Raw genomic sequence first — 55,808 nt, 5'->3', positions numbered from 1 at the left:
GTGATCGGCACCGGCGCGGTCGGCCTTGCGCATCTGCGCCACGCCGCGCCATTGCGCGACTGGGCATCGATCAGCGTGCATTCGCCTGCGCTCGCCGGCGACCCGGCGCTGGTGGCGACACTGGCACGGCTCGATCCGCGCGCGCGTGCCGCCGCAAGCGTCGAAGCATGCGTGCGCGATGCGGACGTCGTGATGCTGTGCACGTCGTCGGGCACGCCGGTGCTCGCGGACGGCATGCTCACCCGCCCCGCGCTCGTCACGTCGATCAGCACCAACGTCGCGCGGGCACACGAGATTCCGCCCGCGTGGCTCCCCGACATGGACGTGTACTGCGACTACCGGCACACGACGCCCTCGAGCGCGGGCGAAATGCTGATCGCGGCGGCCGAGCACGGCTGGACGCCCGAGCGGATCGTCGGCGATTTGCCAGCGCTCGTCACCGGCACATGTCCGGCGCCGTCGCGCACGCGCCATGCGTTGTTCCGCTCGATCGGTCTCGGACTCGAGGACATCGCGATCGCGCACGCGCTGTACGAACATCTGACGCGCGCATGAGCGGCGCACGCATGCGGGGCCGATACAATGACGCAACCGCCGCGGCAGCGCGCGGGCGCACGAGCGAGCCGATCGCCGGTACGCCCATGCGCCGCGCAGACGCGCCGCCCGGCCCCCGCTCACCCGAGATGGCGATTCCGATGCGCAAGAAGCAATCCCCCGTCAAAGACCTGCTGCTCACCCGCTACGCACCGATCGCCGATGGCATCGCGGCGCTGTTCTTCCCGTATGCGGAAGTCGTGATCCACGACCTGCACGACCAGACGGTGCTGTACCTTGCGAACAACCTGTCGAAGCGCGAGATCGGCGACGACTCGGCGCTCGAGGAGATCGACCATTCGGCGCGCGAGCGCGTGATCGGCCCGTACGAGAAGCTGAACTGGGACGGCCGACGGATGCGCTGCGTGAGCAACGTGTTGTTCGACGACGACGGCCGTCCGGCCGGGATGATGTGCATCAACTTCAATATCGCGGTGTTCGACGACGTGCGCGCGACGCTCGACGTGTTCATCAAGGGCGCGGGAATCGTCGCGCAACCGGACGAATTGTTCCGCGACGACTGGCAGGAGCGCATCAACACGTTCCTGCACGGCTGGCTGCGCGAGCGGCAGGTAGGCCTGAACGGCCTCACGCGCGAACATCGGCGCGAGCTCGTCGAGGCGCTGTACGCGGAAGGCGCATTCCGCGGCAAGAGCGCTGCAAACTACGTCGCGAACGTGCTCGGGATGGGGCGCGCGACCGTCTACAAGCACCTGAAGCACCTGAAGGAAACGCAGGGCGACGCGTAACCGGCGCGTGCAGCCGTCGCCGGCTGCCGGTATCGGGTATCGGGTATCGGGTATCGGGTATCGGCGCCCATGTTTCGGTATTACGTTGCCGGTCGCCCCTTTGCGCGTCGTCCAGCCGACCGCCGCGATGTGTCGGAGCACAAAATGCTATAGTCTCGGTTACACTTTTTCGCTGCCGTACCGCCCATGACGACGCACCCCGCCCCCGCTACCCGCCAGACCCTGACCGTCGAGATCTGGTCCGACCTGATCTGCCCGTGGTGCTGGATCGGCAAACGCCGCTTCGACGATGCGCTCGCCGCGTTCGCACACGCGCAGCACGTCGACGTCGCGCTGCGCGCGTACCGGCTGATGCCTGGCCAGCCGGTCGAACCGGTCGAGGCAATGCTCGCGGACAAGTACCGGATGTCGGCCGCGCAAGTCGACCAGATGCTCCGGCAGGTGACGGACGCGGCCGCGAGCGTCGGGCTGCGCTACGACCTGCCCGGCACGCTCGTCGGCGACACACTCGATGCTCACCGCCTCGTGAAACTCGCGGAAGCGACCGGCCGCGCGCATGCGCTGACCGAGCGCCTCTATCGCGCGTATTTCTGCGAGCACGGGTCGCTGTTCGATCATGCCTCGTTGCTCGACTTCGCGGCGGAAGCCGGGCTCGAGCGCTCGGCCGCCGAAGCCGTGCTGCGCAGCGACGCGTACCGCGACGAAGTCGAAGCCGACATCGCGCGCGCCGCGCAGATCGGCGGACGCGGCGTGCCGCTGTTCGTGTTCGGCGGCCGCTATGCGGTGTCCGGCGCGCAGCAGGCCGACGTGTTCACGCAGGCGCTCGAGCAGGCGTGGCGCGACGGCGCGATCGTCGAACTCGCGGGCGACGATGCAGCCGCGTGCGGGCCCGACGGCTGCGAACTGCCGGCGCGCGGATAACGCCGGGCGCGCGAGCCGCGCCGCCGCTACGCGCCGCTGCTGCCACAAACCGGCAGGAAGCGTGCGCGGGCGACGTCTACAATGCAGCCTCTCAAATAACAATCGGAGAGAGGGCTGCCCCATGACCCACGGAATTCACGGCGAGAAGCGCTGGTACGCGCTGATCGTCCTCTGCCTCGGCGTGCTGATGATCGTGCTCGACAGCACGATCGTGAACGTCGCGCTGCCGTCGATCAGCACCGACCTCCATTTCACCGAAACCGCGCTGGTCTGGGTCGTCAACGCGTACCTGCTGACGTTCGGCGGCTGCCTGCTGCTCGGCGGCCGGCTCGGCGACCTGTATGGCCAGCGGCGCATGTTCCTCGCGGGGCTCGTCGTATTCACGCTCGCGTCGCTCGCCTGCGGTCTCGCGCAATCGCAGACGATGCTGATCGCGGCGCGCGCGGTGCAGGGCTTCGGCGGCGCAATCGTGTCGGCCGTGTCGCTGTCGCTCATCATGAACCTGTTCACCGAACCCGGCGAACGGGCGCGCGCGATGGGCGTCTACGGCTTCGTCTGCGCAGGCGGCGGGAGCATCGGCGTGCTGCTTGGCGGGCTGCTGACCAGCTCGCTGTCGTGGCACTGGATCTTTCTCGTCAACCTGCCGATCGGCATCGCGGTCTATGCAATGTGCGTTGCGCTGCTGCCGCGCATGCGCGCGCCTGTCGGCGCCGCACGGCTCGACGTCGTCGGCGCGGCGACCGTAACCGCGTCGCTGATGCTCGCCGTCTACGCGATCGTCGGCGGCAACGAGGCCGGCTGGCTGTCGACGCAGACCGTAGCATTGATCGGCGCGGCCGCCGCGCTGCTCGCGCTGTTCATCGCGATCGAGGCGCGCGTCGCCCATCCGCTGATGCCGCTCACGCTGTTCGGTGCGCGCAACGTCGCGCTCGCGAACGTGATCGGCGTGCTGTGGGCCGCCGCGATGTTCGCGTGGTTCTTCCTGTCTGCGCTGTACATGCAGCGCGTGCTCGGCTATGGGCCGCTGCAGGTCGGGCTCGCGTTCCTGCCGGCGAACCTGATCATGGCCGCGTTCTCGCTCGGGCTGTCCGCGCGGATCGTGATGCGCTTCGGGATTCGCGGCCCGATCGCGGCGGGCCTGCTGATCGCCGCGTGCGGCCTCGCGCTGTTCTCGCGCGCGCCCGCGGACGGCAGCTTCGTTTGGCACGTGCTGCCGGGCATGACGCTGCTCGGGATCGGCGCGGGCGTCGCGTTCAATCCGGTGCTGCTCGCGGCGATGAGCGACGTCGATCCGGCCGATTCGGGGCTTGCGTCGGGCATCGTCAACACCGCGTTCATGATGGGCGGCGCGCTCGGCCTCGCGGTGCTCGCGAGCCTCGCTGCGGCGCGCACCGACGCGCTCGCGGCAGCCCAGGCGGCGCCGCTCGACGCGCTGAACGGCGGCTATCACGCGGCGTTTGCGGTCGGCGCGGCATTCGCGGCCGCGGCGGGGCTGCTCGGACTCGCTCTGCGCATCCGCCGCCAGGACGCGGTGTCGGACGTCGGTCGCGCGATGCACTGACAGCCATCCGGCCTGCGCCGCGGGCGCGCACCGCCCTGTTTCGTTGCACCGGTTCTCGAACCGGTGGCGGCAACGCACGGACCGAACGCAGCCCGGCGTCGGCGCCCCACGCCGCGGCGCACGTTCAAACGCCCGTTTCACCGGCCGTCACGGTCGGCGACGCGGTCAGGCGGGCCGTCCGCGCCGATTTTTAACGTAGTCGTACGCCGAAGCGCCACTTTTGCGACAATGGCGGACTTTGATGCGCGCGCCGCGGGCGCGCGCCGCCGAACGCCGCATAACTGCCTGCTTCCGATGTCGCTTCCCCATATCGATCTGCTGTACTCGCTGTCCGGCCTGTTCGTCGGCGTTCTCGTCGGCCTGACGGGCGTCGGCGGCGGTTCGTTGATGACGCCGATCCTCGTGCTGCTGTTCGGCGTGCACCCCGCGACGGCGGTCGGCACCGACCTGCTGTACGCGGCCGCGACCAAAGCCACCGGCACGCTCGTGCACGGGCTGAAGGGGTCGATCGACTGGCGCATCACCGGCCGGCTCGCGGCCGGCAGCGTGCCGGCCGCGGCCGTGACGCTGTGGCTGCTGCACACGCACGGGATGAATTCGCCGGGCACCGCGCGGATGATCCAGCTGGTGCTCGGCGTCGCGCTGCTCCTCACGTCGCTCGCGCTGATCTTCCGTCCGCAACTCACCGCATTCGCCGCGCGCAACCCGCTCGTGCCGAGCCCCGCGCGCACGCTGTGGTCGACCGTGCTGACGGGCGCCGCCCTCGGCGTGCTCGTGTCGATGACGTCGGTCGGCGCCGGTGCGATCGGCGTCACGGTGCTGCTTCTGCTTTATCCGGCGCTCGCGACCACCCGCATCGTCGGCTCCGACATCGCGCACGCGGTGCCGCTTACCCTCGTCGCCGGCATGGGCCACTGGCTGCTCGGCTCGGTCGACTGGTCGATGCTGCTGTCGCTGCTGCTCGGCTCGCTGCCCGGCATCGTCGTCGGCAGCCTGCTGTCGGCGCGTGCGCCGGAGCGGCTGCTGCGCAACCTGCTCGCGGCGACGCTGGTCGCGGTCGGCGTGCGGCTCGTGCTCGCTTAGGCGCGGCGACGCAGCGCGCGGAACCCGCCGCTGCGCGCATAGCGATCCTCCACGGCAACGGCTCGCGCGCCCGGCGCGCGACCATTCGCCCGAAAAAACAGCCCGCCCGGCTCACACCGGCCGGGCTGTCGTCCATCCGTCGCACCGCGAACCCGCGCCGCCCGGTGCGAAGCCGGGCCGCACGAGTCGCGGCGCGACGCTTACTGCCCCTGCTGCTTCAGCTGCTGCTTCATCTGCAGCGTGCGCGCCTGCAGCTTCAGCACGCGCTGCAGCGCGGTACGGTTCGCGAGGATGCCGTCATAGAAGCTGGCGAGATCGCCCTTCAACGCGGTCCGCGACGCGTCGTTCAGGTAGATCATGTGGCCCGACGGATAGTTCTTGATCGTCAGGTTCTGCGCCTTGAGCGTCGGATCGAGCGGCATCTGCGCGAGCGTCAGCTCGGTCTGGTGGAACGGCGTGACCGCATCGAAATACCCGTTCGCCGACAGCACCTTCAGGTCCGGGTTCACGCTCATCGTCGCCGCGAGGTCGCCCGCCGTGTACAGCGTATTGCCGCCGCCCTTGTTCGCGCCGGTCGGGTCCGTGTGGCTGAAGTCCCAGTTGTTGAAGACCTGGTCGTTCAGGTCCACGAACGACGACGTCGACGTGTACTTGAGGTCGGTGTTGATGTAGCTGTTCCACAGCACCGTGTACGCGCCGCCGACATTCGTGATCGACGGATCGTTGCTGCCGGAGTTCGGCAGGATGTACGGCGCGATCCCCTTGCCCGTGAAGTTCGCTCGCCCGTCGTACTGGCCGATCTGCGTGCCGGGCACGAGCGTCAGGAAGAACGTGTACGGCGGGTTGTCGTCCGACGACGGCACGTTGCCGAGTGCGGCCGGGTTGCCGAAGGTCTGGATCAGCGACGTCGGGTCCGTGCCGATGTACGAACCCATCTGCTGCGCGGTCTGCAGGTTCAGGTTCAGCCGGACGTTCACGAAGCCGCCGTCCTGCGGATTCGGCTTCTGCGCGAGCGGCGCGAGCGTGTTGTCCGCGTAGTTGCGCGCCTGGACCATGTACGCGTCGAGATCGGTCGGCGCCGGGTTCAGCGTCGTCTTCTTCCAGTAGAACGCGTCGGCGGCGAGCGTCGGGAACGTGCCCGGCGCGGACAGCGCGTTCGCATAATCGAGGATCGACGACTGCAGCGTGATCCCGTTCAGGTCGATGCCGTCCTCGTGCAGCACCCACGACACGACCGCGCTGCGCGCCGTGCCGTACGACTCGCCATACAGGAACTTCGGCGAATTCCAGCGCGAGTACTTGGTCAGGTAGCGCTGAATGAAGCGGTCGATCGAGCGCGCATCCTGGTCGGTGCCCCAGAAATCCTTGTTCTTCGCCGGGGCGATCGCCGCCGAATAACCGGTGCCGACCGGATTGATGAACACGAGGTCGGTACGGTCGAGCAGGCTGTCGGGGTTGTCGAGCAGCTTGTACGGGGCCGGCGGCGTGAAGTTCGGGAACGACGACTGCAGGCGCTTCGGCCCGTACGAGCCGAGCAGAAGATAGACGGACGACGAGCCGGGGCCGCCGTTGTAGAAGAACGTGACCGGGCGCGGCTTCGACGGATCCGGATTGTCCTGCGTGTACGCGACGTAGAACATTTTCGCGTTCGGCGCCGACGTGATCGGGTCGATGGTGGTCAGGTGGCCGGTCGTGGCCGTGTACTTGACGGTCTTGCCGCCGATCGTGACCTGGCGGTGCACGACCGCAGCGCCTTCGGTCGAATCGGTGACCGCATCGTCCGGGCCGGTGCCGTACACGTCGGTGTCGACGTACGGCTGGTCCGCAGGGGCTGCGGCAGTGGCGTCGGCGCTGGCCGACGTGCTGCCGTTCGACGCCGTCGCGGCCGCCGCGGTGGCGGCGGTCGGGCCCGAGCCGTCGTCGCCGCCGCAACCGGTGACGAGCAGCGCCGCGGCCGCGGCTGCGGCGAGCGGCACGCTCAGTGTCGTTGCAAATAGCGCGAAACCGTCTTTCAAGGACTTCAGTGTCGTCATTATTGCCTCTCGAACAGAACGATAAATACCGCCGGCCGCAAAGGATCGTTTGCGCCGACGCTCGGCACCGGAATGCATTCGTTTTGCGATGCACACCGAGTTTTTTACCGGCCCGGCAAATACCGACCGGCATGATTTACCCCCACCCGTATTTCGCGACTGCGCGCTGGAATCAATTCCACCGCGAACGACAATTCGATAATGCCCGGTTGAGCGAACAACGGCGCCTGACCTGAATCGACGGAATTGCGGGCAACAGCTCGCCCAGCAAAGCCCGCCGGTCAAGGCGTCTTCACTTTCGGAAGACGAACGATTCCCCTCGACGAGACGCCGATTAATCGCGAAATGGCGATAAACCGTGGCTCGCGCCGATTTAATAAAATCGAAAGGATCGATTAACTATATGGAAAGAAAATATGGTCTGTCCGGTAATTTATTAAATTAAGTGAAAATACCGGCGCATAATAAATTCCGGATTTTTCGCCGTAAAGTAACAATTTGTTACGGCGCGTGCCATTCCGATAAAAAGCGCCGGGGAACCGATTCCGGACGCGAAAAAGAAAAAAGCCGGACGACTGTCCGGCTTCGGGCCTGCGACGCAACGCGCGCCGTCAGAGCGGCACGTCGATCGCACCGGCGCCCGCCGTGATCGCGTTCGCGCCCGGCGCGGTTACGATCGGCGGCAGGTTCGCGCTCGTCAGCGCGGGTGCGGCGCCCGGCGTGCCGCCGCGCGGCACCGTGCGGATCACCTGCGACGGCGGCAGCGGCGCACCGCTCTTCAGGTGCCGCCACATCAGGTTCAGCGCCTGCAGGTCGTAGTAGTGGACCGGCACGAAGCGCGTGTCGAACCCGGCGACCGGGAGGAATGCATCGAAGTGCTGCCCGTTCGTTACCTCGTAGAACACGAGCTGGCTGCGGGCGCCTTCGCTGATGCTGTTCTGCGCGACGTATGCGCGCGATGCATGGTTCACCGGCACGAGCGCGTCGCTGCGGCCCTGCACGATGATCGCTGGCTTGCCCTGCAGGTTCGCGTTCACGCGTACCGCGTCGACGTTCGCCGGCATGTCGAGCATCCCGTTGGTCCACAGCTGCCGCAGGCACAGCGCGCCCGCGAAGCTCGCATCGGGTGTGGCGAGCCGATGATCGACGCCCGCGCCGGTGTTGAACACCAGATTGATGCCGGCAGTCGGCGGTACGCCGTTGCCGAGCCCGAACACGGCCGGCATCGGCGACGCGGCCGGCGCCGCGACCGCGCCGGTCGCCGCCGTGGTCGTCGCGAAACTGAAATTGCACAGGTTGTCGGTCGCGCGCGAGCGCGTGTACGCGTTCGCATAGGTGACCGCGATCGCCGGAATCGCCTGCGAATCCCACATCGACGCGTGCAGCAGATCGGAATCGGCAAGATAGCCGGCCGCATGCAGCTGAGCGAGCGCGTCGGCGGCCTGGCTCGGCGTATCGGCGCCGGACACGAGGCCCGCCGCCGCGAGCGTCGCGCAGCGCTGCGCGCGGATCGACTGGGTGGTCGCCAGCGGCAGGCCGCTCAGGTATGGCTCCCCGGCGAGCGACGCCGACGCGGCCGCGCACGGCTGCAGCAGGTTCGCGAGCGTCGCGTAGTCGGCAAGCGGCCGCCCGAACGACGGCACCGGCTGGCCACCCTCGCGCACGACCGCGTTCGGCGCCATCCGCACGTTGATCTGCGGCTCGCCGACGACGACCGCGGTGATCCAGCGGCGCGTGTCCTGCTCGGCCGCCGCGAGCGCCGCACCGCCGCCGTTGCTGACGGAAGCGGCGATCGTCGTGATGTCGCCCGGGCGATAGCGCACGCCGTGATGCGACCCGTCGAGCGGCGGGCCGAACTGTTCGTTGAGCGCCCAGTACGCGAACTCGACGGCCTGCAGCGTCGCACGGCCCCAGTCCTGCTCGGGATTTTGCTGCGAATGCGCATGCTTGAACGCATAGCGGTTCGGAAAGCGATTGTTGTACGCGGCCAGGTCGCCGCTCGTCACGTTGGCGGTGAAGAGGCTGGCGCTGCCGGCCAGCACCGCGTCGGCGAGCGTGCCGTCGATCAGCGTGATCGTGTCGGAACCGAGCTCGTGCGCACCGTTTCCGCCGCCCTTGTCGTTATACGCGACCGCGCAGCCGCGCTTGAGGCCCCACTCGCCGGCCGCCGAAATCGCGCCGTACACGCCGCGCGAACCCGACGACGTCGCGGTGACGATGCACGGCTGCGCGGGATCGAAGCTCGCGGGCACCTGTACGAGCAGCGTCACGTTCTTGCGGCCGCTGCCGTCGTCGGAATACGCGAGATATTCAGTGCCGCGGATCTTGCCTTCGCCGAGCGTGTCGTTGCCGTCGACGTCGACGTTCGGCCCCCAGAAACGGCCATAACCGCCGTTCGCGCTCATGTCGACGAGCGCGCGGTAATTCGACCAGATCGCGACACGCCGCAGCTCGGCGCTCGTCGGCCGGGCCGGATTCGCGAATGCCGGCGCGGTGGCGGCGGCGAGACCGGTCTTGCCGAGGCCGGCCGTCAGCAGGTCGTCGCTGGTGCCGTCATAGGCGGTCGTACGCACACTGCCCGCCACGAAGCCGGGCAGCCTGTTGCGTTCGGCCGACTCGTCGCCGTTGCAGGCGCCGAGCAACGCGAGCGCGGCCAGCGTCGCGCCGACAAGAATCCGACTGCCCCACCCGTGCGTCGTCATTGTCGCCTCTCGATATGGATGTCGTTATCAGCCCGCCGCCGTGTCGTGCGCGGCGCGTGTCGTCTGAAGAAAACGCCGGGGCGACCCGGCTTTTGCGCCCCGGACAACGTGCTCCCGGGCCGCGCTCTCGCGAAGCATGGCGGGCAACGGCAGGCCCGGCCCGTCGTCTGAAGCGCAAACGGGCCCCGGCATGCCGGGGCCCGCGTGGAAGCGGACGCACGCGGCGCTCGCGCGCCGCCGCCCGGCATTACTGCTGCTGCACCGTCAGCTTGTTCGTGACGGACGTGACGCCGTTCACGCTCTTCGCTGCTTCTTCTGCCTTGTCGATCTGTGCCTGATCGGGCACCGTACCCTCCAGCGAGATCGCGCCGCCCTTCGAACGCACGACGATATTCGACACGTCGATGCCGCCTGCCTTCGTAATGGCCTTGCGCACCGCGTAGCCAAGCTTGCGGTTGGCCTTCTTCGCGGTCTTGGCCGCGGCCTTCGGCGAACTCGCCGCCGCGGCCGGCGCTTCGGTGCCCGCCGCGTCGCTCGACTGCGCATACACGCTACCCGTCAGACAGGCCGCCACGGCTGCAACACCCAACGCTCTCAACACGATCGACTTCATGCTATCTCCTTGTGACTTCGGAACGGCCGTGCACAGTACGGCCGGATACCCCCAAAGGCAGCCGGCCCGCGCGCGAACGGGCGGGACGGCCGATGATTTCCACGGCGATGCGAGAGAGGCGATACGGGCCGGCAGCCGGCGCACGCGAATGCGGGCCGGCCGGGCCGGGCAGCCGCCGGCCGGACGCGCCCGGTCTCATTGCGTGCCGGGTCGCGCGCGAATCGGGCGCGGCTGCGTCGCACAATGTAATCCAGTGCCCGCCGAAGCGCAAAGCTTTTGACGCGCAGCCCGCCGGCGCGGGTCGGCGGGGCGCCAGGGCGCGCGGCCCGCCACGCCCGCCGACTCGCGCACGCGATGCGAAACCGGGTACCATCGCCGCCAGAACACGCAGTGCGTGCATCGCCCGAAACGGCCGTCATCGGCGCGTCACGCCCGCATCATCGACCGATTCCATGAAGCCAGCCAGCCGCCGCCCGCCCCGCCGCATCCTCGCCCGCTTCGTCGCGGTGTCGTGGCGCGACCTCGCACTGTCGATCGGCCCGACCGTGCTGGTCGCGGCCGCGGCGGTCTGGCTCGCGGTCAGGCTGATCCAGCCGGCGCCGCCGTCCACGCTCGTGATCTCGTCCGGGCCGCCCGGCAGCACGTACTGGAACGCCGCGCAGAAATACAAGGCGATCCTCGCGAAGAACGGCGTCACGCTCGACGTCGAGTCGTCGGAAGGTTCAGCGCAAAACCTCGCGCGGTTGTCGAACCCGAATGCGCCGGTCGACGTCGGCTTCGTGCAGAGCGGCATCGGCCCGAAGGAGCGCGACGAACATCTGGTGTCCCTCGGCAGCATCGGCTACGTGCCGCTCGCGATCATGTACCGCGGGCCGGTCGTCGCACGCCTGTCCGACTTCAAGGGCAAGCGGCTCGCGCTCGGCGCGCAGGGCAGCGGCGCCCGCGAACTGAGCCTCGCGCTGCTGAAGATGAACGGCATCGAGCCGGGCGGCTCCACCGAATTGCTGCCGACCGCCGGCGAGGATGCCGCGGCCGCGCTGCTCGACGGCAAGATCGATGCCGCATTCCTGTCCGGCGATTCGACGCAGATTCCGGTGATGGCGAAGCTGTTCCGTGCACCCGGCGTGCACGTGTACTCGTTCACGCAGGCCGAAGCGTATGCGCGGCGCTTTCCGTACCTGACCGCGATCACGCTGCCGATGGGCGTCTACGATCTCGGCCGCAACCTGCCGCCCGCCGACATCCATACGGTCGCGCCGACGATTGAGCTCGTCGCGCGCGATTCGCTGCATCCCGCGCTGTCCGACCTGCTGATCGAGGCCGCACGCGAAGTGCACGGCCATGCGACGATCCTGCAGCACGCGGGCGAATTCCCGTCGGCCGTCACGCGCGGCTTCCCGCTGTCCGACGACGCCGCACGCTATTACAAGTCCGGCAAGACGTTCCTGTACCGGCGACTGCCGTTCTGGGTCGCGAGCCTCGTCGACCGGCTGCTCGTCGTGGTCGTGCCGTTGATCGTCGTGCTGATCCCCGGGCTGCGGCTCGTGCCGTCGCTGTACGGCTGGCGCGTGCGCTCGCGCATCTACCGCTGGTACGGCGCACTGATCGCACTCGAGCGCCGCGCGCTCGGCGAGCATACGGCCGACGAGCGCGTCCGGCTGCTCAACGAGCTCGACGACATCGAGGAAGCCGTGAACCGGATGAAGATGCCGCTCGCGTATGCGGGTCAGTTCTACGTGCTGCGCGAGCACATCGGCTTCGTGCGCGAGCGGCTCACCGCACACGAGTACGATGCGCAGCCCGGCACGCCGGATGCCGGCGCGAGCGCGGCGCCGCGCGACGAAGGCGGCGGCGCACCGGCCGGCGAGCCCCCTCGGGCGACTCCCGGTTCCGCGTGAGCGTCCGATCCGCGATCATTGCTGCATCTAGGCGCCGCCGCGTAACATGAAGGCCGCCGCGAGGCGCGCACGCCCCACCCTCTGGAGATCGCCATGACAACCGGCCTCGACACTACCCAGCCCGCCTGGTTCTTCGACTTCGTGTCGCCGTTCTCCTATCTGCTGCTCGAACAGCACGACAAATGGCCGGATGTGCCGTTCGAACCCGTGCCTGTGTCGCTGCCCGATCTGCAGCGCCACTGGGGCCAGCGGCCGAGCGCCGACGTGCCGTCCAAGCGCGTGTTCACGTATCGCCACGCGCTGTTTCGCGCGGAGCAGCTCGGCATTCGCTTCAAGATGCCGCCCGCGCATCCGTTCGATTCGGACAAGGTGCTGCGTCTTGCGATCGCCGTGCGCGCCGACATCGCGACCGTGCTCGAAATGTTCCGCTTCATCTGGCACGACGGCAACGATCCGTCGACGCCGGACGGCTTCGCGGCATTGTGCGAGCGCGTCGGCGTCGGGCACGGCGACGAGCTGATCGAATTCGAGGAAACGAGCGCGCAGTTGCGCCGCAACACCGACGATGCGATCGCGCTCGGCGTGTTCGGCGTGCCGACGTTCTGGATGAACAAGCAGCTGTTCTGGGGCGAGGACGCGCTGCCGATGGTCCTGTATTGCGCACGCACGCCGAACTGGCTCGAATCGGGCGAAGTCAAGCGGATCAGCGCGCTGCCGAAGGGGCGCGCGTGATGGCCGGTATCACGCACGGGAACGCGCGGCTGCGGTAAGGTTACGCTTCACCGAATCCGCCCGCCCCGATGGAAGACGACGACCGCACCGCCTCGCTCGATATCTGGCTCGTGCGCGTATTGCGCACGCTGCTGCTCGAGCGCAGCGTCACGCAAACCGCGCTGCGGCTGAACCAGACGCAGCCGGCGATCAGCACCGCGCTGCGCAAGCTGCGCGAAACGCTTAACGACCCGATTCTCGTGCGCGGCAAATCCGGGATGGTACCGACCGAGTACGGCGCGTCACTGCTCGGCGCGGCGTCGCGCGCGCTGCGCGAGGTCGACTTCATCGCGACGCCGCACGGCGACTTCGATCCGTCGTCCGCGCGTCGCACGTTCCGCGTCGCGGCGCCCGATTACCTGAACGATTTCTTCATGCCGACGCTGATCGAGCGCTTTCGCGACGCGGCGCCGCATGCGCATCTCGAAATCGACTCGCTGAACCCTGCGCTCGATCACGCGGACGCGCTCGAATCCGGCGCGCTCGATCTCGTGATCGGCAACTGGCCGAAGCCCGATCCGCGCTTCGCGCGCCAGGATCTGTTCTCCGACACGATCGTGTGCCTGATGCGCGACGCGCATCCGCTCGCACGCGAACCGCTCACCCGCGAAGCGTACGCGGCGGCCGCGCACGTCGCGCCCACGCCTTACACCGGCGACAAGCGCAATGCGATCGAGATCGGTCTCTCTCGTGCGCGGCTCACGCGGCGGATCGTGACGACGCTGCCGTACTTCGGCATCGTGCCGCAGGTGCTGTTGCAGTCCGACCTGATCTTCACGACGACGCGCCGCTTCGCGACACACTATGCGCAGCTGCTGCCGCTCGTCGTCGTCACGCCGCCGGTGCCGTTTCCGCGGATCAAGAGTTATTTGCTCACGCACCCGCAGCCCGATCGCCCGACCGACATCGCGTGGCTGTGTGCGCTGATGCAGAGCGTGTCCGATGAACTGACGGCCGCGCGCGGGCGCAAGCGCTGAAGCGGCGCGGGACGCGTCGCGCGCGATTGCGCAACGCGGCCGGTCAGGCCGTGCAGAACGTTTCCTGAAGATGGGTCCAGCGCACGATGCCTGCCGCGTCGCGCTCAAACACGGCCGTCGCGCGCCGCGCGGGCAATTCGCCGGATGCCGCCTGCTGCGCTTCGACGTAGGTGAGCGTCGCATCCGACGCGTCGGCCGCGAGCACGCGGACGTCCGACAATGCGATCCGCAACCCCGGCTTCGCGCCGCCGAGCTGCACGAACAGCGCGCGCAGACCATCACGGTCAAGCAGGCGGCCGTCGGTCAGGATCATCGTGAAACCGGTGGAGAAAGACGCGAGCAGCGCGTCGAGCGCCGCAGGTGCGGTATCAGCGCCGGACAGCCAGCGCTCGATGGCGGCGACGCTCGCATCGAGTGCGTCGAGATAGAGCTTGTGATCGGACATGGAACGCGCACGAAAAACGCACGGCCCGATGCCGCGCGATCCGTGCAGTGTAGGCAAAAACGCTCGGACGTGCGCCGCGCGTGGCGGCCGCGCGTCGTTATCGCGCGCAGCCGGCGGCGTCGCGCACGTGCCCGGCCGCCGCCGCCTTCGCATCGGCCACCGGCATTCCCGAGCGGGCCTGCAGCAGTTCCGCGCAGACGGCCACCGCGATCGCACCCGGCGCCTTGTCGACGATGCCCGCGATGCCGATCGGACACACCATCTGCGCAAGCCGCGCCGGCTCGACGCCGCGCGCCGCGAGGCGGCGTTCGAATTTCACGCGCTTGGTGCGCGAGCCAATCATCCCGAAGTACGCGAAATCGCGCCGCCGCATGATCTGCGCGGCGAGCGAGAAATCGAGCGCGTGGTTGTGCGTCATCACCAGGAAGTACGCGCCCGGAGGCGCCGCGTCGACGACCGACTCCGGCGTGTCGGTCGGCTCCGGCTGCACGTTCGGCGGACATTCGTCCGGAAACAACTCGTCGCGCGTGTCGACCCACTGCACGACGCACGGCAATGCGCCGAGCAACGCGACGAGCGCATGACCGACGTGCCCCGCGCCGAACAGCACGATGTGCATCGGCGGCGGCGCTGCGGTTGCGCGGTTGCGCCGGCCGGTGCCCGGCGCGAACGGCTGCAGCGGCGACGCCGGACTGCCGCACGCGCCGTCGCATCCTGCCGCGGACACCTGCGCCATGCTGCGCGGGGAACGAGCGGGGCCGTTCATGGCAGCCTCCGCCGCACCGGCGCGGCGACGCTGACCGGCCGCTTGCGGCCGGCGCACGAAGCGAATGCGAAGAGACGAGTCATCATCTCAGCCTGCCCGCGCGGCGCTCGCCGCACGTACCGCGTGCACCGCGCGCAAGATCGACTCGCCGGTGGCCGGCGCGTCGAGCGGCGGATTCACGCGGTAGTCGCCGACCGCGGCAATCGCATCGCGCACCGCGAAGAACACCGAGAACGGCAACAGCAGCGGCGGTTCGCCGACGGCTTTCGAACGGTGAATGCTGTCCTCCACGTTGCGGTTCTGGAACAGCCGCACGTTGAACTCCGGCGGCGTGTCGTTGACGGTCGGGATCTTGTACGTGGACGGCGCGTGCGTCATCAGCTTACCGCCCGCGTTCCACCACAGCTCCTCGGTCGTGAGCCAGCCCATCCCCTGGATGAACGCGCCCTCGACCTGGCCGATGTCGAGCGCCGGGTTCAGCGACGCGCCGACGTCGTGCAACGCATCGACGCGCAGCGTGCGCATCTCGCCCGTCAGCGTGTCGATCACGACTTCCGATACCGCAGCCCCGTACGAGTAGTAGTAAAACGGCCGGCCTTGCAGCTTCGACTGGTCCCAATGCAGCTTCGGCGTCGCGTAGAATCCGTCGGACCACAGCTGCACGCGCGCGAGATACGCCTTCGCGATCACCTCGCCGAACGGCACGCTCGCGCCGCCGACCCACACGAAGTCGTTGCCGAACGTCACGTCAGCCGGGTCGACCTTGCCGTCGCCGAACTGCTTCGCCGCGAACGCCGCGAGCCGCTCGCGCAACTGGCGCGCCGCATCCTGCGCGGCCTTGCCGTTCAGGTCCGAACCCGTCGATGCGGCAGTCGCGGACGTGTTCGCGACCTTGCTCGTGTCGGTCGCCGTCACGCGGATGCGGCCGAAGCGGATGCCGAGCTCGTGCGCGACGACCTGCGCGACCTTCGTGTTGAGCCCCTGCCCCATCTCCGTGCCGCCGTGATTCACGAGCACCGAGCCGTCCGTGTAGATGTGCACGAGCGCGCCCGCCTGGTTGAAGTGCGTGACGTTGAACGCGATCCCGAACTTCACCGGCGTGAGCGCAATGCCCTTCTTCAGCACCGGGTTGCGCGCGTTGAATGCCCGCACGCCGGCGCGCCGAGCGCGGTAGTCGCTCGTCGTCTCGAGTTCGCCGAGCAGTTCGTGCAGCACGTTGTCCTCGACCGTCTGGCCGTACGGCGTCACGTTGCGTTCGGTCTTGCCGTACAGGTTCGCGTAGCGCACGTCCAGCGGATCGCGGCCGAGCGAGCGAGCGATGTCGTCGAGGATGTACTCGATCGCGAACGCGCCCTGCGGGCCGCCGAAGCCGCGGAACGCGGTGTTCGACTGCGTGTTCGTCCTTCCGCAGTAGCCCGCGATGGCGACGTCGCCGAGCCAGTAAGCGTTGTCGAAGTGGCACACCGCGCGCGTCATCACCGGGCCCGACAGATCGGCCGAGAAACCGCAGCGCGACGTCATGTCGAGCGCGACGCCGTCGATGCGGCCGTCGTCGTCGTAACCGACGTCGAAGCGGTAATGGAAGTCGTGCCGCTTGCCGGTGATCATCATGTCGTCGTCGCGGTCGGGACGCAGCTTCACCGGGCACAGCAGCTTCCACGCGGCGAGCGCCGCGCAGCACGCGAACAGCCCCGACTGCGATTCCTTGCCGCCGAATCCGCCGCCCATCCGCCGGCACTCGACCAGCACGTTGTGCGACGCGACGCCGAGCACGTGCGCGACGAGGTGCTGCATCTCGCTCGGGTGCTGCGTCGAGCAGTACACGTGCATCCCGTCGTCGTCCTTCGGCACCGCATACGCGATCTGCCCTTCCAGGTAGAACTGCTCCTGGCCGCCGAGCAGCATCTCGCCGGACTCGCGATGCGGCGCGGCGGCAAGCCGTGCAGCGGCATCGCCGCGCGCAAGCTTCAGCGGCGGAATCACATAGGTCTCGGCCTTGCGTGCTTCCTGGGCGGTGAGGATCGCGGGCAGCTCTTCGTACTCGACCTGCGCGCGGCGCGCGGCAAGCCGCGCGATGTCGTGCGACGTCGCGACCACGATGAACATCGGCTGGCCGACGAACTGCACGACGCCCTTCGCGAGCACCGGATCGTCGTGGATGATCGGCCCGCAATCGTTGACGCCGGGAATATCGTCGGCAGTGAACACGGCGACCACGCCCGGCGTCGCGCGCACCGCGTCGAAGTTCATCGACACGATCTTCGCGTGCGGCTTCGCGGACAGCCCGAGCGCCGCATGCAGCGTGCCGGCGACGAGCGGAATGTCGTCGGTGTAAGTCGCGCGGCCGCTCACGTGCAGATGCGCGGATTCGTGCGCGCGCGACACGTGCACCTGGGCGGCGTCGGCTTGCGGGTCGACGGCGGTGAGGAACGGTTCTGCTTGCTGGTTCATGTTCGGGGTTCTCCGTCGTCAGACGCGCGCGGCGTCGTTCGCGACTTCAGCGGCGACTTCAGTGGCCACTTCGGCGGCCACTTCGCGCACGCTCAGCGCCTGCACCGGCAGCGGGTCGTGGGGGCGCGTCTCCAGCCAGAAGCGATACATCAGGTTCTTTGCGGTATCGAGGCGATACGCGCTCGTCGCGCGCATGTCCGACAGCGGCTGGTAGTCGCGCTCGAGCGCCTGCATCGCGGCCTGCACGGTCGCTTCGTGCCACTGCGCGCCGTCGAGCACGGCCTCCGTATTCGCCGCGCGCTTCGGCGTCGCGGCCATCCCGCCGAACGCGATGCGCGGCTCGCGAATCAGCTCGCCGTCCGCGATGAACGCGAACGCCGCGCACACCGCGGAGATGTCGGAGTCGAACCGCTTCGACAGCTTGTACGTGCGAAACCGCAGATTCGCGCGCGCGCCGGCGCGGGTCGGCACCTTCAGGCCGACGACGAATTCGTGCGGCGCCATGTCCTTTTGCTGATAACCGGTGTACAGCGCCTCGAGCGGCAGCTCGCGCACCGTGTCGCCGCCGCGCAGCACCACGCGTGCGCCGAGCGCGATCAGGCCGGGCATCGAATCGCCGATCGGCGAACCGTTCGCGACGTTGCCGCCGAGCGTCCCCGCGTTGCGGATCGGCAGCGACGCGAACCGCTTCCACATTTCGGTCAGTTCCGGATACGTGCCGGCGAGTGCCGCATACGCATTTTCGACCGTCACGCCCGCGCCGATCTCGATCCAGTCGTCGCCGTGCACGACCTGCCGCAGTTCGGCGATCTGGCCGACGTAGATCAGGTCGTCGAGGCGGCGCATCTGTTTCGTGACCCACAGGCCGATGTCGGTGCTGCCCGCGAGGATGCGCGCGCCCGGGCGGGCAGCCTTCAGCGCGGCCAGTGCATCGAGCGTGCGCGGCGCCGCGAACTGCGCGCCGTCGGCCGTCGTGTATGCGAACGTGTCGTCCCGCGCGAGCGACGCGAGCGTGCGGGCGAGCGCCGCCGTGTCGACCGGAGCCGATGCGGCGGATGCGCGTTCGCCGGTGGCACCTTCGCCGGCCCCGTCGAACATCCTCACCGCGGCGTCGACGATCGGCCGGTAGCCGGTGCAGCGGCACAGGTTGCCGGTCAGCGCATCGGCGATCTCGGTGCGCGTCGGTACGCTCTTCCCGTTCGCGTACGCGCTGCCGCAGCTTTCGTGACCGTGTTTCTCGTACAGCGCCCACATCGACATCACGAAGCCCGGCGTGCAGAAGCCGCATTGCGAGCCGTGGCAATCGACCATCGCCTGCTGCACCGGATGCAGCGAACCGTCCGGCCGGCGCAGGTCCTCGACCGTCAGCAGCGCCTTGCCGTCGAGCGTCGGCAGGAACTGGATGCAAGCGTTGACGGCCTTGAACGCGACCGCGCCCGCGTCGGTCAGCTCGCCGACGACGACCGTGCACGCGCCGCAATCGCCTTCCGCGCAGCCTTCCTTGGTGCCGGTGCAATGCGCGTCTTCGCGCAAATACTGCAACACGGTGCGGGTGACGTCCGCGCCGCTGACTTCGCGGATCGCGTGACGATGGTAGAAGCGGATCGGCTCACTCATGTCTCTATCGTTCTTCAAGTGGGGGCAAGGCGGCCTGCGCGGGGCGCTCGGCCGACGTGTTTCTGACAGTTTGCACGCTATCACCGCCAAATTCCGCAACCCATAGCCCATCGCGCATGCGGCGCATATAACTGCCGCGATATGCGCGCCGCGGCCGCGCGGCGGCCGTCCCGACCGTTGCCTGGCTTGCGTTGCGCGCGGGCGCACGCCGATTCGCCGGCTCGCCGTCGACGATAAAACGGGTCGGGATTAACTAAACGGTCCCTGCGGGAAAACCGGTTCCATGGGAAAATCCCGATTCCGTTTTTCGCGGTCTTCCGTTCCGTTTCGCTCATCCGTTCCGACCCCATGTCAACCGATTCCGCCACACCGCCGCGCAGCGGCGTTGCCGTCACGCTGCAAATCGTGTCCGTCGTCTGCTTCACGTTCATCTGCTATCTGACCATCGGTCTGCCGCTGGCGGTGCTGCCGGGCTTCGTCCATGACGATCTCGGCTTTTCGGCGATCGTCGCGGGCGGTGCGATCAGCGTCCAGTATTTCGCGACGCTCGCGTCGCGCCCGCTCGCCGGGCGCTTCGCCGACACGCTCGGACCGAAGCAAACGGTGCTGCGCGGGCTGATCGGCTGCGGCGTGTCGGGGGTGCTGCTGCTCGTCGCGCTGCTGCTCGCGCACTGGCCGGCCGCGAGCCTGGTGCTGCTGGTTGCGAGCCGGCTCGTGCTGGGCGTCGGCGAAAGCCTGTGCGGCACCGGCGCGATTCTGTGGGGCATCGGCCGCGTCGGCGTCGCGCACAACGCGAAAGTGATCTCGTGGAACGGCATCGCGACCTACGGCGCGCTCGCGCTCGGCGCGCCGGTCGGCGTCGCGATCGCGCATACGCTGAATCCGGCGCTGATCGGCGTGATCGTGATCGCGCTCGCCGCGCTCGGCTTCTATCTCGCGCGGCTGATCGATCCGGTGCCGGTCGTGCACGGCGAGCGGATGTCGTATGCGAGCGTGTTCACGCGCGTGCTCCCGCACGGCCTCGGCCTCGCGCTCGGCTCGGCCGGCTTCGGCTCGATCGCGACCTTCGTCACGCTGTACTACGCGGCGCGCCACTGGCCGAACGCCGCGCTGTCGCTGACCGTGTTCGGCACGCTGTTCATCGGCGCGCGCCTGCTGTTCGCGAACACGATCAAGACCTACGGCGGCTTCCGCGTCGCGATCGTGTCGTTCGCGTTCGAGTGCTCGGGCCTCGTGCTGCTGTGGCTCGCACCCGTGCCGCACGTCGCGCTCGTCGGCGCGGCGTTGACGGGCTTCGGCTTCGCGCTGATCTTCCCGGCGCTCGGCGTCGAAGCCGTCGCGCTGGTGCCGCCGGCAAGCCGCGGCGCGGCGCTGTCCGCGTATTCGGTGTTCCTCGACCTGTCGCTCGGCATCACCGGCCCGCTCGCCGGTTATGTGGCCGGTGCGTTCGGCTATCCGCAGGTGTTCCTGTTCGCGGCCGTGGCGGCTGCGGCAGGCGTCGTGCTGTCGATGATGCTGTATCAGCGGCAGGCGCGGCTCGCGGGGAGCGGTGCGGCGGCGTAACGCCGGGTGCCGCACGCGCCGCGCGACGCGGCCTGACTCGGCAGCACGTTGGCGTGCTGCAGTACGCGAGCCGCATCGGGGTAGCGCCCGAACGGAACCGCGTTCGTTAGCGAAAGCTTGGGTTCTGCACGATCGCAGCGCCGCGCCGAAGCGAAAATCAGGTTAGCCACAACCGACCCGTGCGCCGGATCCCCGATCGTGCGCACGCACCGCCGCGAACGGGATCAAGCCGTCCGCAAGAACAACCGCCGCGCCAGATCGAAAGCAACGAGATTGCCGGCGAGCACGAGCAGCAGGCCGATCACCGCGAGCGGCGACCATTGGTAGCCTTCGAAGATAGTCGACACGGCCAGCGCGACGATCGGGAACAGCACCGTGCAATATGCGGCGCGCTCCGGCCCGATCCGCCCGACGAGCGTCAGGTACGCGGTAAAGCCGATCACCGATCCCGGCACGGCCAGATAGACGAGCGCGCCGAGATAGCGCGGGCTCGGATCGATCATGAACGGCAATCCGGCCGCCGCGCTGCCGATCGTCAGGATCCCCGCGCCGATCAGCATCGCCCAGCCGTTGGTCGCGAGCGGGTGCAGGCCCATCGACTGCATCCGGCTCGACAGCAGGTTGCCGGCCGAGAAGCACATCGTGCCGGCGAACGCGATCGCGAGGCCGATCCACGTTGCATGATCGTCCAGATGTCCGGCCATTTGCTGCCAGAACAGACACGCGATGCCGGTCAGCCCGAGCAGCGCGCCGGCGATCGCGGACGGCCGCAACGGACGGCCCATGAACAGCCGGCCGTTGATCGAATTCAGCAGCGGCGCGGTCGAGAAGATCACCGCGACGAGGCCGCTCGGCACGACCTGCTCCGCATAGTAGAAGCACAGGAAATTCAGGCAGAACAGCGCGAAGCCCTGCGCGACGAGGTAGCGCCACGCCTCGCGCGGCGGGCGCACCGGCCGGCGCATCACGCGCAGCAGCGCAAACAGCACGGCGGACGCTAGCCAGAAGCGCCACGCGATCGACACGGGCGGCGGCACGGCGCCGAGCTGCCACTTGATTGCGATCCAGGTGGTGCCCCAGATCAGCACGGTGACGAAATAGAGCGACAGGTTCATGGCGGCGGCGAAGCGAAACGAGTGAAACGGACTGCGACTATGCGGCCGCCCCGCCGCTGCGGATTGTCCGAAATTGCGGTCTTTTTCGCGGCGCCGCACGGCGCTCGGCGCGCGAGCTTATACTCGTCCCATCATGAGTTCGCCCCTGTACGCCCCGCCCGTCGACCACGCCGCCGCCCTGGCCGGCGGCGCGATGCCATTCGGCCTGCACTCGGTGTGCCGCACGCTCGCCGAGGCGAACGCAACGCTCGAGCGCTTCGCATGGCTCGGCGACCATCTCGCGATCGCCGAATGGACGCGCATCACCGACGAAAGCGAAACGATCTACGAACAGCCCGGCCACCATACGCTGTCGTGCTATCTCGACGGCGGCTACCGGACGGAGCGCGAACGCGTGCCGCGCTACGGCGCGCCGAGCCTGTTGTGCGCGCTGCCCGGCGACCACGAATCGCGCTGGTGGGTGCGCGGCGAGATGCACTTCATCCACCTGTACTTCCTTCCCGAACACTTCACGCAGCGCGCGATCCGCGAGCTCGACCGCGAACCGCGAGAGCTCAAGCTCGCCGACCGCACCTATTTCGAGGATGCGCGCATGGCCGCGCAGTTGCGTACGCTCGCGCTCGAGCGCTGGGACGACGCGGACGGGAAATTGCGCGTGAACGAGGCCGCGCACGACGTGCTGAGCCTGCTGCTGCGCGGCCAGAGCACGGCTCGCACCGACACGCCGTTCCGTGGCGGTCTCGCGCCGGCTGTACGGCGTCGCGTGCGCGACTATATCGACACCTACCTGTCGCAGCCGCTCACGCTTGGCGAACTGGCGAACGTCGCCGCGCTGTCCGAATACCACTTCGCGCGGATGTTCCGGCTGTCGTTCGGCCGCGCGCCGCACGCGTGGGTGGCCGAGCAGCGGCTCGCACGGGCGCGGCTGCTGCTGCGCACGACGGCGCTGCCGCTCGCGCAGGTCGCGGCCGAGTGCGGCTATGCGAACGCCGGGCACTTCAGCCATCGCTTTCGCGACGCGCACGGCACGACGCCGAACGCGTACCGGCGCGCGATGCAAGGCGGCTGAGCAGCCGCGCCATTCAATGGACGGCCGCGCTGCGCGCCCGCCGGCACCGCCCCGCTTACGCGCCCCGCCTCGACAGTTCCTGCTCGAGCGCGGCCACGCCGGCCGGCAGGTCGACCGGCACCTTCAGGTCGACCATCGTGCGGCCGAACGCATGGAGCGTGCGGAACAGGTTGTGTTCCCGGCACTGCTCGCCCATCTGGCCGATTCGCACGATCGGCAAGCCGAACGAGCCCGAGATCTCGACCTGGTACTGCTTCGAGATGTGACCGCACACCATCCCGGGCGTGAGCCCTTCGGGCGTCTCTATTCCGACCACCGAATTGAGCCGGCAGTCCTTCGGCGCATAGAGCGCGAGACCCATCGCCTCGACGCCGGCCTGCAGCGCGAGCGAACAGCGCAGATGGCGCGCGAAGCGGCTTTCGAGCGTTTCCGCGCACACGAGCCGCAGCGCCTCGTGCAGCGCGAGCACGCCGGACACCGGCGCCGTATAGTGATACCCCGCGTTGTGCCAGAAGTTCTCGGCGAGCGCCATGTCGAGGCACCAGTGCGCGTTCGGCTCGGGACGCTGCTTCATCCGCTCCCACGCGGCGTCGGAGAACGCGATCAGCGACACGCCGGGGATCGACGACAACCCCTTCTGGCCGCCGGTGATCACAGCGTCGATGCCCCACGCGTCCATTTCGAGCGGCATCGTCGACAGCGTGCACACCGCATCGACCACGACCAGCGCGCCGGCCGCCTTCGCGAGTGCCGCGATGTCGCGCAGGTCGCGGTTCCACACGGTATTCGACGTCTCGCCCTGCACGATCGTGACGATCTCCGGGCGCTCGCGCGCGATCGCATCGGCAATCTCGTCGAGGCTCGCGACCGCACGGTCCGCCACTTCGAGCGTCGCGACGTCGGCGCCGACGCGGGTCGCCATTTCGGCCATCCGTGCGCTGAAGAAGCCGTTGCGGATCGACAGTACGCGCGTGCCGCGCCATGCGAGATTCGAGATCGCCATCTCCATCGCGGCGGAGCCCGGGCCGGCGACGCCGAGCACCCACTTCGTGCGCGTCTGGAACACGTAGCGCGCCATTTCCTTCACCTGCTCGATGATCTTCGCCATCGTCGCGCCGAGGTGGTTGATCACGATCGTGTTCGCCTTCGCAACGGCGGCCGGAATCGGAACCGGGCCGGCCCCCATCATCAGCAGCGGTTCTTCGGGCAGGATCGCGTCGAGCGGCACGACGACGGGACAGGGAATCGGCGAGTAATCGATGGACATGGCTGGTAGAGGAGGAAGGAAAAAACGCACGGACGTCGTTCGCCGCACGGCATGGCGAAAGTAATCGATCATTCCGCGTTCCGCGCCCGCGCGCAAGAGGCACACGCGGCCGGACAGCGTGACGGTGGCCCGGTCGACGGACCGGGCCAGCCGTCCGTGCGGGCATTGCACGATTGTGGCGCCGATTCGCGCCGCATTGCGACGCGCCGCCGAAACGGTTCCATGCAAACGCCGATAGCCGCGATTTTCTCCGGCAATATCGCGGCGAATCCGGGATGCTCGCGTTCAGCACCACGCGCGTATCGCCCGGATTACCCGTCGTCACGATAAAAATCACGCGGATGGAATCGGTCCACGAAAGCCAGACCCGCGCAAAAACATCCATTATCGCAGCATGAATTGGCGATCGATTTCACCCCATTATCGTCTCAGCGACCGAACACCAAAGACAAAGCATTGATTTACATATACAAATTCGACCATCATGCAGTTGCTTCAAGCCGCCTCGGCAAATCCGCGGCGCTCTGCAGGCGCGTCATTGCGTTAAACCGATACTCGCGATTTCGATTTTACGCAACCCGCCCATTTTCTCAGGTTGACGAGTAACGCCTTCGTAATGAACAATCGTCTGCAGAATCGAAAACCGGTTTTTCGATACGAACGAAAGCCGGACGTCGCGCGACGGTTTTCCAGGTCGTGCAACGAAAAATCACAACCATAATCATTCACCGGGCCAGAAATCCGCGAGCCATGAACCAGATTCAGACCATGCGTGTGTTCGTCTGCGTCGCCGAGCAGCAGAGCTTCCGGCGCGCGGCGCACCATCTCGGCGTATCCAACGCGCTCGTCACGCGCTCGATCGCGATGCTCGAGTCTCACCTGAACACGCGGCTGATCCACCGCACCACGCGCAACCTGTCGCTGACGGAGGCGGGCCTGCGCTACCTCGACGGCTGCCGCGCGCTGCTCGAGGAATTCGATCATCTCGAGGCGTCCGTCGCACACGCGGTGCGCGAGCCGGCCGGCACGCTGCGCGTCGTCGCGTCGGGGCTGCTGTCACCGCTCGCGCTGACGCCGCTCATCAGCGAGTTCCGTCACCGCTACCCCGAATTGCGCGTGCAGCTCACCGTCGCCGACGGGCCGCTCGACGTGCTCGATTCGGGCTACGACGTCGGCATCGTCACCGGCAACCGGCTCGACGGCAACCCGACGCTGATCGGCCATGCACTGCCGCCTAATCCGTTCGTCGCCTGCGCAGCGCCCGCGTATCTCGAACGGCGCGGCGAGCCGCGCGCGCCCGACGATCTGCCGGGCCACGACTGGGTCACGCTCGCGCCGCATCAGCATGCGCCGTCGTGGCGGCTCATCGGCCACGACGGCGTCACGCATCCGGTCACGGTGCGCCCCACCTGCACGGTCAACCAGCTCGCGCTCGTGCAGTCGGCGGCCGTCGCCGGGTCCGGCATCGCGGTGCTGCCCGAACCGTGCGCCGCCGAAGCCATCGCCAACGGCACGCTCGTGCGCCTGCTGCCCGGCTACCGGATCGACGATCCGGACGCGCAGCTGTCGCTCGTCTACCCGAACCGCCAATACGTGCCGGCCCGCACGCGCAGCTTCGTCGAGCACGCGCTCGAGCATTTCGGCGTCGAGGCGGCCCGCGAACGCACCGCGTACGACTTCCTGCACACGCCGCGCGGGCCCGATCGCACCGATATCGTCACGGGGCTGCAGTAGACTGCACGCGATAGCCATCGGAGGTGCAGCGTGCGCGTGATCCTGTTCAGCAGCCGGCAGTACGACGACGAATCGTTTACCGCCGCGAATCGGCAGTTCGGCTATCGGCTGCACTTTCAACCCTCCCATCTCGACGCGGAAACCGCGATCCTCGCGCACGGCTATGAAGTCGTGTGCCCGTTCGTCAACGACACCGTCGACGCGGCCGTGCTCGAGCGGCTCGCCGACGGCGGCACCCGGCTGATCGCGCTGCGCTCGGCAGGCTTCAACCATGTCGATCTGGCAGCGGCCGAGCGGCTCGGCATCGCGGTCGTGCGCGTGCCAGCCTATTCGCCGCACGCGGTTGCCGAACATGCGGTCGCGCTGATCCTCGCGCTCAATCGCCGGCTGCCGCGCGCCGTTGCGCGCACGCGCGAAGGCGACTTCTCGCTGAACGGGCTGCTCGGCTTCGACCTGCACGGCAAGACCGTCGGCGTGATCGGCACCGGGCTGATCGGCCGCGTGTTCGCGAAGATCATGATGGGCTTCGGAATGCACGTGCTCGCGCATTCGATGCCGCCCTACGACGAAGAGCTGATCGCGTTCGGCGCGCGCTACGTCGAGCTCGACGATCTGCTGCACGGCGCCGACATCGTGAGCCTGCACTGTCCGCTGCTGCCGTCCACCCACCATCTGATCAACGCGAGGACACTCGCGCGGATGAAGCACGGCGCAATGCTGATCAACACCGGCCGCGGCGGTCTCGTCGACGCGCAGGCGCTGATCGACGCGCTCAAGAGCGGCCAGCTCGGCCATCTCGGGCTCGACGTGTACGAGGAAGAAAGCGGCCTGTTCTTCGAGGATCATTCCGACCTGCCGCTGCAAGATGACGTGCTCGCGCGCCTGCTCACGTTCCCGAACGTGATCGTCACGTCGCACCAGGCGTTCTTCACGCGCGAGGCGCTTGCAGAGATCGCGCACACGACGCTGCTGAACATCGACGCGTGGCACGCCGGCACACCGGCCAACGTCGTCACGGCGGGACGCTGACCGACGGCATCCGGTGCGTGTCGGACACGGCGTTCTTCCGGCGCATCCGTCAACGGTTGGGCGTTTTGTTTCGAATGATGTAACGCCGCTCGCGCATCGTCTGCTATCGTTGCGCCCACCTCCCCCTGCTTCTGCCGCTCATGCGTTTCGACGAATCCGCCATTGCCGCGGTTTACCGCGCGATCTTCGAACGGCGCGACATGCGCCACTTCACGCCGGCGCCCGTCGATCCGGCCACGCTCGCGCGCCTGCTGCGCGCCGCGCACCACGCGCCGAGCGTCGGCTTCATGCAGCCGTGGCGCTTCATCCGCATCACCGATCCCGCGCTGCGCATCGCGATCCATGCACTCGTCGAGGCCGAGCGCCGCGCGACCGCCGATGCGCTCGGCGAGCGGCAGGACGAATTCATGCGGCTGAAGGTCGAAGGCGTGCGCGAATGCGGCGAACTGCTGGTCGTCGCGCTGGCCGACGATCGCGAGCGCCACGTATTCGGCCGCCGCACGCTGCCGGAGATGGACCTCGCGTCCGCGGCGTGCGCGATCCAGAACATGTGGCTCGCCGCGCGCGCGGAAGGGCTCGGGATGGGCTGGGTGTCGCTGTTCGACGTCGACGCACTGCGCACGCTGCTCGGCATGCCGGCCGGCGCGAAACCGATCGCGGTGCTGTGCGTCGGCCATGTCGACGCGTTCTATGCAAAGCCGATGCTCGAGGAGGAGCGCTGGGCGGCGCGGATGCCGATCGAAGCGTGCCTGTTCGAGAACGGCTGGGATGCGCCGGCGACGGCTGAAGCCGGCTGCGCCGCGGCCTGCGTGAGTCCGGCTGGCGACACGTCGCCGTCGCGCGCGAACGTTGCGCCGGACGAAGCCGCAGCCCGGACGCCGGGCGACACATTACCGCGGCGCTAACCTAGGGAGCGGTCGAGTAACGCACGGATTTCGCGGCTGTGTTCCGGCCCGATATTTCGCGGCGCGCCGCGCTGCCGGACACCGCACGGTCCCACCGTGTCGCGCGCGCCGCCACGCTTGGGCGCACGGCGGCACTATCTATTTTGGCGCCGGGCGTCAGGGTTTTCACTGAAGTAGAATCGCGGCTGACAGCTCTTTGCCGTGCCCGTCCCGCGCATCCCGCGCCGACCTCGGGCCGCGCCTTTTTCCGTAGCCCACCGCGATGCCCTTGCCTCTTTTCGCCCTTGCCGTCGCCGCATTTGGAATCGGTACCACCGAGTTCGTGATCATGGGGCTGCTGCCCAACGTCGCCCGCGACCTCGGCGTGTCGATCCCGGCCGCCGGGATGCTCGTGTCGGGCTATGCGCTCGGTGTGACGATCGGCGCGCCGATCCTCGCGGTCGTCACCGCGAAGATGCCGCGCAAGCGTGCGCTGATGGGTCTGATCGGGCTGTTCATCGCGGGCAACCTGTTCTGCGCGATCGCGCCCGGCTATGCGGTGCTGATGGCTGCGCGGGTCGTCACCGCGTTCTGCCACGGCGCATTTTTCGGCATCGGCTCGGTCGTCGCGAGCAGCCTCGTCGCGCCGAACCGCCGTGCGCAGGCGATCGCGCTGATGTTCACCGGCCTCACGCTCGCGAACGTGCTCGGTGTGCCGCTCGGCACCGCGCTCGGCCAGGCATACGGCTGGCGCGCAACGTTCTGGGCCGTCACCGGCATCGGCATCGCCGCGGCTGCCGCGCTTGCAGTATGCGTGCCGAAGAACCTGGCGATGCCCGACACCAGCATCACGCGCGAATTCGGCGTGCTGAAGCACCCGCAGGTGCTGATGGTGCTCGGCATCAGCGTGCTCGCGTCTGCGAGCCTGTTCAGCGTGTTCACGTACATCACGCCGATCCTCGAGGACGTCACGGGCTTCTCGCCGCGCCAGGTCACCTACGTGCTGCTGCTGTTCGGCGCCGGCCTGACCGTGGGCGGCACGCTCGGCGGCAAGCTCGCGGACTGGCGCCGGATGCCGTCGCTGATCGCGGCGCTCGCGCTGATCGGCGTCGTCCTCGCGCTGTTCGCCGGCACGATGCACGTGCCGTTCGCGGCGCTCGCGACGATCTTCGTGTGGGGCATGCTCGCGTTTGCGATCGTGCCACCGCTGCAGATCCTGATCGTCGACCGCGCAAGCGATGCGCCGAACCTGGCGTCGACGCTGAATCAGGGTGCGTTCAACCTCGGCAACGCGACGGGAGCGTGGCTCGGCGGGATGGCGATCGGCTCCGGCGTGTCGCTCGTCAACCTGCCGTGGGTCGGCGTCGCGATGGCCGTCGCGGCGCTCGCGCTCACGCTGTGGTCGGCGTCGCTCGAACGCCGCCCGGTGGCCGTGCCGACCGAGTATGTCTGACGCGACGTTGCCGGCATGCTGCCCCGATCGTTGCGAGCACAACGCCATTCGACCCTGACAGCCTTCATGGACCTTTCAATGTCCGCGGTGTAGCATCCCGGCCGATGAAAGCCATTCTGAATCGTGATTTCCTCGCGCTGATCCTTAGCGTCGCGGTGGTCGGCCTCGGCACCGGCGCGACGATGCCGCTCACCGCACTCGCATTGACCGAAGCCGGGCACGGCACCAACGTCGTCGGCATGCTGACCGCGGCGCAGGCCGGCGGCGGTCTCGCGATCGTCCCGTTCGTTACCGCGCTCGCGCGGCGGATCGGCGCGCGCCGGGCAATCGTCGTGTCCGTCGTACTGCTCGCCGCGGCCACCGCGCTGATGCAGTGCACGTCGAGTCTCGTCGTCTGGGCCGTGCTGCGCGTGCTGTGCGGCGCGGCGTTGATGCTGCTGTTCACGATCGGCGAGGCGTGGGTCAACCAGCTCGCCGACGATTCGACGCGCGGCCGCGTGGTCGCGATCTATGCGACCAATTTCACGCTGTTCCAGATGGCCGGCCCGGTGCTCGTCAGCCAGATCGCCGGTGCGACGGGCATCCGCTTCGCGCTGTGCGGCGCGCTGTTCCTGCTCGCGCTGCCGACGCTCGCGACGATCCGGCGCGCGCCGCTCGCCGGCGACGACGCGCATCACGCAGCGCACGACAGCTGGTTCGCCGTGCTGCCGCGCATGCCCGCTTTGATCATCGGCACCGGCTTCTTCGCGCTGTTCGACACGCTCGCGCTGTCGCTGCTGCCGCTCTATGCGATGGATCACGGCGTCGCGAGTGCGACCGCGGTGCTGCTCGCGTCGATCATGCTGTTCGGCGATACCGCGATGCAGTTTCCGATCGGCTGGCTCGCGGACAAGCTCGGCCGCGAACGCGTGCACCTCGGCGCCGGCTGGATCGTCCTCGCGGGCCTGCCGCTGCTGCCCTTCGTGATCGCAAATCCGTGGCTGTGCTGGCCGCTGCTGTTCGTGCTCGGCGCGGCGGCCGGCAGCATCTATACGCTGTCGCTCGTCGCATGCGGCGAACGCTTTCGCGGCACGGCGCTCGTCACCGCGAGCTCGCTCGTGTCGGCGTCGTGGAGCGCCGCAAGCTTCGGCGGGCCGCTGGTTGCCGGCGCGTTGATGGAGCAACTGGGCAGCAACGCGCTGGTCGGCGTGCTGATCGTCTGCGTCGGCGCGTTCGTCGCGGCCGCGCTGTGGGAACGACGGGGGACCGTGCAGCGCGCGGTTTGATGCCGAGCGGCGTCAATGCTCAGGTTGGCGTTCTGCGTTCTGCGTTCTGCGTTCTGCGTTCTGCGTTCTGCGTTCTGCGTTCTTCGTTCTTCGTTCTTCGTTCTTCGTTCTTCGTTCTTCGTTCGGCGTTCGGCGTTCGGCGTTCGGCGTTCGGCGTTCGGCGTTCGGCGTTCGGCGTTCGGCGTTCGGCGTTCGGCGTTCGGCGTTCGGCATCGTGCACCCAAACGCATCGGTTCGCGCGCCCGGATTCCGGTAAACGCACACGGCCCGCGCAATGCGGGCCGCCCTTGTCCTTCGGGACCGCGCGCGACGTCTCGCGCCGAGAACCCTTACGCGTCGTGCGCCGGCACGATCTTGCCGGCGCACGCGCCGAAGCCGACGCGATAGCCGTCTCCCTGACACCAGCCGGCGAGCGTGAGTTCGTCACCGTCCTCGATGAACGTGCGGCTGCCGCCGCCGTTCAGCGCGAGCGGCTCCTTGCCGTTCCACGTCAGTTCGAGCAGGCTGCCGAACGAATCCTTCGTCGGCCCGCTGATCGTTCCGGAGCCCATCAGATCGCCGACGCGCGTGTTGCACCCCGCGACCGTGTGGTGCGCGAGCTGCTGCGCCATCGTCCAGTACATGTGCTTGAAATTCGTGCGGCAGATCGACGTCGGCTCCGCGGCGCCTTCGGCGCGCAGCGTCACTTCGAGCTCGATGTCGAACGCGTGCTTGCCCGAATGCCGCAGATACGGGAGCGGCTGCGGCGACTGCTCGGGCTGCGCGACACGAAACGGTTCGAGCGCGTCGAGCGTGACGATCCACGGCGAGATCGTCGTCGCGAAGCCCTTCGAATTGAACGGCCCGAGCGGCACGTATTCCCACTGCTGGATGTCGCGCGCGCTCCAGTCGTTCAGCAGCACCATTCCGAAGATGTGCGCTTCCGCGTCCTCGCACGCGATCGGCTCGCCAAGCGCGTTGCCCTTGCCGACGATGAAGCCCGTCTCAAGCTCGATATCGAGCTTGCGGCACGCGCCGAACACCGGGCGCTCCAGATCGGGCAATTTAAGCTGCCCGTTCGGGCGCCGCACCGGCGTGCCGCTCACGACCACCGACGACGCACGGCCGTTGTAGCCGATCGGCATCTCCGACCAGTTCGGCAACAGCGCATTCTTGGGATCACGGAACATCGAGCCGACGTTGGTCGCATGCTCCTTCGACGAATAAAAATCGGTGTACCCCGGGATGTCGACCGGCAGATGCAGCGTCGCGTCGCGCTGCGCGACGAGCACCTGCGCGCGCAATGCCGCATCGTCACGCAGCCGCGCGTTGTCGCGCGAAAACAGGTCGGACAGTTGCACGCGCATACTGCGCCACGCATCGCGGCCGAGCGCGATGAACGCGTTGAGCGTCGGCGCGGCAAACACGTCGGCGCCGGCCGGGAGCGTGACGAGGCCCGCACGGGCGAGCGCGGCGACGTCGACGATCTGGTCGCCGAGGGCGACGCCGGCACGGCGCGCCGTCTGCGTCGCGTCGCTGAAGATGCCGAACGGCAGATTCTGGATCGGGAAATCGCAGGCGGGATCATTCGCCGTGTCGACCCAGCTCTTGCGAGCCGGGTCCAGCGTCGCGCGCCAGTCGTGGGTGTCGCTCATCGTTGCTCCGGATTGAAGTGTTTCTGGATGCGTTGCCAGCATTCGAAGTAGTCGGCCTGCAGTTGCGCGGTGTCGAGCGCATAGCGCGTCGGCCGGATCAGCGTGCGGGTTTCGAACATGAACGCCATCGTCGCGTCCACCTTGTGCGGCTTCGTCGTGTCGCTGACCGACGCCTTCTCGAACGTATCCGCGTCCGGCCCGTGGCCCGACATGCAGTTGTGCAGGCTCGCGCCGCCGGGCACGAAACCCTCGGCCTTCGCGTCGTACGCGCCGTGCACGAGACCCATGAATTCGCTCGCGACGTTGCGGTGGAACCACGGCGGGCGGAACGTATCCTCGGCGGCGAGCCACCGCGGCGGGAAGATCACGAAGTCGATCGTGTCGACGCCCGGCGTGTCGCTCGGCGACTGCAGCACGAGGAAGATCGACGGATCGGGATGGTCGAAGCTGATCGAGCCGATCGTGTTGAACAGACGCAGGTCGTATTTGTACGGCGCATAGTTGCCGTGCCACGCGACGACGTCGAGCGGCGAATGGCCGATGTCCGCGCGCCACAGGCGCCCGTTCAACTTCGCGACGAGCTCGAACGCGCCTTCCCGGTCCTCGTACGCGGCCTGCGGCGTGAGGAAATCGCGCGGGTTCGCGAGCCCGTTCGAACCGATCGGGCCGAGGTCCGGCAAGCGCAGCAACGCGCCGAAGTTCTCGCAGATGTAGCCGCGCGCGTCGCCGTCCGGCAGCGCGACCGTAAAACGCACGCCGCGCGGGATCACCGCGATCTCGAACGGCTCGACGTCCACGCGGCCGAACTCGGTCGCGATGAAAAGCCGCCCCTGCTGCGGCACGATCAGCAGTTCGCCGTCGGCGCTGTAGAAGAAACGGTCCTGCATCGAGCGGTTCGCCGCGTACAGATGAATCGCGCAGCCGCTCATCGCGGCCGCCGAGCCGTTGCCCGCCATCGTGACCAGCCCTTCGACGAAATCGGTCGGCTCGACCGGCATCGGCAGCGGATCCCAGCGCAACTGATTCGGCGGCGTCGGCGGCACGTCCGCGGAATCGCCGAATTCGGCCACGAGCCGCTGGGGCCCCGTGAGCGGCTCGAACGGCCGGTGCACGGCCGCCGGCCGGATCCGGTACAGCCACGAGCGGCGGTTGTGCGCGCGCGGCGCGGTAAAGGCGGTGCCCGACAACTGCTCCGCATACAGCCCGTACGGCGCGCGCTGCGGCGAATTGCGCCCGTGCGGCAGCGCGCCGGGCAGCGCCTCGGTCGCGAATTCGTTCGCGAATCCGCTCAAGTAGCCGGCGGTTGCCGGTTTCGACAGGTCAAGCGTCATCGTTTCCTTTCTCCATCAGTTCACAGCGGCGTTCGGCGCCCGAGCATCGCTGCGCCGCGTGACGCCCGCGAGGCCGAGCACGAACAGCGCCGAGCACAGCACGGGCACCGCGGCCGCGTGGAACAGCGCGCCGTTCGTCCAGTTCAATGCAATCAGTTGTCCGCCGACGAGCGGCCCGAGCACCGAGCCGATCCGGCCGATCCCGAGGCTCCAGCCGATGCCGGTCGAGCGCAGCGACGTCGGGTAATACTGGCCCGCGAGCGCGTTGACGGCCGGCTGGCCGCCCACCACGCAGAATCCGCCTGCGAACACGACGAGCAGCAGCCACGGCAGCGCATGCGCGACCGATCCGATCAGTCCCACCGACACGGCCGCGCACGCGAAGCACGCGAACAGCACGCGCACGAAGCCGTAGCGTTCGATGAACCAGCCGAGCGACAGCGTGCCGATCACGCCGCCTGTCTGCAGCACCGTGCCGACGATCACCGCCGTGCCCGGCGAATAGCCCGCGTCGCGCATCACGGTCGGCAGCCAGTTCGACAGGAAGTACAGGTCGATCAGGTTCATGAAGCTGATCGCCCATAGCAGCAGCGTGACCGGCAGGCGGCCGTCGCGGAACAGTTCGGCGACCGGCGCGCCGTTCGTCGCGCGCTCGCGCACGGCAAGCCGCGTGTTCGCATCGATGCCGGCGTGCGGCGCGAAGCGCGCGAGCCAGTCGCGCGCCTGCGCGTCCCGGCCTTTCAGCACCAGGAACTGCAGCGACTCGGGCAGCCGCGCGATCATCGCGATCGTCAGCACGAGCGGCACCGCGCCGCCGACGAAGAACACCGCGCGCCAGCCGAGTGCCGGAATCAGCGCGGCGCTGATGAAGCCGCCGATCGCCGCGCCGAGCGTGAAGCCGCACGACACGATCATCATCCGCTTCACGCGATGCGCACCCGGACTGAACTCGCCGACCAGCGCCATCGCGTTCGGCATGATGCAGCCGAGGCCGAGCCCCGTGACAAAGCGCAGCACCATCAGCACCGGGATCGAGCCCGCGAACGGCGTCGCGAGCATCGTCACCGCGAAGAACAGCGTCGAGCCGATCAGCACCGGGCGCCGCCCGATCCGGTCGGCCAGCACCGACAGCGCGAGCGCGCCGAGCAGCATCCCGAACAGGCTCGCGCTAAAGACGGGCCCGAGCGCCTGCTTAGGCACGCCCCATTCGGCGATCACGCTCGGTGCGACGTAGCCCATCGCCTGCGCGTCGAAGCCGTCGATCACGAGGCACAGTCCGCACAGGATCAGCAACATCCAGTGAAAGCCCGGGCGATGCGTGTCGTCGATCACGCGCTCGACTTCCACCACGCGCGTAGCGGCCGGCGCCGCGCTCATTGCGTCACCTCGGCGGCCGGATGCACAGGCGGCGTCACGCCCTGGCGCGCGAGCGCCATCGCTTCGCGCAGCACGTCGGCGTCGCCGATCTGGTTCGCGAGCAACAGGATCAGCTTCGCGTTGACGAGCTGGCTGTCGGCGTCCGACAAGTCGCGATGCATGTCGATCAGCGCTTCGTAGAACGTGTCCGGATCGGCAAGACGCGGGCGGGTGTCGAGTCGGGGCATGACGGTGTCTCCGGTGTCGTTATGGATTCAGCTTCGCGCAGATCGCGCGCGCCAGTGCATCGGCGATCGCCGGGCGCTCGAGCGTGCGCATCCGCGCGCATACGTGCTGGTCGGGGCGCAGCAGGTAGAACGTGCCGGGCTTCGCGTCGTAGCGTTGCGCGGCGAAACCGTCGACGTCCTCCACGACGTCGACGCCGGCCACCGGCTGCGCGTGCCCGGCCGGCACGACCAGCACGGGCCGCACCGGCAGCGCGAGGCCGTCGAGCGCCTGCGCGAGCGCGGCCGCATCGCCCGGCAGCCCGAAGAGCACGCCCGCGAAGCCGTCGCCCAGGTGCTTGAGCAGCCAGCCCGACGCACCTTGCGCGCGCACCGGCGCATCGGCCGCTGCCGCACCCGGGCGCATCGCGCCTGCAAACGTGTCGCCATGGCGGTCCGGCGTGTTCAGCGGCGACTCGGTCAGCACGGCCGGCACCGACAGGCGGCCGCTGTTCACGAGCTTGCGCGCGAATTCGCAATCGCGCGCGAGCTTCAGCGTCGCGTCGCGAAACACGCGTGATACCGCGCTCTTCGGCGTGATGAAGTCAGTCGAGCGCGTCGAATTGCGGATGTTCTCGTCCGCCGCGAATTCGCGCTCGCTCGCGTAGGTGTCGAGCAGCGCGTCGGGCGCGCGGCCGTCGAGCACGAGCTTCAGCTTCCATGCGAGGTTGTCCGCGTCCTGCACGCCGCTGTTCGCGCCGCGGGCACCGAAAGGCGACACGCCGTGCGCGGAGTCGCCCGCGAACAGCACGCGGCCGTGCCGGAACGTATCCATGCGCTGGCAGCGGAACGTATAGACGCTTACCCATTCGAGCTCGAACTCGACATCCGCGCCGAGCAGCGCACGCACGCGCGGAATCACACGTTCAGGCTGCTTCTCGGCGACCGGGTCGGCGTCCCAGCCGAGCTGGAAATCGATGCGCCACACGTTGTCGGGTTGACGATGCAGCAACACCGACTGGTTGCGGTGGAACGGCGGATCGAACCAGAACCAGCGCTCGGTCGGGAATTCCGCCTTCATCTTCACGTCGGCGATCAGGAAGCGATCCTTGAACGTGCGGCCGCGGCTTTCGAGCCCCATCGCCGTGCGCATCGGGCTGCGCGAGCCGTCTGCCGCGATCACGTACAGTGCGCGCAGCGTCTCGACACCTTCCGGCGTCTCGACGGTCAGCGTCGCGTGCTCCGCCGACTGCGCGACGCCCGTCACCTTGTGCTTCCAGCGGATGTCGATATTCGGCAGCTCGAACGCGCGCTCGGCCAGGTAGCCTTCGACGTAGTACTGCTGCAGATTGACGAACGCGGGGCGCGCATGGCCTTCCTCCGGCAGCAGGTCGAACGCGTACAGCAGTTCGTCCTGCAGGAACACCTTGCCCACGTGCCAGCTCACGCCCTTCTCGACGAAGCGCTCGCCGCAGCCGAGCCCGTCGAAAATCTCGAGCGTGCGCTTCGCGAAGCAGATCGCGCGCGAGCCCGTCGACAGCGTGTCGTCGTCGTCGAGCAGCACGACCGGCACGCCCCGCTGCGCGAGGTCGATCGCGGCCGACAGACCCACCGGGCCCGCACCGACGACGATCACCGGGTGAATGGCCGCGTCATCGCCGACGGCCCGTGCCGCGCGCGGCCGGTAGTCGAACTTCAGCGTCTGGTAATCGATGCTCATGATCGCCATCCGCTCCTCAGCGCTGCGGCGTGCGCGCCGCCGCACGCGGCGCCATCCCGCACCGCTTCATTGGCGGCCGTTGCCGCCGCCCGTGCTGCTCCGTCCACTTCAACCGCCACGTCTCGCTCCTTTGCTTCCTGTTGATCCGATTCGGAAAACGGCGCCGCTCCGGGCGCCTGAACGCCGCTTTTCTTGATCGGCGACAAATCGCTGGATTTACGAATAGTAAAACCAATTACGAATAGTGAAATCAACGTAAACCCTAGCCAACGCTTCCGGGACGGGATAACCATATGAGCGAAACGCCGAGCCGAGTCTGGCGCGCACTGCTAATATCGATACGTGAGGCGGCCCTTTCGGCCGCCATTTTTCCTTTCGACGCCGATGATTCCGCCCAACATTCCCGAGCTGGTCGCCCGTGCCGGGCAACTACCGTATCTGCGGGAACACCTCGCGCTCGCCGAGGGCGGCACCGCGTGCGCGAATCTGCCCGAGCGGACGCTCGCGAGCGCGTACGAGCCGATCTACGACGTGACGATGCCCGGCGCACCGCAATCGACGTCGTTCGCCGATGCGATCGAGCGCTACGGCGACGAACTCGGCTTCCAGGCCGTCACGCTGGTCACGGGCGCGCTGCACGACCCGGTCGATTCGGCCGTCGACGACCAGACGCTCGTCGCGATCGACCGGCTGTCGCGCGCGCTGCACGCGATCAACTTCTTCGGCGCGCAACGTCACGGGCTGCTGTTTCTGCGCGTGCACGAGCGGCTGCTCAAGAGCGTGAAGTACGACCACGGCAAGCATTTCTCGTCGGTGCTGCAACGCTTCGGCTTGCCCACCGAGCGGATCGTGATCGAACTGCCGGCCGTCGCGGTCGCGCACAAGACTTTTCTTGGCTACCTCACGCGCAGCTACCAGCATCACGGCTTCAAGGTCGCCGACAAGCTGCCCGACCCGGGCCGGATCCTCGCGGTCGAATCGGAGATGGCGCGGCCCGACTACATCAAGATGGATGCGGGCATCGCGCTGCGCGACGGAATGGTGAAGGCGCTGGTCGCGTATGCGCAGCGCGTACGGATTCCGCTGATCTTCGACGGCGTCGTCGACGAAACGCAGTGCGAGCTGCTGCGCCAGCACGACGTGCGGTTCATGCAGGGGCCGGTGTTCGCGAAGGTCGTCACGGCGTGATTTCCCGCATGGCGGCCGGTGCGCAGTAGCGGTCGGACCCATGCGGCGAGCGCCGCGCCCGATCGGCGATCCGGTCTGGCAAAGGGGTTACGGCGCGGGTTACGGCGTGGATCCGGCGCCGGTATGCAGGGCCGCTGCGGATGCGTTCGCGGCTCCATGCCGGGCCGGCGCGATGCGTTGCTCGTCAGGCGCGACGTCGGGTCCGCAGTGCGAACGCTGCGCGTTCAACCCCGTCGCGTTGGCGCCGATGGCCGCGGGTTTTGTCTGTCGACGTCGTACTTCGGCGTCGGGAAACTGACGAGAGATGGTGCGCGCGGCTCACACGATGAACGGCGGCGCGCTTCGGAGAGCGCGGCGACGCACCCGTGTCAGATCGTCTGCCCAAGCCGCTGCGCGAGTGCCTTCAGCTTCGGTCCGACCTGCGTGCGGAACACCTGTTCGTCCATCGACGATGCGGGACCGCTGCAACTCAGGATCAGCCAGCGCCCCTCGCGCGGCTCGCGAAACGGCACGGCCGCCGCGTTGACGTCCATGTGCCACGCACGAAACGAATAGCAGCATCCGCCGTCCGCAAACTCCGCGACCGCCTGCTGCGCAGCGGCGACGAGCGCATCCGCGTCGGCCGCGCCGCCGGCTGCCCGATGCAGGTCCGCATACAGCGCGCGGCGCACATCCTCCGGCTGCACGGCCAGGTACGCGCGCCCCATCGAACTCGTCAGCATCGACAGCCGGGAGCCGGGCGCAAGCCCGAGCGTCAGCGCGGTTTCGCTGCGAATCGTCTCGAGATAGATCATGTCGAGGCCGTCCCGGCAGCCAAGCGACACGGCCGCGCCGATCTCCCGCGCGAGCGCCTGCATGTGCGGCCTCGCGAGATCGAGCGTGCCCGAGCCCGCGAGCAGCGCATAGCCGAGCGACAACACGCCGGCGTCGAGCGCATACTTTCCGAGCGTCTCGTCGTAACGCAGATAGCCGAGCACGGTCAGCGTGTACGCCAGCCGGTTCACCGTCGCTTTCGGCAGCCCGGTGCGCTCCGCGAAGTCGCGATTGCCGAGCATCGTCTCGCCGGGCCGGAATGCGCGCAGCAGATCGAGCCCGCGCGCGAGCGCCACCACGAACTTGCGTTCGTCGATCGCGGTTTCGTCGATGGTTGAAAGTGTCATCTGGTGTTACACTGAGTTCGATTTGCAAAACATTGTTCCGCACAGCGGAACTCCAGTCAAGCGAACTTTCAGCACGACGCCCGACTCGATGCGTCGAGGGGACAGGAGATGACACGATGAGCGCTGCAACTTTTCATTGGGACGATCCGCTGCTGCTCGATCAGCAACTGACCGAAGAAGAGCGGATGGTACGCGATGCCGCGCAGGCGTACGCACGGGACAAGCTCGCGCCGCGCGTGACCGATGCGTTCCGCCATGAACGCACCGACGCCGCGATCTTCCGCGAAATGGGAGAAGTCGGCCTGCTCGGGCCGACGATCCCCGAGGAATACGGCGGCCCCGGCCTCAACTACGTGAGCTACGGGCTGATCGCGCGCGAAGTCGAGCGCGTCGATTCCGGCTACCGCTCGATGATGTCCGTGCAGTCGTCGCTGGTGATGGTGCCCATCTTCGAATTCGGCTCGGACGCGCAGAAGCAGAAATATCTGCCGAAGCTCGCGAGCGGCGAATGGATCGGATGCTTCGGGCTGACCGAGCCGAACCACGGCTCCGATCCCGGCAGCATGGTCACGCGCGCGAAGAAGGTCGCCGGCGGCTATTCGCTGTCCGGCGCCAAGATGTGGATCACCAATTCGCCGATCGCCGACGTATTCGTCGTGTGGGCAAAGCTCGACGAAAACGGCAAGGACGCGATTCGCGGCTTCATCCTCGAAAAAGGCTGGAAGGGGCTGTCCGCGCCGGCGATCCACGGCAAGGTCGGGCTGCGCGCGTCGATCACCGGCGAGATCGTGCTCGACGAGGTGTTCGTACCGGAAGAGAACCTGATGCCCAACGTGAGCGGCCTGCGCGGCCCGTTCACGTGCTTGAACTCGGCGCGCTACGGTATCGCATGGGGCGCGCTCGGCGCGGCGGAATCGTGCTGGCACACCGCGCGCCAGTACGTGCTCGATCGCAAGCAGTTCGGCCGGCCGCTCGCCGCGAACCAGCTGATCCAGAAGAAGCTCGCCGACATGCAGACCGAAATCACGCTCGGCCTGCAAGGCGTACTGCGGCTCGGGCGGATGAAGGACGAAGGCACGGCGGCCGTCGAGATCACGTCGATCATGAAGCGCAACTCCTGCGGCAAGGCGCTCGACATTGCGCGGCTCGCGCGCGACATGCTGGGCGGCAACGGCATCTCCGACGAATTCGGTGTCGCGCGCCACCTCGTCAACCTCGAGGTGGTCAATACGTATGAAGGCACGCACGACATCCACGCGCTGATCCTCGGTCGCGCGCAGACGGGCATCCAGGCATTCTTCTGAGCATTCGCGCACGGCGGCGCGCGGTGGCCCGGCCGCGTCGCCTTGCTACCGTCATACTGAAAAAAAGACACGGCCCGCCCGGCATCGCTGCCGGGCGGGCCGCTTTCCTCGGCATCCACGTTCGTCACGCGGCGCCGTTTCCGGAGCCGCTGCTTACTTGTTCGGCTGCGGCGTGAGACGCAGGTACGGACGCACCGCGTTGAAGCCCTTCGGGAACCGCTTCTTCAGCTCTTCCGGATCCTGCAGCGACGGCACGATCACGACGTCGTCGCCATCCTTCCAGTTGCCGGGGGTGGCGACCTTGTAGTTGTCGGTCAGCTGCAGCGAGTCGATCACGCGCAACACTTCGTCGAAGTTGCGCCCGGTACTGGCCGGATACGTGATGATCAGGCGAACTTTCTTGTTCGGGTCGATCACGAACAGCGAGCGCACCGTCAGCGTTTCGTTCGCGTTCGGGTGAATCATGTCGTACAGCTGCGAGACCTTGCGGTCGCCGTCGGCAATGATCGGGAAGCCGACGACGGTCGATTGCGTTTCGTTGATGTCGTTGATCCAGCCTTTGTGCGATTCGACGTCGTCGACCGACAGCGCGATCACTTTCACATTGCGTTTCTCGAATTCGCCCTTCAGCTTCGCGGTCAACCCGAGCTCAGTCGTGCACACCGGCGTGTAGTCGGCCGGATGCGAGAACAGGACGCCCCAGCTGTCGCCCAGCCACTCGTGAAACTTGATCTTGCCCAGGCTCGATTCCTGCTCGAAATCCGGTGCGATGTCGCCAAGACGCAGGCTCATGATGTTCCCTCCTCGAACGATGCTGGTTGAAACCGCGCGCTGTCGGCGCGGGACAGTCCGTCAGCTTACGGGAAGCAATGCGCCATGCGAACGATTATTACGTTTGATATTCATACTTTTTTGTCATTTTTGCCCGATGGCGGAACGGCATGGACGGCCGCGGAGGAAACTTTTCGTGCCGTTTGCGGCTCTGTTGACGATTGCGAGTCGTTTACCATGCAGTCTTGCACTGCCGCCGTGTGTCTTCCCGGCTCGCCAGCAGGCAGGCGTTTCGCTACGATGTGAACCTGCAGCATGACAGCATGAAGGGAGTTGCAATGTCGGAAATCAACAAGGAGAAACTGATGTCGGATATCAAAACCGTTCTGGCGGACGCCGAAGATCTGCTCAAGCAGGCAGCGAGCAGCACGGGCGACCGTGCAGCCGAGCTGCGCGAGAAAGCCATGTCGCGCCTGAAGCAGGCCAAGGAAAAGGCAACCGACGTCCAGGTCGTGGTGGTCGAGAAAGGCAAGAAGGCCGCGCGCGCTACCGACGATTACGTGCATGAGCATCCGTGGACGTCCATCGGCATCGCCGCCGGCGTCGGCGTGCTGATCGGTCTGCTGATCAACCGCAAGTAACGCGCTCAGCGCCGTTCCGCCCCACGTGCCGCCGCGCGGCTGCACGTGGGTGCCGAAGCCTGCCGGCGGTTCGCCGGCGGCCGCTTTGACCTAGCCGCTTACTGCGCGCGCAAGCGCCTCATCCATGACGACAGACACCCACTCGCAGCCGTCCGGCCACGGGCCGCTGCGCCGCCTCGTCGGCTCCGCGATCGGCCTCCTGCAAACGCGCCTGGAACTGGTCGGCATCGAGCTCGCCGAGGAAAAGGAACGCCTGATGGGCGTGCTGTTCCTCGGCCTCGCCGCGATGATGCTCGCGACGATGGCGCTCATCAGCCTGACCGTGCTCATCGCGATCGCATTCTGGGACACCTATCGCTGGCAATCGCTGGCTGTCATCACGGCGGTATATGCACTCGCAGGCATCGCCTGTGCGCTCAAGGCGCGCTCGGGCCTGCGCGAAGCGCCGACCGTGTTCGAGGCGACGCTCGCGGAGCTCGAGAAAGACCGCGAAATCTTCCGCAGCAAGTCGTGAACGCGGCCGCGTTCGCCCCTGTCACCTACTTAGCCGACGCGCCATGAGCCAGAACGTCACGAGCCATCCGCCCCGCCCCCATTCGTCGCGATCGAAGTGGAACGCGTCGCAGCACCGCGCGCTCCGCAAGGAATTGCTGATCCTGCGATCCGAGGTCGAGCGGCTCGAGCTTGCCGAAGCCGCCGCCGAAGTGCGTCATGCCGTCACGCGGTTCAGCTGGCTCAAGATGTTCATCCCCGGCCTGTCGAGCCACAAGTTCAGCCAGTCCGCGAAGAACCTGAACGCCAATCTCGGCCAGCTCGTCAACCAGTATCCGATGCTCAGTTCGCTCGCATCGCTCGTGCTGGCGAAACCCATTCGCTCGCTGCTTCGCGCGAGTGCGGGCCCCGCGCTGAAGTGGGGCACCGTCGGCTTCGCCGCGTGGGAGGTGTACCAGATCTGGAAGCAGTCGCGCGTCGAGCGCGGCCCTGTCGCGAACGACGACTGACACGCCACGGCAAACGCGCACGGCCGTTCCGCGATATGCGCTTCCATGCATATTGCTCGATCAGCGCGCCCCAACACATCCGCTGCCGCGCCGCCGGTTCCGCGTCGGCGGATTCCGCAGTACTGCCTCGCGTGCCGTCCGAGCGCAGCGTAAATGCGCCGCATCTGTCGTCGCGCATCGGGCCCGTATCGAGCGGGCTTGCAACGAGTTCGTAGAACACCGCCGCATCATCGCCGGCCGGACGCGCCAACCGCACGCGATAGACAGGGCGCCCGTCCGGCGGCGCCTGCGCGTATGCGTGCGGCAATGTCCGCGGCGGCGGGCCGTCGAGTGTTTCGAGATATTGCGCCGCGCGGTACAGCGCGGCAATCGCGGACGCACGATGGCTGCGCGCGACATGCTCGCGATACGACGGGATACCCCAGCCTGCCAGCACGGCGACGATCGCGAGCACGACCATCAATTCGATCAACGTGAACGCCGACGCGCGGCGCATCGGGGCGAGCGCTTTCATCGATGCACTGCCGCGACGTGACGCCAGCGCCGCGCAACGACGCGTCCATCGCGCAGCGCGATCTGGCTTTGCAGCCACACCGCGCCCGACGCATGGCCGCCAACGCCTCGCGCGGTGACGAGGTAAGCGCGGCTACCTCGCGGGCCGACGCCCGGCCACGCTTCGATCAGGCAACGCGGTGGCCGCGCAGCCATCGGCCACGCGGGAAACGGGGCGAACGCCTCGCCGACGACCAGCGCCGGCGTTCGCCGCCACGCATCCGGTTCGTCGACCGAAGCCGGTTCGTCAAGGTACGGCGTGCGGCCACGAAGCAACTGCGCGGTACAGGCTTCGAGTGCCGCATCGGCCGCGTGGAATGCGATCAACCTATCCGACAATGCACGCGTGCGGCGCGATTCCGTCAGCGCCGATTCGAACCATGTGCCGGTCAGCGCAGCGACTGCCGCGCCGACGGCGATCACGGCAGGCAGTGCAAGGCCGGCATCGCGGCGCCAGCTGCGGAGGGCGGATACCGTGCGTGTGCGCGCCGGTTTGCGGCTCCGGAGGATCGATTCCAGCGCCGCGTGCGGAACGTCGCCGTACGCCGCGGCGCGGCTTTCGATGCGGGCCGCCGCAATGTGCGTTGCACGCGCACGGGCAATGCCGTTCGGGCGGCTCATCGCAGCACCTCTCTTTCGCGCGTCGCTTCGCGGCCGGCACCGACGAACGCCTCCGCGGAGTTGCGCAACGCGACAATGCGATGCAAAACGAGACGCGCGCGACCATCTTGCGAGACGGCGGTGCGGCCGTCGCAATCGACATGACGCGCGGGCTCGCGCATCGATTCGCCACGCGCCCGCACGCACAGATGCACGGCCGCGACGTCGCGCCAGTCGCCCGCGCCCATCGCGTTCGCGTTGACGAACTGCCGGCTTTCGCGGCGCAAGTAGCGCACGCGCAACTGGTCGATCCCGGACACGACGGGTTGCGGCGTACCGGGGCGCCCGTTGCCTTCGCAGTACAGCTCGGGCTCTCCCGTCGACGGACTGACATGCGCGTCGAAACGGTTTTCCACGAGCGGCCGCTCGCCGGGTGCGCCGACGCCCTGCCCGAGACAATCGGACACTTGCCCGCTCGTCGTCGGCCACGTCGACACGCGGTCGCCTACATACCGCGCCAGCACCGCATCCGACGCCGCCCGCACGGCCTCGCAGCGCACTTGCGCGCCGCCGCCGCGCACGCGCCCGGATGAACAGCCAAACACCGGCGGCAACGGCGACGCCTCATCGACATCCAGCGGCCGAAACCCTGCCATCTGGATTTGCTGGCCGATCAGCATCAACGCTGTCGCAGCCGCATCGCGCATCCTGAACCCGTCTTCCGCGCGCTGCTGCGCAACGCGCTGCGCGTGATACAGCGCGCCCGCCGCGGCAAGCACGAGCAGACCGACGGTCATCGCGATCAGCACCTCGAGCAGCGTATGTGCGCGGCCGCGACGGCAGCCGCGGCTTCCGCGATCAGCGTTCACCGGCATTGGCATTGGCCTCGCGAAACGGAATCCGCACACACGATGGCGGCTTGACGACAGCGTCCGCACGCTCGCATCGCGAGGAAGTCGACGCCGACGCGTCGGTGCCGTGCCAGCCGACGACCACGGAACTGACACCGGCCGCTCCGCCGTCGAGCGTCACCGTGCCGCCGGGCAGTGATGCAGCCACGAGCGCGGCGATGTCGTCGCCAGCGTCGGCCGCAGCGCGCCGACGCTCGATGCGTGCATCGGCCAGCCACAGTGCGCGTTCCCGCCACATCGTCGATCGCTGCGCGCGCGTCATTGCAAGCTGACTGCCGGCCACGGCGAGCATTACCATGGCGAGCAGCGCGATGGCCAGCACGGCCTCAAGCAGCGAAGTACCCTGCATCCGACTGCGCATGCGCGTCATGCCGCATCGCAACGGCCGGCCGCGACGCGTGCGCGGCCACCTGCCGAGATCCGGATGCAACGCGCCATACGCGCATCGTCACTCTCGTGCGCATGCGGCGGCCGCAACTCGAAACGCCGGATCCCGCCGATGATTTGCCCTGTCGGCGGCGCAAACGCCAGATCGCGCGCGGCGCCGGCCACGGCAATGTCGGCATCGTGCGGATAACGCCGCAGTACGCGAGGTTGTCCGTCGAACTGCCCGCTGACGATCCAGCCGCATGACCACTCGGCCGGGCTGCACCGCTCGCCAGCGCGCACACAGTCACCGTCGCGACCGGCCCTGCACAGCGTGACGCGCACGCCGAGACGCGTCGCTTCGGTGCGGGCGAAAGACAGCGCACCGAGTAGTGCGCGAGAGCGGGCATCCACGCGTTCGCGCATGTGCCAACGGTCAAATGCAGGCGCCGCGTAAAGCCCGATCGCGGCCGCCAGCGCAATCGCGACCATCAGCTCGACGAGCGTGAACCCGCCACACCATCGCATGTTTTTTTCAACGGGCCGCCGGTACGGTTCCATCGCCATTGCCCTCCGTCAACGTGATGCAACCACTGTAGCGACGCATGCGGACGCGCGCCATTAGCCGAACGGCCGACTGGCGACCTCCAGCCACGGCCGACACAATCGGCACGAATTGAACCTGCGGGAGAAGACGATGAACGGACGCAGCGCGTCAGCGCTTGCGCGGAGGCTTGGAGGGGGACGCGCGACGGAATTCTTCGATCACGTCGGCAAATTCGGAAACGTCCTCGAACCGGCGGTAAACCGATGCAAAGCGGACATAGGCAATCGTATCGAGGCCGCGCAGCTCGTTCATCACGAGTTCGCCGAGCTTCTCGCTACGCACTTCACGCTCGCCGGTCGCGAGCAACTGATATTCGATACGGGCGACCGCCGCGTCGATCGCGTCGGCTGCAACCGGCCGCTTGCGCAGCGCGAGTTGCATGCTGGCGACGATCTTGCGACGGTCGAATTCGGTACGGCTGCCGTCCTTCTTCACGACGGCCGGCAGGTTCAGCTCGACCCGCTCGTACGTCGTGAAGCGCTTGTCGCAAGCCGAGCAGCGACGGCGCCGACGAATCGCGGCGCCATCTTCGGACACGCGCGAGTCGACGACCTGCGTGTCCTCATGCCGGCAGAACGGGCAGCGCATGCCGGATCAGCGATAGACCGGGAAACGCTTGGTCAGCTCGGCCACCTGCGCGCGCACGCGCTCGATCGTCGCCGCGTCTTCCGGGTTCTCGAGCACGTCGGCAATCAGGTTGCCGACCTGCTCCGCTTCCGCCGGCCCGAACCCGCGCGTCGTCATCGCCGGCGAACCCAGGCGGATGCCGCTCGTCACGAACGGCTTTTCCGGATCGTTCGGGATCGCGTTCTTGTTCACCGTAATGTGCGCGGCGCCGAGCGCCGCTTCCGCTGCCTTGCCCGTGATGTTCTTCGCGCGCAGGTCGACCAGCATCACGTGACTTTCCGTGCGGCCCGACACGATCCGCAGCCCGCGCTTGACCAGCGTTTCTGCCAGCACGCGTGCGTTCTCCACCACCTTCTGCTGATACGCCTTGAACTCCGGCGACAGCGCTTCCTTGAACGCAACGGCCTTCGCCGCGATCACGTGCATCAGCGGGCCGCCCTGGATACCCGGGAAGATCGCCGAATTGATCGGCTTCTCGTACTCCGCCTTCATCAGGATCACGCCGCCGCGCGGGCCGCGCAGGCTCTTGTGCGTCGTCGTCGTCACGAAGTCGGCGTGCGGCACCGGGTTCGGATACACGCCCGCCGCGATCAGCCCCGCGTAGTGCGCCATGTCGACCATCAGGTACGCGCCCACCGACTTCGCAATCTTTGCCAGACGCTCGAAATCGATCTTCAGCGCGAACGCCGATGCGCCCGCGACAATCAGCTTCGGCTTGTGCTCGTTCGCCAGCTTCTCGGCCGCGTCGTAGTCGATGTCTTCGTTTTCGTTCAGCCCGTAGCTGACGACGTTGAACCACTTGCCCGACATGTTCACCGGCGAGCCGTGCGTCAGGTGGCCGCCGTGCGCGAGGCTCATGCCCATGATCGTGTCGCCCGGCTTGAGCATCGCGAAGAACACGCCCTGGTTCGCCTGCGAACCCGAGTTCGGCTGCACGTTCGCCGCTTCCGCGCCAAACAGCTGCTTCACACGGTCGATCGCCAGCTGCTCGACCACGTCGACATATTCGCAGCCCCCGTAGTAGCGCTTGCCCGGGTAACCTTCCGCGTACTTGTTCGTGAGCTGCGAGCCCTGTGCGGCCATCACGGCCGGGCTCGTGTAGTTCTCCGACGCGATCAGCTCGATGTGATCTTCCTGGCGGCGGTTTTCCTGCTCGATCGCTGCAAAGAGTTCGGGATCGACGTTCGCGATGGTGCTTTGGGCTCTGTCAAACATACGGTTTCCGTTAAGTGTGTACAGGTTGACCGGTGCGGCCGAGTACATTGCGCTGCTGGCGGGGCCAGCTCGACGTGGCGGAAGAATCCGTATGACGCGAGACAGGACAGCCACCGGCAATGCACGCAATGGCGCACAACGGCTGCCCAGGCGAACGGCAAAAACGGCGCCCCGCGCTTCACGGTGGGATGCTCCACCTTGAACCCGAAGGGTTCTATCGCCAGTCACGCAGGGGTGATGAGCGCGTTAGTTTATTGGATGCGCCATGAATAGGCAACCGCGCGCCAGGCATGTCGAAATAATAAGGGCCAGGCTATACGCTCCCGCTCAGACGCGCTTCGGCGCCTTGCCGCGGTGCGGCAATCTCAGTAGGCTTGCGGGATACTATCCGCCAATTCGTTACCGACCAGGAGCAGCAATGATCGTGTTCGTCACAGGCGCGTCCGCCGGCTTCGGCGCCGCCATCGCCCGCGCGTTTGTCAAGGGCGGCCACCGCGTCGTCGCCACCGCCCGCCGCAAGGATCGTCTCGATGCGCTCGCGGCCGAGCTGGGTGATGCGCTGCTGCCGTTCGAGCTCGACGTGCGCGACCGCGCCGCCGTCGAGGCCGTGCCGGCTGCACTCCCCGCCGACTTTGCAGCGCTCGACGTGCTCGTCAACAACGCAGGCCTCGCGCTCGGTGTGGAGCCTGCCCAAAAGGCGAGCCTGGACGAATGGCAGACGATGATCGACACGAACTGCTCTGGCCTCGTGACGGTCACGCACACGCTGCTGCCAGGGATGATCGAGCGCGGCCGCGGCCATATCTTCAATCTCGGTTCAGTCGCCGGCACCTATCCGTATCCGGGCGGGAACGTCTACGGCGCAACCAAGGCTTTCGTCAGACAATTCAGTCTGAATCTGCGCGCGGACCTGATCGGCACGCCCGTGCGCGTCACTGATATCGAACCCGGCCTGTGCGGCGGCACGGAATTCTCGAACGTGCGCTACCGCGGCGATGACGCGAAGGCTGCGAACGTATATCAGAACGTCCAGCCGCTCACCGCCGAGGACATCGCAGACACCATCTACTGGATCGCAACGCGTCCCGCGCACGTCAACATCAACACGATCGAGATGATGCCGGTTGCTCAAGCCCCCGCCGGCCTCACGATCCATCGCGGCTGACCCGTCTCGGCAGGCCGCCGGCCCCGCGCCGGCGGCCTGCCGCGTACTACATTCCGTTACGAATCGGTTACGAATCCGTCCGCGGCCTTCCGGTAGAATGCGCGCCATGACTCAGCCTACCCGCTCCCCGGACGCGCCCTGCGGCTTTATCTGGCCGGTTCGCGTGTACTACGAGGATACCGATGCAGGCGGCATCGTCTTCTATGCCAACTACCTGAAGTTCTTCGAACGCGCCCGCACCGAATGGCTGCGCGCGTGCGGCATCGACCAGCGCCGCCTCGCCGACGACACGGGCGCCATCTTCATCGTGCGCAGCACGTCGCTCGACTACCGCGCGCCGGCGCGACTCGACGACGCGCTGACGATCATGAGCCGGCCCGGGCGCATCGGCCGCGCATCGGTGGAATTCACGCAGGAAGCGTGGCGCGGCGACACGCTGCTCGTCGCCGGACACATCCGGCTGGGTTGCGTGGACCAAACCGGCATCCGGCCTGCGGCGATCCCGCCAGCCGTGCTGGAGGCACTACAACGCGGGCCCGTCATCGACGCCGGGCAAACTGTATTGTCAACGAAGCTCGAATGAGCACCGTTTAGACAAAACCTATGAACTTGCCCTCCTGAATCGATACTAAGCAAGGTTCGGCGCCAGGCCAGGCCGGCGCGCCGCGCCGCACGCATGCCGCGCGCCTTCGCCGGGCACCCCGAAGGGACGTTACTCAAACTCTATGAACACTTCTCAAGACCTGTCGATCATTTCCCTCGTCCTCAACGCGAGCGTGCTGGCCCAGGCCGTGATGGGGCTGCTGTTGCTACTGTCGCTGATGTCGTGGACCTTCATCTTCCGCAAGTGGTTTGCGATCCGGCGCGCGCGCGCGCAGACCGAACGCTTCGAGCGGGATTTCTGGTCCGGCGGCGACCTGCAGGCGCTGTATCAGAGCGCGGCCAACAACCGCCACACGATCGGCGCGCTCGAGCGCATCTTCGAATCGGGGATGCGCGAGTTCCTGAAGGCGAAGGAAAAGCGTCTCAGCGATCCCGGTCTCGTGCTCGACGGCGCGCGCCGTGCGATGCGCGCGTCGTTCCAGCGTGAAATGGACGTGCTCGAAGCGAACCTCGCGTTCCTCGCGTCGGTCGGCTCGGTCAGCCCGTACATCGGTCTGTTCGGCACCGTCTGGGGGATCATGAACTCGTTCCGCGGTCTCGCGAACGTGCAGCAGGCGACGCTCGCGAACGTCGCGCCGGGCATCGCCGAGGCGCTCGTCGCCACCGCGATCGGCCTGTTCGCCGCGATTCCGGCGGTAGTCGCGTACAACCGCTACGCGCACGACATCGACCGCCTCGCGATCCGCTTCGAGACCTTCATCGAAGAATTCTCGAACATCCTGCAGCGTCAGGCCCAGTAAGGAGCGCGCCATGGCAGGAAGTCCCATTCGATCCAGCATGCGGGGCGGCCGTTCGCGCCGCGCGATGGCCGACATCAACGTCGTGCCGTACATCGACGTGATGCTGGTGCTGCTCGTGATCTTCATGGTCACGGCCCCGCTCGTCGCGCCGTCGATCATCAATCTGCCGACCGTCGGCAACGCCGCGCCGCAGGAACAGACGCCGCCCGTCGTCGTCAACATCAAGGCCGACCGCACGATGAGCGTCAAGTACAAGAGCGACTCCGGCGCGACGCAGGAAGACACGATGACCAAGGCCGAGCTCGACAGCTTCATCGCTGCGCGGCAGGCCGACCATCCCGACCAGCCGGTCGTGATCGCGGCCGACAAGACCGTGCAGTACGATTCGGTCATGACCGTGATGTCGGATCTGAAGGCGCGCGGCGTCAAGCGCGTCGGCCTCCTCGTCAAATCGCAATGAACCGGCAGCAATCCACGCGCGACCACGCCTACCCGTCTCAGCCCCCTCGCGAGCGCGGCACCTGGCGCGCGTTCGCGCTCGCCGCGCTGATGCACGTGCTGCTCGCACTGTTCCTCTATCACGGCGTGCAGTGGCAGAACAGCACGCCGGCCGGCGCCGAAGCCGAGCTGTGGACCGAGGTGCCCGACGTGCCCGCGCCGCGCCCCGTGGTTACACCCACGCCGCCCGCGAAAGTCGCGCCGCCCGCTCCGCCGGCTCGGGACGAGCAGGCGGACATCGCGCTGCAGCAGAAAAAGCGCCAGCAGGAAGCAGCCGCGCGCGAAGCGCTGCTCGAGCAGCAGCGCCGCGCCCAGCAGTTGAAGCAGCAGGAAGAGGAAGCGCGCCGCGCGCAACTCGCAGCGCAGCAGGCTGCCGCGCTCGCCGCGGAAAAAGCCGCTGAACGCGAAAAGCAGAAGCAGGCCGCGAAACTGAAGCAACAGCAGCTCGCCGAGCAGCAAAAGCTCGAACAGCAGAAGCTCGAGCAGCAAAAACTGCAACAGCAGAAACAGGCGCAGCTGGAAGCACAGCAGGCGGCGAAGGCCAAGGCAGACGCCGCCGCGAAAGCGAAGGCGGAAGCGCAGGCGAAGGCAAAGGCCGAAGCGGCGGCGCGCGCGAAGGCCGATGCGGCAGCGAAGGCGAAGCTCGACCGGGAACGGAATGCGCGCCTCGCTCAGATGCAGGGCCTCGCGGGTGCCGGTGAAGGCGGCGGCCAAGGCCTCGCGAAAAGCGGCACCGGCACGGGTTCCGGCGGCAACGCCGCCTCTCCGGGCTATGCCGACAAGGTACGCCGCCGCGTGAAACCGAACATCGTCTGGGCCGGCGAGCGCGCGGGACTCACGACAATCGTCAAGATCCGCTGTACGCCTTCTGGCGACCTGTTGAGCGTCTCGGTATCGCGACCGAGCGGCAATTCGGGGTGGGATCAGGCGGTGGTCAATGCGATCCAGGCGTCGGTTCCGTTACCGCCCGATACTGACGGTCATACCCCGTCGAGTATTACGATTACCTTCAAGGCGGCGGAGTGAGCGCAAATGCGCTTACACTCCGTGCGTCGCTGCCGGACGGGAACGAATCGGGTATTTTTACTGTCTCTGCGGTTGCGCAGCGATCCAAGTCACATGGGAAGCAGAAGCATGAGTTTGATGACGAAACTAGGTTTCAGGGCACTCGTGGCCTCGTGTCTGATTGCGGCCGGCGGCGCCGCTAATGCGCAGGTCAACGTGCTGATCACCGGCGTCGGTTCGACCCAGTTCCCCATCGCCACCGCGAACTTCGCGAACGAGGCGGGCCTGCCGCAGCAGGTCACGTCGATCGTCCGCGCGGACCTCGCCCGCAGCGGCAAATTCACGAATATCGATGCGGGCAGCACGCCCGTGCCCGAGACCGCATCGGTCGATCTCGGCGCATGGAAGGCCAAGGGCGCGAACGCGTTCGTCGCCGGCAGCGTGAACCGCGAAGCGAACGGCCAGTACAAGGTGAATTTCATCCTGTACGACACCGTGAAGCAGCAAAGCCTCGGCGGCCTGTCGCTGACGGCGAACGACAACACGCTGCGCACGGCCGGCCACAAGATCGCCGACTACATCTACCAGAAGCTGCTCGGCGTGCGCGGCGTGTTCGCGACGCGGCTGTCGTACGTCATCAAGACGGGCAACCGCTACCAGCTGCAGATTTCGGATTCGGACGGCCAGAACGCGCGGATCGCGCTGTCGAGCACGGAGCCGATCATCTCGCCGGCGTGGTCGCCGAGCGGCACGAAGGTCGCGTACGTGTCGTTCGAGCGCAAGAAGCCGATCGTCTACATCCACGATCTGCCGACCGGTCGCCGCTACATGGTCTCCGACCAGAAGGGCAACAACAGCGCGCCGGCGTGGTCGCCGGACAGCAACACGCTGGCCGTCGCGCTGTCGCTGACGGGCAATACACAAATTTATTCGGTCAACGCCAACGGCGGCGGTCTGCGCCGGCTCACGCAGAGCAGCTCGATCGACACCGAGCCGTTCTACTCGCCGGACGGCCGCTGGATCTACTTCACGAGCGATCGCGGCGGCGCGCCGCAGATCTACCGGATGCCCGCGCAAGGCGAAAGCGCCGGCGCGGCGCAACGCGTGACCTTCAACGGCAGCTACAACACCAGCCCGCGCGTCAGCCCGGACGGCAAGCTGCTGGCCTACATCTCCCGCACGGGTGGGGGGTTCAAGCTGTACGTTCAGGATCTGCAAACCGGCGCGGCGAACGCCATCACGAACACCAATCGCGACGAATCGCCGAGCTTCGCGGCAAACGGCCAGTACATTCTGTACGCTACCCAGTCGGGTGGTCGCAACGTGCTGGCAGCAGTGCCCTCCGACGGCAGCGCGCCGCCGCAGATCCTGTCCGTCCAGGGCGGCTCCGTTCGTGAGCCGTCGTGGGGGCCCTTCATGCAATGACCACAAGGAGAGTAACCATGATGTCGAATAAAGCTCGTCTGGCCCTGGCCGTGATGATGATCGGCGCGCTCGCAGCGTGTAAGTCGGGCGTGAAGCTCGACGACAAGGCCAACGCGGGTGCGATGAGCACGCAGCCGAGCGCCGACAACGTCGCGCAAGTGAACGTCGATCCGCTGAACGATCCGAACAGCCCGCTCGCGAAGCGCAGCATCTACTTCGACTTCGACAGCTATTCGGTGAAGGACGAGTACCAGCCGCTGCTGCAGCAACACGCGCAGTATCTGAAGAGCCACCCGCAGCGTCACGTGCTGATCCAGGGCAACACCGACGAACGCGGCACGAGCGAGTACAACCTCGCGCTCGGCCAGAAGCGTGCGGAAGCCGTTCGCCGCGCAATGGCGCTGCTCGGCGTGAACGACTCGCAGATGGAAGCCGTGAGCCTCGGCAAGGAAAAGCCGCAAGCAACGGGTCACGACGAAGCATCGTGGGCGCAGAACCGTCGCGCCGATCTCGTCTACCAACAGTAAGTAACGGAAGAATTGCCGTATGACGCACCGTGTATCCTGGCTGCGCGTGGCCGCAGCATTTTGCGTCGCCGGCGCGGCGTGGTCGGCCGCGCCGGCGCACGCCGGCATGTTCGACGACAATGAGGCGCGCCGCGCCGTGCTCGATCTGCGCAGCAAGAGCGACAACCTGGCCAACCAGTTGTCGGCCGCCCAGCGTACGATCCTCGATCAATCCGGCCGTATCGACCAGCTGAACCAGCAGGTCGCGACACTGCGCGGCGAGAACGAGGATCTGACGAACCGGCTGACGACGCTCGAGCGGCAGCAGAAGGAGTACTACCAGGATCTCGACACGCGGCTCAAGAAGTTCGAGCCGCAACAGGCGACGATCGACGGTGTCGAGGGCACCGTGCAGCCAGGTGAAACGGATGCGCTCAGCGCAGCACAGCAGCAATTCCGCAACGGCAATTTCAAGGCCGCCGCTGCGTCCTTCCGCAGTTTCATCGCGAAGTATCCGCAGAGCCCGTATCAGCCGACCGCGCAGTACTGGCTCGGCAATGCGCAATACGCGCTGCGTGACTACCGCGGCTCGACCGCGACGTGGCAAGCGATCGTGAGCAAGTATCCGCAACATCCGCGCGCGGCCGACGCACTGGTCGCCATCGGGACGAACCAGCTCGAACAAGGCCAGAAGGCGGCCGCCAAGAAGACGTTCGAGCAGGTCGTGTCGCAGTACGCCGGGTCGAACGCGGCGCAAACGGCGCAGGGCAAGATCGAGAGCATCAAATAAATCGTCGTGACGGGTTGTTGACAGTCCAGCGATCCACCGCTATAATTTTTTGCTCTTTGGGTCGTTAGCTCAGTTGGTAGAGCAGCGGACTTTTAATCCGTTGGTCGCGTGTTCGAGTCACGCACGGCCTACCAAGATGTAAAGAAGGGGCTTCCGGGAAACCGGAAGCCCCTTTTTCGTTTGCGCGACTCGCCGCATGCGAATGCGTGCGCACGAGCGCTTCCCCCTCTTCCGATGCGTATCCACCGCATCGCAGACATCGCGGTCGCCGTCCGCGCACCGGCCATCGCTCATTGAATCTCCATCGCAGCGCGATCGCGTCTCGGACAGCGACGACGCAGCCGCCTGGACAACGCCAGAATCCCGGAATGCAAACGACGGCGGCTGGATCGCGGGTGGTTCATTGCTTTTGCCCGCTCTTACTCTCCTGTTGGCTGTTGGCCGTAATCGTTTTCGTTGGAATACGCTTCGCGCACGGTAGCAGCTTTGCCGCGCCGCTCGACGCTCGGGCGTGCTGCCTTACGCGCCACGCTGCGCGCGCCGCCAACGTCCGGGCGTCGTGCCGAGCACGGCGCGAAACGCCTTGCCGAACGCCGCCTCCGACTGATAACCGACCGCCTGCCCGATCTCCGCCTGCCCACGCTGCGTGTCCTGCAGCAGCGTGCACGCGTGCATCATCCGGATCTGCGCGACGAATGCACCGACACTCATTCCGGCCTTGTCGCGAAAATGCCGCGCATACGTCGCGCGCGACATCGCCGACGCCGCGCCGAGCGACTCGACCGTCCACGGCCGCGCCGGCGCTTGCAACACGGCCTGCACCGACGGCCCGAGCCGCGCATCCGCCGCCAGGGCGAGCCAGCCCGCCGGCACGCGCGCATCGCGGCCGTACGCGCGCAATGCGTATGCGAGCAATGCCTGCCCGAGCGCATTCACGATCGCACGCGCACCCGGCTGGGCATTCGATGCCTCGGCGCGCAGCACATTGGTCAGCGGCTGCAGCGACGCGAGCCCCGAGGCATCACGGAGCCCGACGTGCAGCACACGCGGCAGCGCGCGCGTCAGCAATTCGCCGGCGCCGCGCGCATAGACGAAGCGACCGCAAAGCACGTCCACGCTCGCATCGACCGATTGCGACGCATCGCGATTCGACTTCACCGGCAGCACCGCGCCGCCGCCCGTGCCCGCCTCGCGCAACGGCATGACCCGTCGCGTTCCACCCTCATTCGCATCGAACAGATCGTGTGC

The 55,808-nt window shown here is 67.5% G+C and carries 52 protein-coding genes, 1 tRNA gene, 1 pseudogene and 1 riboswitch (2 of these 55 cut by a window edge); of the genes and pseudogenes, 29 read left to right on the top strand and 25 right to left on the bottom strand.

Annotated elements, in window-relative coordinates:
* The 5 genes from WK25_RS03950 to WK25_RS03930 all read left to right on the top strand — a co-directional run.
* Nucleotides 1–555, top strand: partial view of an ornithine cyclodeaminase family protein gene (locus WK25_RS03950; protein WP_069241018.1) — the 3' portion only. The gene continues 408 nt to the left of window position 1, outside the view; only the last 555 of its 963 coding nucleotides appear in the window; its start codon lies beyond the left edge, outside the window; the stop codon is at nt 553–555.
* Nucleotides 552–1,343 (top strand): helix-turn-helix transcriptional regulator, encoded by a 792-nt coding sequence (locus WK25_RS03945; protein ID WP_059543974.1) that lies wholly within the window; start codon nt 552–554, stop codon nt 1,341–1,343. The genes WK25_RS03950 and WK25_RS03945 overlap by 4 nt, the downstream gene beginning before the upstream one ends.
* Nucleotides 1,344–1,529: 186 nt before the next feature.
* A complete protein-coding gene (locus tag WK25_RS03940; RefSeq protein WP_069241017.1) occupies nt 1,530–2,264 on the top strand; it encodes a DsbA family oxidoreductase in 735 nt (244 codons plus the stop codon).
* A 121-nt stretch (nt 2,265–2,385) separates the two neighbouring features.
* Nucleotides 2,386–3,825, top strand: coding sequence for a DHA2 family efflux MFS transporter permease subunit (locus WK25_RS03935; RefSeq protein ID WP_059543977.1), 1,440 nt, complete (start codon nt 2,386–2,388; stop codon nt 3,823–3,825).
* A gap of 294 nt (nt 3,826–4,119) precedes the next feature.
* Nucleotides 4,120–4,908 carry a sulfite exporter TauE/SafE family protein gene (locus WK25_RS03930; protein WP_040144888.1) on the top strand — a complete coding sequence of 263 codons (789 nt, stop codon included), beginning with the start codon at nt 4,120–4,122 and terminating at the stop codon, nt 4,906–4,908.
* A gap of 200 nt (nt 4,909–5,108) precedes the next feature.
* On the opposite strand, the gene WK25_RS03925 is transcribed toward WK25_RS03930, so the two are convergent.
* The 3 genes from WK25_RS03925 to WK25_RS03915 all read right to left on the bottom strand — a co-directional run bounded on the left by WK25_RS03925 (nt 5,109) and on the right by WK25_RS03915 (nt 10,256).
* The gene (locus tag WK25_RS03925) at nt 5,109–6,941 is read right to left on the bottom strand and encodes a S10 family peptidase (protein ID WP_069241016.1); all 1,833 of its coding nucleotides are present in this window, start codon (nt 6,939–6,941) and stop codon (nt 5,109–5,111) included.
* A gap of 611 nt (nt 6,942–7,552) precedes the next feature.
* Nucleotides 7,553–9,643 carry a D-(-)-3-hydroxybutyrate oligomer hydrolase gene (locus WK25_RS03920; protein ID WP_069241015.1) on the bottom strand — a complete coding sequence of 697 codons (2,091 nt, stop codon included), beginning with the start codon at nt 9,641–9,643 and terminating at the stop codon, nt 7,553–7,555.
* A 247-nt stretch (nt 9,644–9,890) separates the two neighbouring features.
* Complete coding sequence (locus tag WK25_RS03915; protein ID WP_059543982.1) at nt 9,891–10,256, bottom strand: BON domain-containing protein; 366 nt, start codon at nt 10,254–10,256, stop codon at nt 9,891–9,893.
* 452 nt (nt 10,257–10,708) lie between these two features.
* On the opposite strand from WK25_RS03915, the gene WK25_RS03910 reads away from it, so the two are divergent.
* The 3 genes from WK25_RS03910 (at nt 10,709) to WK25_RS03900 (ending at nt 13,902) form a co-directional block, all read left to right on the top strand.
* The gene (locus WK25_RS03910) at nt 10,709–12,154 is read left to right on the top strand and encodes a TAXI family TRAP transporter solute-binding subunit (protein ID WP_069241014.1); all 1,446 of its coding nucleotides are present in this window, start codon (nt 10,709–10,711) and stop codon (nt 12,152–12,154) included.
* A 93-nt stretch (nt 12,155–12,247) separates the two neighbouring features.
* A complete protein-coding gene (locus WK25_RS03905; protein ID WP_069241013.1) occupies nt 12,248–12,886 on the top strand; it encodes a 2-hydroxychromene-2-carboxylate isomerase in 639 nt (212 codons plus the stop codon).
* Between the two features lie 68 nt (nt 12,887–12,954).
* On the top strand, nt 12,955–13,902 hold the full coding sequence (locus WK25_RS03900; protein ID WP_040143525.1) for a LysR family transcriptional regulator: 948 nt from the start codon (nt 12,955–12,957) through the stop codon (nt 13,900–13,902).
* A gap of 43 nt (nt 13,903–13,945) precedes the next feature.
* Here the strand turns inward: WK25_RS03900 and WK25_RS03895 are convergent, their stop codons facing one another.
* From WK25_RS03895 to xdhA, 4 genes are all read right to left on the bottom strand, one after another.
* Nucleotides 13,946–14,347 (bottom strand): polyketide cyclase, encoded by a 402-nt coding sequence (locus WK25_RS03895; protein WP_069241012.1) that lies wholly within the window; start codon nt 14,345–14,347, stop codon nt 13,946–13,948.
* Nucleotides 14,348–14,444: 97 nt separating this feature from the next.
* Nucleotides 14,445–15,113: a xanthine dehydrogenase accessory protein XdhC gene (xdhC, locus tag WK25_RS03890; protein WP_069241923.1), complete on the bottom strand. Its 669-nt coding sequence runs from the start codon at nt 15,111–15,113 to the stop codon at nt 14,445–14,447.
* An 87-nt stretch (nt 15,114–15,200) separates the two neighbouring features.
* On the bottom strand, nt 15,201–17,564 hold the full coding sequence (gene xdhB, locus WK25_RS03885; RefSeq protein WP_069241011.1) for a xanthine dehydrogenase molybdopterin binding subunit: 2,364 nt from the start codon (nt 17,562–17,564) through the stop codon (nt 15,201–15,203).
* Between the two features lie 18 nt (nt 17,565–17,582).
* On the bottom strand, nt 17,583–19,181 hold the full coding sequence (gene xdhA, locus WK25_RS03880) for a xanthine dehydrogenase small subunit (RefSeq protein WP_069241010.1): 1,599 nt from the start codon (nt 19,179–19,181) through the stop codon (nt 17,583–17,585).
* Between the two features lie 348 nt (nt 19,182–19,529).
* Between xdhA and WK25_RS03875 the strand changes: the two genes are divergently transcribed.
* On the top strand, nt 19,530–20,744 hold the full coding sequence (locus WK25_RS03875) for an MFS transporter (RefSeq protein ID WP_069241009.1): 1,215 nt from the start codon (nt 19,530–19,532) through the stop codon (nt 20,742–20,744).
* 224 nt (nt 20,745–20,968) lie between these two features.
* On the opposite strand, the gene WK25_RS03865 is transcribed toward WK25_RS03875, so the two are convergent.
* Nucleotides 20,969–21,859: a DMT family transporter gene (locus WK25_RS03865; protein ID WP_040143519.1), complete on the bottom strand. Its 891-nt coding sequence runs from the start codon at nt 21,857–21,859 to the stop codon at nt 20,969–20,971.
* Between the two features lie 133 nt (nt 21,860–21,992).
* Between WK25_RS03865 and WK25_RS03860 the strand changes: the two genes are divergently transcribed.
* A complete protein-coding gene (locus WK25_RS03860; protein WP_040143518.1) occupies nt 21,993–22,928 on the top strand; it encodes an AraC family transcriptional regulator in 936 nt (311 codons plus the stop codon).
* A gap of 55 nt (nt 22,929–22,983) precedes the next feature.
* On the opposite strand, the gene WK25_RS03855 is transcribed toward WK25_RS03860, so the two are convergent.
* Nucleotides 22,984–24,195 (bottom strand): pyridoxal-phosphate-dependent aminotransferase family protein, encoded by a 1,212-nt coding sequence (locus WK25_RS03855; protein ID WP_040143517.1) that lies wholly within the window; start codon nt 24,193–24,195, stop codon nt 22,984–22,986.
* A gap of 750 nt (nt 24,196–24,945) precedes the next feature.
* Here WK25_RS03855 and WK25_RS03850 point away from each other — a divergent pair.
* From WK25_RS03850 to WK25_RS03830, 5 genes are all read left to right on the top strand, one after another.
* Nucleotides 24,946–25,929, top strand: coding sequence for a LysR family transcriptional regulator (locus tag WK25_RS03850; protein ID WP_069241007.1), 984 nt, complete (start codon nt 24,946–24,948; stop codon nt 25,927–25,929).
* Between the two features lie 30 nt (nt 25,930–25,959).
* Nucleotides 25,960–26,958: a 2-hydroxyacid dehydrogenase gene (locus tag WK25_RS03845; protein WP_040143515.1), complete on the top strand. Its 999-nt coding sequence runs from the start codon at nt 25,960–25,962 to the stop codon at nt 26,956–26,958.
* 140 nt (nt 26,959–27,098) lie between these two features.
* Nucleotides 27,099–27,863, top strand: a complete 765-nt coding sequence (gene bluB / locus WK25_RS03840; RefSeq protein WP_040143514.1) for a 5,6-dimethylbenzimidazole synthase — start codon at nt 27,099–27,101, stop codon at nt 27,861–27,863.
* Between the two features lie 262 nt (nt 27,864–28,125).
* On the top strand, nt 28,126–29,295 hold the full coding sequence (locus WK25_RS03835) for an MFS transporter (RefSeq protein WP_040143513.1): 1,170 nt from the start codon (nt 28,126–28,128) through the stop codon (nt 29,293–29,295).
* Between the two features lie 104 nt (nt 29,296–29,399).
* Nucleotides 29,400–30,560 carry an MFS transporter gene (locus WK25_RS03830; RefSeq protein WP_040143512.1) on the top strand — a complete coding sequence of 387 codons (1,161 nt, stop codon included), beginning with the start codon at nt 29,400–29,402 and terminating at the stop codon, nt 30,558–30,560.
* A 329-nt stretch (nt 30,561–30,889) separates the two neighbouring features.
* On the opposite strand, the gene fahA is transcribed toward WK25_RS03830, so the two are convergent.
* Genes fahA through WK25_RS31075 form a run of 6 tightly spaced genes read right to left on the bottom strand, consistent with a single transcriptional unit; the run spans nt 30,890 to nt 37,118 of the window.
* Nucleotides 30,890–32,194, bottom strand: coding sequence for a fumarylacetoacetase (fahA, locus tag WK25_RS03820; protein ID WP_069241005.1), 1,305 nt, complete (start codon nt 32,192–32,194; stop codon nt 30,890–30,892).
* Complete coding sequence (hmgA, locus tag WK25_RS03815) at nt 32,191–33,525, bottom strand: homogentisate 1,2-dioxygenase (protein ID WP_059544004.1); 1,335 nt, start codon at nt 33,523–33,525, stop codon at nt 32,191–32,193. Before hmgA ends, fahA begins: the two co-directional genes overlap by 4 nt.
* A gap of 15 nt (nt 33,526–33,540) precedes the next feature.
* Nucleotides 33,541–34,902 carry an MFS transporter gene (locus WK25_RS03810; protein WP_040143509.1) on the bottom strand — a complete coding sequence of 454 codons (1,362 nt, stop codon included), beginning with the start codon at nt 34,900–34,902 and terminating at the stop codon, nt 33,541–33,543.
* Entirely contained in the window at nt 34,899–35,129 is a 231-nt protein-coding gene (locus WK25_RS03805) for a DUF2783 domain-containing protein (protein ID WP_069241004.1), read from the bottom strand. Before WK25_RS03805 ends, WK25_RS03810 begins: the two co-directional genes overlap by 4 nt.
* Nucleotides 35,130–35,148: 19 nt before the next feature.
* The gene (locus tag WK25_RS03800) at nt 35,149–36,834 is read right to left on the bottom strand and encodes an FAD-dependent oxidoreductase (RefSeq protein ID WP_069241003.1); all 1,686 of its coding nucleotides are present in this window, start codon (nt 36,832–36,834) and stop codon (nt 35,149–35,151) included.
* Entirely contained in the window at nt 36,822–37,118 is a 297-nt protein-coding gene (locus tag WK25_RS31075; protein ID WP_156788996.1) for a hypothetical protein, read from the bottom strand. Before WK25_RS31075 ends, WK25_RS03800 begins: the two co-directional genes overlap by 13 nt.
* Before the next feature lie 91 nt (nt 37,119–37,209).
* Here WK25_RS31075 and WK25_RS03795 point away from each other — a divergent pair, with 91 nt between their 5' ends.
* Complete coding sequence (locus tag WK25_RS03795; RefSeq protein WP_040143506.1) at nt 37,210–38,013, top strand: EAL domain-containing protein; 804 nt, start codon at nt 37,210–37,212, stop codon at nt 38,011–38,013.
* A gap of 368 nt (nt 38,014–38,381) precedes the next feature.
* On the opposite strand, the gene WK25_RS03790 is transcribed toward WK25_RS03795, so the two are convergent.
* Nucleotides 38,382–39,173, bottom strand: a complete 792-nt coding sequence (locus tag WK25_RS03790; RefSeq protein WP_059544008.1) for an IclR family transcriptional regulator — start codon at nt 39,171–39,173, stop codon at nt 38,382–38,384.
* Between the two features lie 116 nt (nt 39,174–39,289).
* Here WK25_RS03790 and WK25_RS03785 point away from each other — a divergent pair, with 116 nt between their 5' ends.
* A complete protein-coding gene (locus WK25_RS03785; RefSeq protein WP_040143504.1) occupies nt 39,290–40,477 on the top strand; it encodes an acyl-CoA dehydrogenase in 1,188 nt (395 codons plus the stop codon).
* Nucleotides 40,478–40,630: 153 nt separating this feature from the next.
* Here WK25_RS03785 and WK25_RS03780 read toward each other — a convergent pair whose 3' ends face one another.
* Nucleotides 40,631–41,269, bottom strand: a complete 639-nt coding sequence (locus tag WK25_RS03780; RefSeq protein WP_040143503.1) for a peroxiredoxin — start codon at nt 41,267–41,269, stop codon at nt 40,631–40,633.
* 317 nt (nt 41,270–41,586) lie between these two features.
* On the opposite strand from WK25_RS03780, the gene WK25_RS03775 reads away from it, so the two are divergent.
* The 3 genes from WK25_RS03775 (at nt 41,587) to WK25_RS03765 (ending at nt 42,890) form a co-directional block, all read left to right on the top strand.
* Nucleotides 41,587–41,889 carry a DUF883 family protein gene (locus tag WK25_RS03775; protein WP_040144886.1) on the top strand — a complete coding sequence of 101 codons (303 nt, stop codon included), beginning with the start codon at nt 41,587–41,589 and terminating at the stop codon, nt 41,887–41,889.
* 124 nt (nt 41,890–42,013) lie between these two features.
* Nucleotides 42,014–42,403, top strand: a complete 390-nt coding sequence (locus WK25_RS03770; protein WP_040143502.1) for a phage holin family protein — start codon at nt 42,014–42,016, stop codon at nt 42,401–42,403.
* A gap of 43 nt (nt 42,404–42,446) precedes the next feature.
* On the top strand, nt 42,447–42,890 hold the full coding sequence (locus WK25_RS03765; protein ID WP_040143501.1) for a DUF3318 domain-containing protein: 444 nt from the start codon (nt 42,447–42,449) through the stop codon (nt 42,888–42,890).
* Nucleotides 42,891–42,957: 67 nt separating this feature from the next.
* On the opposite strand, the pseudogene WK25_RS29920 reads toward WK25_RS03765, so the two are convergent.
* From WK25_RS29920 to glyA, 7 genes and pseudogenes are all read right to left on the bottom strand, one after another.
* A pseudogene (locus WK25_RS29920) lies at nt 42,958–43,404 on the bottom strand (type IV pilin protein); the annotation flags it as partial.
* The gene (locus WK25_RS03760) at nt 43,401–43,862 is read right to left on the bottom strand and encodes a pilus assembly PilX family protein (RefSeq protein WP_040144885.1); all 462 of its coding nucleotides are present in this window, start codon (nt 43,860–43,862) and stop codon (nt 43,401–43,403) included. The gene WK25_RS03760 and the pseudogene WK25_RS29920, both read right to left, overlap by 4 nt.
* Nucleotides 43,863–44,059: 197 nt before the next feature.
* Nucleotides 44,060–44,917 carry a type IV pilus assembly protein gene (locus WK25_RS03755; protein WP_069241921.1) on the bottom strand — a complete coding sequence of 286 codons (858 nt, stop codon included), beginning with the start codon at nt 44,915–44,917 and terminating at the stop codon, nt 44,060–44,062.
* Nucleotides 44,901–45,323: a type IV pilus modification PilV family protein gene (locus WK25_RS03750; RefSeq protein ID WP_059544014.1), complete on the bottom strand. Its 423-nt coding sequence runs from the start codon at nt 45,321–45,323 to the stop codon at nt 44,901–44,903. The genes WK25_RS03755 and WK25_RS03750 overlap by 17 nt, the downstream gene beginning before the upstream one ends.
* Nucleotides 45,320–45,880: a GspH/FimT family pseudopilin gene (locus WK25_RS03745; protein ID WP_069241922.1), complete on the bottom strand. Its 561-nt coding sequence runs from the start codon at nt 45,878–45,880 to the stop codon at nt 45,320–45,322. The genes WK25_RS03750 and WK25_RS03745 overlap by 4 nt, the downstream gene beginning before the upstream one ends.
* A 154-nt stretch (nt 45,881–46,034) precedes the next feature.
* On the bottom strand, nt 46,035–46,514 hold the full coding sequence (gene nrdR, locus WK25_RS03740; protein WP_006760615.1) for a transcriptional regulator NrdR: 480 nt from the start codon (nt 46,512–46,514) through the stop codon (nt 46,035–46,037).
* A gap of 6 nt (nt 46,515–46,520) precedes the next feature.
* Nucleotides 46,521–47,768: a serine hydroxymethyltransferase gene (gene glyA, locus WK25_RS03735; RefSeq protein WP_069241002.1), complete on the bottom strand. Its 1,248-nt coding sequence runs from the start codon at nt 47,766–47,768 to the stop codon at nt 46,521–46,523.
* A 137-nt stretch (nt 47,769–47,905) separates the two neighbouring features.
* A riboswitch (ZMP/ZTP riboswitch) is annotated at nt 47,906–48,006 on the bottom strand.
* A gap of 180 nt (nt 48,007–48,186) precedes the next feature.
* Between glyA and WK25_RS03730 the strand changes: the two genes are divergently transcribed.
* The 9 genes from WK25_RS03730 to WK25_RS03690 all read left to right on the top strand — a co-directional run bounded on the left by WK25_RS03730 (nt 48,187) and on the right by WK25_RS03690 (nt 54,694).
* Nucleotides 48,187–48,933, top strand: a complete 747-nt coding sequence (locus WK25_RS03730) for an SDR family NAD(P)-dependent oxidoreductase (protein ID WP_059547767.1) — start codon at nt 48,187–48,189, stop codon at nt 48,931–48,933.
* Nucleotides 48,934–49,030: 97 nt separating this feature from the next.
* Nucleotides 49,031–49,516 (top strand): tol-pal system-associated acyl-CoA thioesterase, encoded by a 486-nt coding sequence (gene ybgC, locus WK25_RS03725; RefSeq protein ID WP_040143496.1) that lies wholly within the window; start codon nt 49,031–49,033, stop codon nt 49,514–49,516.
* Between the two features lie 142 nt (nt 49,517–49,658).
* Entirely contained in the window at nt 49,659–50,336 is a 678-nt protein-coding gene (tolQ, locus tag WK25_RS03720) for a protein TolQ (RefSeq protein ID WP_034182824.1), read from the top strand.
* A 10-nt stretch (nt 50,337–50,346) separates the two neighbouring features.
* Complete coding sequence (gene tolR, locus WK25_RS03715; RefSeq protein ID WP_040143495.1) at nt 50,347–50,796, top strand: protein TolR; 450 nt, start codon at nt 50,347–50,349, stop codon at nt 50,794–50,796.
* On the top strand, nt 50,793–51,860 hold the full coding sequence (tolA, locus tag WK25_RS03710; RefSeq protein WP_069241001.1) for a cell envelope integrity protein TolA: 1,068 nt from the start codon (nt 50,793–50,795) through the stop codon (nt 51,858–51,860). The genes tolR and tolA overlap by 4 nt, the downstream gene beginning before the upstream one ends.
* Before the next feature lie 108 nt (nt 51,861–51,968).
* Nucleotides 51,969–53,264: a Tol-Pal system beta propeller repeat protein TolB gene (gene tolB / locus WK25_RS03705; RefSeq protein ID WP_059547769.1), complete on the top strand. Its 1,296-nt coding sequence runs from the start codon at nt 51,969–51,971 to the stop codon at nt 53,262–53,264.
* A gap of 17 nt (nt 53,265–53,281) precedes the next feature.
* Nucleotides 53,282–53,791, top strand: coding sequence for a peptidoglycan-associated lipoprotein Pal (gene pal / locus WK25_RS03700; protein WP_040143492.1), 510 nt, complete (start codon nt 53,282–53,284; stop codon nt 53,789–53,791).
* A 19-nt stretch (nt 53,792–53,810) separates the two neighbouring features.
* On the top strand, nt 53,811–54,560 hold the full coding sequence (ybgF, locus tag WK25_RS03695; RefSeq protein ID WP_040143491.1) for a tol-pal system protein YbgF: 750 nt from the start codon (nt 53,811–53,813) through the stop codon (nt 54,558–54,560).
* 58 nt (nt 54,561–54,618) lie between these two features.
* Nucleotides 54,619–54,694 (top strand) — tRNA-Lys (locus tag WK25_RS03690).
* A 385-nt stretch (nt 54,695–55,079) separates the two neighbouring features.
* On the opposite strand, the gene WK25_RS03685 is transcribed toward WK25_RS03690, so the two are convergent.
* Nucleotides 55,080–55,808 carry the 3' portion of a cupin domain-containing protein gene (locus tag WK25_RS03685; RefSeq protein WP_040143490.1) on the bottom strand. It continues 219 nt past the right edge of the window, so only the last 729 of its 948 coding nucleotides appear in the window; its start codon lies off the right edge, out of view; it ends in the stop codon at nt 55,080–55,082.

The organism is Burkholderia latens (assembly GCF_001718795.1).
In the GTDB taxonomy this organism is placed as follows: domain Bacteria; phylum Pseudomonadota; class Gammaproteobacteria; order Burkholderiales; family Burkholderiaceae; genus Burkholderia; species Burkholderia latens_A.
This window is presented reverse-complemented; position numbering and strand designations above follow the sequence as displayed.

Excerpts from the sequence above, each read along its gene's own strand:
- WK25_RS03775 (WP_040144886.1), top strand. The coding sequence starts at position 41,587 with ATGTCGGAAATCAACAAGGAGAAACTGATGTCGGATATCAAAACCGTT.
- WK25_RS03755 (WP_069241921.1), bottom strand. The coding sequence starts at position 44,917 with ATGCCGGTGAACGCTGATCGCGGAAGCCGCGGCTGCCGTCGCGGCCGC.
- ybgF (WP_040143491.1), top strand. The coding sequence starts at position 53,811 with ATGACGCACCGTGTATCCTGGCTGCGCGTGGCCGCAGCATTTTGCGTC.
- ybgC (WP_040143496.1), top strand. The coding sequence starts at position 49,031 with ATGCGCGCCATGACTCAGCCTACCCGCTCCCCGGACGCGCCCTGCGGC.
- WK25_RS03935 (WP_059543977.1), top strand. The coding sequence starts at position 2,386 with ATGACCCACGGAATTCACGGCGAGAAGCGCTGGTACGCGCTGATCGTC.
- nrdR (WP_006760615.1), bottom strand. The coding sequence starts at position 46,514 with ATGCGCTGCCCGTTCTGCCGGCATGAGGACACGCAGGTCGTCGACTCG.
- WK25_RS31075 (WP_156788996.1), bottom strand. The coding sequence starts at position 37,118 with ATGGTTATCCCGTCCCGGAAGCGTTGGCTAGGGTTTACGTTGATTTCA.
- WK25_RS03730 (WP_059547767.1), top strand. The coding sequence starts at position 48,187 with ATGATCGTGTTCGTCACAGGCGCGTCCGCCGGCTTCGGCGCCGCCATC.
- WK25_RS03830 (WP_040143512.1), top strand. The coding sequence starts at position 29,400 with ATGAAAGCCATTCTGAATCGTGATTTCCTCGCGCTGATCCTTAGCGTC.
- WK25_RS03910 (WP_069241014.1), top strand. The coding sequence starts at position 10,709 with ATGAAGCCAGCCAGCCGCCGCCCGCCCCGCCGCATCCTCGCCCGCTTC.
- pal (WP_040143492.1), top strand. The coding sequence starts at position 53,282 with ATGATGTCGAATAAAGCTCGTCTGGCCCTGGCCGTGATGATGATCGGC.
- WK25_RS03750 (WP_059544014.1), bottom strand. The coding sequence starts at position 45,323 with ATGACGCGCATGCGCAGTCGGATGCAGGGTACTTCGCTGCTTGAGGCC.
- WK25_RS03905 (WP_069241013.1), top strand. The coding sequence starts at position 12,248 with ATGACAACCGGCCTCGACACTACCCAGCCCGCCTGGTTCTTCGACTTC.
- WK25_RS03790 (WP_059544008.1), bottom strand. The coding sequence starts at position 39,173 with ATGACACTTTCAACCATCGACGAAACCGCGATCGACGAACGCAAGTTC.
- WK25_RS03835 (WP_040143513.1), top strand. The coding sequence starts at position 28,126 with ATGCCCTTGCCTCTTTTCGCCCTTGCCGTCGCCGCATTTGGAATCGGT.
- fahA (WP_069241005.1), bottom strand. The coding sequence starts at position 32,194 with ATGAGCGACACCCACGACTGGCGCGCGACGCTGGACCCGGCTCGCAAG.
- WK25_RS03865 (WP_040143519.1), bottom strand. The coding sequence starts at position 21,859 with ATGAACCTGTCGCTCTATTTCGTCACCGTGCTGATCTGGGGCACCACC.
- WK25_RS03875 (WP_069241009.1), top strand. The coding sequence starts at position 19,530 with ATGTCAACCGATTCCGCCACACCGCCGCGCAGCGGCGTTGCCGTCACG.
- WK25_RS03785 (WP_040143504.1), top strand. The coding sequence starts at position 39,290 with ATGAGCGCTGCAACTTTTCATTGGGACGATCCGCTGCTGCTCGATCAG.
- xdhB (WP_069241011.1), bottom strand. The coding sequence starts at position 17,564 with ATGAACCAGCAAGCAGAACCGTTCCTCACCGCCGTCGACCCGCAAGCC.
- WK25_RS03895 (WP_069241012.1), bottom strand. The coding sequence starts at position 14,347 with ATGTCCGATCACAAGCTCTATCTCGACGCACTCGATGCGAGCGTCGCC.
- tolA (WP_069241001.1), top strand. The coding sequence starts at position 50,793 with ATGAACCGGCAGCAATCCACGCGCGACCACGCCTACCCGTCTCAGCCC.
- WK25_RS03855 (WP_040143517.1), bottom strand. The coding sequence starts at position 24,195 with ATGTCCATCGATTACTCGCCGATTCCCTGTCCCGTCGTCGTGCCGCTC.
- WK25_RS03780 (WP_040143503.1), bottom strand. The coding sequence starts at position 41,269 with ATGAGCCTGCGTCTTGGCGACATCGCACCGGATTTCGAGCAGGAATCG.
- WK25_RS03765 (WP_040143501.1), top strand. The coding sequence starts at position 42,447 with ATGAGCCAGAACGTCACGAGCCATCCGCCCCGCCCCCATTCGTCGCGA.
- WK25_RS03940 (WP_069241017.1), top strand. The coding sequence starts at position 1,530 with ATGACGACGCACCCCGCCCCCGCTACCCGCCAGACCCTGACCGTCGAG.
- WK25_RS03770 (WP_040143502.1), top strand. The coding sequence starts at position 42,014 with ATGACGACAGACACCCACTCGCAGCCGTCCGGCCACGGGCCGCTGCGC.
- tolQ (WP_034182824.1), top strand. The coding sequence starts at position 49,659 with ATGAACACTTCTCAAGACCTGTCGATCATTTCCCTCGTCCTCAACGCG.
- WK25_RS03810 (WP_040143509.1), bottom strand. The coding sequence starts at position 34,902 with ATGAGCGCGGCGCCGGCCGCTACGCGCGTGGTGGAAGTCGAGCGCGTG.
- glyA (WP_069241002.1), bottom strand. The coding sequence starts at position 47,768 with ATGTTTGACAGAGCCCAAAGCACCATCGCGAACGTCGATCCCGAACTC.
- WK25_RS03920 (WP_069241015.1), bottom strand. The coding sequence starts at position 9,643 with ATGACGACGCACGGGTGGGGCAGTCGGATTCTTGTCGGCGCGACGCTG.
- xdhC (WP_069241923.1), bottom strand. The coding sequence starts at position 15,113 with ATGAACGGCCCCGCTCGTTCCCCGCGCAGCATGGCGCAGGTGTCCGCG.
- WK25_RS03915 (WP_059543982.1), bottom strand. The coding sequence starts at position 10,256 with ATGAAGTCGATCGTGTTGAGAGCGTTGGGTGTTGCAGCCGTGGCGGCC.
- WK25_RS03745 (WP_069241922.1), bottom strand. The coding sequence starts at position 45,880 with ATGGAACCGTACCGGCGGCCCGTTGAAAAAAACATGCGATGGTGTGGC.
- bluB (WP_040143514.1), top strand. The coding sequence starts at position 27,099 with ATGCGTTTCGACGAATCCGCCATTGCCGCGGTTTACCGCGCGATCTTC.
- WK25_RS03860 (WP_040143518.1), top strand. The coding sequence starts at position 21,993 with ATGAGTTCGCCCCTGTACGCCCCGCCCGTCGACCACGCCGCCGCCCTG.
- WK25_RS03850 (WP_069241007.1), top strand. The coding sequence starts at position 24,946 with ATGAACCAGATTCAGACCATGCGTGTGTTCGTCTGCGTCGCCGAGCAG.
- WK25_RS03800 (WP_069241003.1), bottom strand. The coding sequence starts at position 36,834 with ATGGCGATCATGAGCATCGATTACCAGACGCTGAAGTTCGACTACCGG.
- WK25_RS03900 (WP_040143525.1), top strand. The coding sequence starts at position 12,955 with ATGGAAGACGACGACCGCACCGCCTCGCTCGATATCTGGCTCGTGCGC.
- hmgA (WP_059544004.1), bottom strand. The coding sequence starts at position 33,525 with ATGACGCTTGACCTGTCGAAACCGGCAACCGCCGGCTACTTGAGCGGA.
- xdhA (WP_069241010.1), bottom strand. The coding sequence starts at position 19,181 with ATGAGTGAGCCGATCCGCTTCTACCATCGTCACGCGATCCGCGAAGTC.
- WK25_RS03945 (WP_059543974.1), top strand. The coding sequence starts at position 552 with ATGAGCGGCGCACGCATGCGGGGCCGATACAATGACGCAACCGCCGCG.
- WK25_RS03805 (WP_069241004.1), bottom strand. The coding sequence starts at position 35,129 with ATGCCCCGACTCGACACCCGCCCGCGTCTTGCCGATCCGGACACGTTC.
- tolR (WP_040143495.1), top strand. The coding sequence starts at position 50,347 with ATGGCAGGAAGTCCCATTCGATCCAGCATGCGGGGCGGCCGTTCGCGC.
- WK25_RS03930 (WP_040144888.1), top strand. The coding sequence starts at position 4,120 with ATGTCGCTTCCCCATATCGATCTGCTGTACTCGCTGTCCGGCCTGTTC.
- WK25_RS03795 (WP_040143506.1), top strand. The coding sequence starts at position 37,210 with ATGATTCCGCCCAACATTCCCGAGCTGGTCGCCCGTGCCGGGCAACTA.
- tolB (WP_059547769.1), top strand. The coding sequence starts at position 51,969 with ATGAGTTTGATGACGAAACTAGGTTTCAGGGCACTCGTGGCCTCGTGT.
- WK25_RS03925 (WP_069241016.1), bottom strand. The coding sequence starts at position 6,941 with ATGACGACACTGAAGTCCTTGAAAGACGGTTTCGCGCTATTTGCAACG.